Here is a 53,543-nt window from a genome sequence, read left to right on the forward strand (position 1 = left end):
CGCCGGCCCGCACCTGTGCATCGGCAAGCACTTCGCGCTGCTGGAGGCGCACCTGCTGCTGGCCGCGCTGATCCGGCGGTACGACGTGAAGCACGTCCCGTCCCACCGGGTGGTGAACCACGCGACCATCACCCTGCGGCCCAAGTACGGCATGGCCATGACGCTGCACGAGCGCCACCGCGCCCGGCGGGCCGCGGCCGTACCGGCCACCGCGGGCACCACGACGGACTGACCGGCCCACCGACCGCCCCATCTACCGTGTCCGCGCGCTGCGGCAGACCGGAGGAGACGGATCCATGCACATCGACTACACCACCGCCGACGCGAACACCCTCAACCGCACGTTCTACCGCCCCGGGCAGCGCGAGGGGCACTACGAGAGCTTCTACCAGCGCGGCAACCACCCCACGGAGCCGAGGGCGTTCTGGATCCGGTACACCATCTTCAGCCCAACGGGCATGCCGGAGGCGGCCATTGGCGAACTGTGGGCGATCTACTTCGACGGGGTCACCGGGGAGCACGTGGTCGCCAAGGAGGAGCACCCGATCGCCGAGTGCGCCTTCGACCGGGACACCTTCGGCGCCCGCATCGCCGACCGGGTGCTCGAACCGGGCGCCCTGCGCGGCGAGGCGGTCGGCACCAACGCCACGATCGCCTGGGACCTGACGTACAAGGGCGACGAGCCGCCGCTGTTGCTGCTGGCGCCGAAGATGTACACCGGCGGCTTCCCCAAGGCCAAGAACCTGGTGGGGGTGCCGCTCGCGGAGTACGACGGCACCCTCACCGTGGACGGCCACACCGTCGACATCGACGGCTGGGTCGGCAGCCAGTGCCACAACTGGGGCAGCCGGCACACCGATTACTACGCCTTCGGCCAGGTCGCCGGCTTCGACGACGCCCCCGACAGCTTCCTGGAGATCGTCACCGGGCGCACCCGGATCGCCGGCCCGGTGACCACCCCGATGGTGACCTTCGCGGTCCTGCGCCACGAGGACCGGGAGTACCCGCTGGTGTCGCTGCGTCAGGCGCTGAAGGCCAAGGCCGACTTCGGCTACTTCTACTGGAACTTCGCCGGCGGCGACGACACCGTCGCCATCCGGGGGCGCTTCGAGGCCCGGCCCGAGCAGTTCGTGGGGCTGAACTACTACAACCCGCCGGGCGGCATCAAGCACTGCCTCAACACCAAGATCGCCCGTTGTGAGCTGACGCTCACCAACAAGATCACCGGGCGCACCGACCGGCTGCGCACGGACCACCGCGCGTTGCTGGAGATCCTCACCGACGACCGCACCCACGGCATCGCGATGCGCGCATGACCCGGCCCGCGGTGGCCGAGCGGCTGACCGTCGAGGTGCCGCCCGAGACCGCCTGGGCGGCCGTCAGCGATGTGCGGCGGATGGGCGAGTGGAGCCCGGAGTGCCGAGGGGCCTGGCTCCTCGGGGGCGGCCTCCCGCTGCGGCCCGGGGCCCGCTTCCTCGGGCGCAACCGCGCCTCCTGGCTGCCGTGGGTGACCCTGTGCCGGGTGGTGGCGGCCGTCCCCGGCGAGGTGTTCGCCTTCGACGTCAGCTTCTTCGGTGTCCCGCTCTCCCGTTGGAGCTACCGCTTCACCGCGGTGCCCGGTGGCTGCGAGGTCACCGAGGAGTGGCACGACCGCCGGCGCGGGCTCCCCGGCCGGCTGCTCACGGCCACCGCCCCGCTGCTCACCGGAGTGGTACGGCGCCGCGACCGCAACCGGCTCACCTCCCGCGCCACCCTCGTCGCCCTGCGCACCGCGCTCGAAGCGGGGCGATGACCCCGAACGCCCGTGGCGACGGCCCCAGTTGCCCGCACCGGACGGCCCGGCGAACGAACGACCCGAACCGGACCGTCACCCGACGGATTCCAGAAAGGAGCCCCGTGATGCGCCAGGCCACCGCCGGAGCACTGACCGGTGAGCCGCCCGCGGCCGTGCCCGCCCCCCTCACCGCGCCGGACGCCGGGGCGGCGGCCTGCCGGGACTTCTACGCCACGCTGGCGTCCGGCGTGACGGTGGTGACCACACAGGGACCGGACGGGCCGGCCGGCAGCACCGCCTCGGCGGTCACCTCGCTCTCCGCCGACCCGCCCCTGCTCCTGGTGTGCCTGGGCACCGGCTCGCGCACCCTGGCCGCGATCGAGGCGGAGGGCCGGTTCGCCGTCAACCTGCTGCGCCAGTCGCAGCGGGCGCGCGCGGAACTCTTCGCGGACCCCCGGGCCGACTCCGCCGAGCGGTTCGCCGCGGTGCGCCACCGGCGGGTGCTCAGCGTGCCCGTGCTGGAGGACGGCCTGGGCTGGTCGGTCTGTCTGACGGAGGACCTGCGCCGCTACGGCGACCACTGCCTGGTGGTGGGCCGGCTCGCGGCGGTGAGCACGGCCGCCGGGCGGCCCCTGCTCTGGCACGGCCGGTCCTTCCACGCCCTCGCCGACCGGGACGCGACGCGCACCGCCGGGCCCGCGCACCGCCCGCCCATGGAGGAAGCATGACCAGGCCCCCGGCCGGCCGCCCCTGTTGGGCACCGCCGGACCCCGACCCCACGGCGCCCCCCGGCACGGAGCCGGCCCCGCCTCCCCGGGTGCGCGGCGTCCTCGACGCGGACGTGACCGTGGTCGGCGCCGGGCTCGCCGGCCTCTCCACCGCCTACCACCTGGCCGAGGGCGACCCGTCGCTGGACATCCTGGTCGTCGACGCCGAGGGCCCCGCCGCGGGCGCGAGCGGACGCGGCACCGGACTGCTCGGACCGCGGATCGGTCCACCCGTCGACCGGGCCCTGGCGCGCTTCGGCCCGGACACCGCCCGCCGGATGCACCAGGCCAGCGTCGACGCGGTCGAGCAGGTCGTCGCGTTGTGCGCCCGGCTGGGGGTGACGGCCTCCGTGCGCACGGGCGAGCAGGTGGTGGCCACCCGCACCGCCGACGGGCTGGCCGCGCTCGCCCGACAGGCCGCCGCCTACCGGGAGTTGGGCCTGGACGTGCCGGTCCTGTCCGCGGCTCAGATCCGCGACCGGCTGGACGTGCCCTACCACGCCGGGCTCCGGTACCGCGCCGCCGCCCTCGACCCGTCGGCGCTCACCGTGGCCCTGGCGCGCGCCTGCGCCGCCAAGGGCGTCCGCTTCCTGGGCAACAGCCGGCTGCTGGCCCTGCGGCCCGGCCGGACCGCGGCCGAGACCCAACTGGCCTTCCCCGGCGGCACGGTGCGCACCCGCAAGGCGGTGCTGGCCGTCAACGCGGCGGCGGGGGAGCTCGGGCTGCCCGTCGGAACGGTGCTGCCGCTGCTCGTCCACGCCGTCGCCACCGAGCCGCTGCCCACGGCGGCCCGCGCGGCGTTCGGCGGCCGGGGCGACTGCGCGCTGATCGACGCCCACGCCCTGGCGCCGTACTTCCGACTCACCGCCGACGGTCGGCTGGTGCTCGGCGGCGGCCGGCCGCTGCTCGCGCCGGTGGTCGACGATGCGGGCGCGGCGGCGGTGTGGGCCTGGTTGGAGGAGCGGCTGCGCCGGCTCCATCCGGCGCTCGCCGGGGTCGAGGTGACCCACCGCTGGGCCGGCCAGATCGGGATGACCGCCGACGGACTGCCGGTGGTCGGCCCGCTCACCGGCCACCCCGACGTCTGGTACGTGGGCGGCTGCTGCGGCCACGGCCTGGCCATGTCGGTGGCGCACGGCGCCCACGTGGCACGGGCGTTGACCGACGGCGCACCCGCAACGCTGCCCTGGCACCGCTCCCGCGCTCCCCGCCTCCCCCTCCCGCGCCCGGCCCGGCCGCTGCTGGGCGCCGCGCTGGGCCTGATGGGACGGGGCGCCCGCAAGGCGGCCGCGTGACCGCGTCGCTCCCGCCCCGAACGGGCGGGCGCGGCCGCTTTCGTCCGTCCGCTCAGGCGTGTTCGCGCCAGACGAGGACCGCGGCCACCACGAGCAGCACGACGGCCGCGATGTCGATGCGGGCGACCCGCATCGTGGCGCCGTTGAGCGCGGGCGTGGCGTAGGCGAACAGCAGGAACGTGCCCATGCTGACCCCGCCTGCGGTCATCGCGGGCACCCGCAGCGACGGGATGAACGCCGCGCACAGCAGACCGATGCCGACCAGCGCCAGCAGCACCGCGCGGTGCCGCAGCAGCAGCACCAGATCGGGGCTGTCGCCGCCGTCGACGGCGACCCCGTAGGCGGTGCCGATCCGGGACGGGGCCACCGCCACGAAGCCGGGCAGCAGGTTGATCGCGCCCACGAGGAACAGCAGCGCGGCGGTGAGGCGTTCGGTCGTCATGACGAAAGTCGTTCCGTTCTCGGGCGGTGCGCGGCCGGGGCCGCGCGGCACGGCGGACGGGGGATGCCCTCAGCGGCCAGGGCCTGACCGCCCCTGACCCATCGGGCGGGCCCTAGCATGCCCGCATGCGACCCGCACCGCTTTCAGAAACGTGCTGTGACCAGGCCGCGTTGTGGCTGTGGCCGGGGCAAGCCCTCTATCTCGGGCCCGCGTTGGGGCTCGGCTTCCACTCCGGTGCGGTGAGCTGTCTGGCGGTGGGCGTCGACGGGGAGTTCACGATCGAGCTGGAGCACGGCCGCCGGCACCGGGCCCGTACGGCCCTGGTGGCGGCCCGGGTGCGGCACCGCATCGTCGCCGGCGAGACCCGGATGGCCTTCTGCTACCTCGACCCGGCGTCGGAGCGGGAGCGGGCCTGCCGCCGGCTGATGGGCGGCGGCGCCGACCTGGCCCTGGGGCACGAGCGGGGGCCCGAACTGGTGCGGACGGCCGCGTCGTTGGCCGGCGACGCGCCGCTCGCGGAGGTCCGGCGCTGGTTGGACCTGACCGGCCCGGACGGGCTCGACGGCGACCGGGAACCGCGCATCCTCCTGGCGACCGCCCGGCTGGCGGGGCCGCTCGGGGCGCGGATCGCGGCCCGGGAGCTGGCCGCCGAGGCCGGCCTCTCCGTCTCGGCGTTCCTGCGGCTGTTCCGCGCGCAGACCGGCACCACCTTCCGCCGCTACCGACTGTGGGCCCGGATGCTGCGGGTGGCCGAACTGCTCGGGACCTGGCCGGACTTGAGCACCGCGGCCGTGGAGGCGGGGTTCGCCAGCCCGTCCCACTTCAGCAGCGCCTTCCACGCGATGTTCGGCCTGCGCCCCAGCACCCTGTTCTCCCGGCGTACGGTGATCAACGCGGTCGGCCGGCCGGCGGACGCGTCGGCCCCGTCCGCGGTCTGAGCGAGGGCCGGGGCGGCACCGGGCGCGAAAGCGGAAACCCGTGCGACCGATAAGCGGTGCTCCCCGCGCGCCGCACGACAAGTCGAAGACAAGAAACGTGGGTCAAGATGCATTCAACTACGTGCCACCGCTTCGGGGGGGGGAAGCCTGAGGGCTGGCACCCAGGATACTGACCAGTAACGCGCCGCGCGGGGCGCGGCAATATCCCACGGCACGATGAGCACTTGAGGTCAATGAGCGGCGCGCACCCGCCGCACCGCTTCGGACACATTCTGTCGAGGACTTCTCTTCTCTTGCGTGGTTGGCTGGCAGTCAGCGGTTCATGAAGGAGAATTTCGTGGAAATCAAGCTCCTCGGCCCCTTAGAGGTTTGCGAAGAAGGGGTGTTCCTCCGAATCCCCGGGGAGAAACTGAGGTCCGTCATCGCCGTCCTCGCCCTGTCGCCCGGGCGCACGGTGTCCCGGCATGTCCTGATCGACGAATTGTGGGGGGAAACGCCGCCCAGAAACGCCGAGAATTCACTGCACGGTCACATCGCACGGCTCCGCCGCGTCCTCGCGGCCGGCAGCGGAAAGCCCGAACTACGGGACGTCATAGCGACCTCGCCCTCTGGATACGCGCTGATCGGGACGGACATCGAGGTCGATGCGGTCCGCTTCACGGAACTCGTCCGGCGGGCCGAATCCCTGGGCGACGGAAGGCCGGCGGAGGCCGCCGCGCTGCTCACCGAGGCGACCACTCTGTGGCGCGGTCCGGCGCTGGTCGACACCGGACAGGGGGACACCTGCCGCATGGCCTTCAGCCGACTCCAACAGACCCGGATCACCGCCGCCGAGAAACTCTTCGACTTAAGGCTGCGGCTCGGCCAACACCTCTCGATCCTCTCCGAGTTGGAGCACCTACACGCCATGTACCCGTTCCACGAGCGGTTCTGCGCCCAGCTCATCACCGCGCTCTACCGCTCGGGCCGGCAGGCGGACGCGCTGGACGCCTACAGCCAGATGTCCGAGCGGCTCTCCCACAGCCTGGGCCTCGACCCCGGCCGCGACCTCCAGAGCACCTTCTACGGGATTCTGCGCCAGGACCCGGCGCTGCTCTGAGGAGCGGCGCCGGCCCGCGGGCGGGTGCCGGCCGCCGCACGGCGCTCCGCCTGCGCACCACGCGGCACGCTCGGAAGACCGAAGGGCGAAGGCCGAAGACCCCGAAGGTCGAACGCCGAAGAAAAAAGCGCCCGTTCGGCAATGTCGGGGAACCAAAAAACTATCGGGGGCGTCCGCGCGAGAGACCCGTAGCGGAGTGCGTGAATTCTCTGGAGAACGTGTGAATACCGGCGTTGCACGGAGCTAGCTCCGTGCTTCAAAGATCTACTAGCATCTGTCATCGACCTGAATTTCGCGCGACGTGATCGGGGGCCACGTGTCTACTTTCGAGTTCGGGCTACTGGGACCGTTGGCCGCGCACTCTCGGGACGGGGTCCTGAGACTCGGTCCCCCGAAACGGCGTGCGCTTCTGATCCGGCTGTTACTCGGACGGGGGCACGCTATTCCGCTGGAGTCCCTGTGCGAGGACCTGTGGCCCAACCGCCACACGCGCGGGGCCGTTTCCTCCGTCCACGCCCACATCAGCAGGCTCCGCGACACGCTGGAGCCCGGGCGGGCCCGGCGGGGGGACGCGAGCGTGCTGGTCCGCGAGCCCGGGGGCTACGCCCTGCGGGTGCCCCCCGAGGCCCTGGACGTCTTCCGCTTCGAGCGGAAGCTCGGCCTCGCCCGGCGGCGGCTGGACGACGGCCAGGTCGCCGCGGCCCGCCAGGAGGTCGTCGCGGCACTCGCCCTGTGGCGGGGGGCACCGCTCGCCGAGGCGGCGGACTACCCGTTCGCCTCGCAGGAGATCGCCCGGCTTGAGGAAGCGCACATGCTGGGGCGGGAGTTGATGGTCACCGTCCTGATCAAGGAGGGGAATCTGGAGGAGGCGGTCCTGTCGGCCGAGGAGCTCGCGGCGCGGACGCCCCTGCGCGAGGTCGCCTGGGAGCTGCTGATCTACGCGCTGTACCAGTCGGGCCGGCCCGCCGTGGCCCTGCACCGGTACGCGAAACTGCGCGAGTTCCTCATGGACGAACTCGGCATCGCCCCCGGCCCGCGGTTGCAGCGACTGCAGTCCGTGATCCTGCGGCAGGAGGACACCCCCCTGGACGCCGCCTGCGCCCCGCCCCTCAGACGCCAACTCCTGTCCTAGGACGCCCGGGAGAGACACCGACCGGCCGCACCCCGGCGAACACCGCGCCACCCGGCTCGACTTGGCGCGCCGTGGATGAGCCCCGGTCCGTTACCGCGCGACGGCGGTGGGGCCGGGGCCCGGCGGCATCGGGGGGCCGCCGGCCGAGTCGTTAAGTCCTCATGAGGAGTCGTACGCTGGGAAGGGGCGCCGGGGCCCTCGGCTCCGGTGGTCGGTCGGGGCGCCGAGGAGCAAAGTGGGCACCCATGCCAGTGGCGTACGAGCGGATCGCGGACGAGCTCCGCACGGCCATCCGGGCCGGGCACCTGCGGCCCGGTGACCGGCTGCCGGCCGAGACCAGGCTCGCTGAGCGGTTCGGGCGCAGCGTGCCGACGGTGCGGGAGGCGCTGCGGGCACTACGGGACGAGGGGCTCGTCGAGAAGCGGCACGGCGTCGGCACCTTCGTCCGACGTCCGCGGACCCCGGCCCGGCGCACCAACCTCCGGCACCAGTGGGAGAAGGACCGCGCCCGCGCGCCCCTGGAGCGGCGGGCCCGCACCGGCGCCACCGAGTACGACACCGGGCTCCGGGCCTGTGACCTCGTCTTCCGCACCCACTACCGCGAGGTCGCCGCCGACGCGGAGCTCGCCGCGGCGTTCGGCGTCCCCGAGGGCACCGAGCTGCTGGAGCGCGACTACCGCACCCGGTGCGCGGCCGAGAGCGCCCCGTTCGCCCTGGTGACCTCCTACCTCGTGCGCGCCGTGCTCGCGGCCGACCCGGCCCTCCTGGACGCCTCCAACGAGCCCTGGCCGGGCGGCTCGCAGAACCAGCTGCACCGCGTCGGGATCGAGCTCGACCGCGTCGAGGAACACGTCACCGCGCGCCCGCCGACGCCGGAGGAGGCCGCCGAGCTGGAGCTGCCACCCGGCACGTCGGTGCTGGTGCTGCGGAAGGTCTCGTACGACACCGACGGGCGCGTGGTGGACGTCTCGGACGTCGTCCTGCCCGGCGACCGCACGGAACTGCTGTTCGTTACTCCCTTGGAAAGGTGGTGAGCCGTGCCCCGCCGCATCAGCATCGTCACGGCCGTCCATGCACCGTCCGCCCCGTTCCTGGCGGACGCCTACCGCTCGCTGCGGCAGCAGGAGCTCCCCGAGGGGTGGGAGTGGCAGTGGGTCGTCCAGGAGGACGGGCGGAGCACCGAGGTCGCGGGGCAGCTGCCACCCGACCCGCGGGTGTCGTTCCGGCAGGGGCGACCGGGCGGGCCGGGTGTCGCGCGCACCATCGCGCTGGCGCGGGCGGAGGGCGAGTACGTCAAGGTGCTGGACGCCGACGACCAGTTGGCGCCCGGCGCGCTCGCCCGCGACCTGGCCGCGCTGGAGGCCGACCGCGGCCTCGGCTGGGCGACCTCGCGCGCCCTGGACCTGCTGCCCGACGGCTCCACGGTCGGCTTCGACGGGGACCCGGCGGCCGGCCCGGTCGAGCGGGGCGCGGTCCTGGACTTCTGGGCGGCCCACGCCTTCCGGGCGCAGGTCCACCCGGCGACCCTCTTCGTCCGCCGCGAGCTGCTGCTCGCCCTGGGCGGCTGGATGGCGCTGCCGGCCTCCGAGGACACCGGTCTGCTGCTGGCCCTGAACGCCACCAGCCGCGGCTGGTTCACCCCCGAGGTGGGCCTGCTGTACCGGAAGTGGCCCGGCCAGGCCACCGGCCAGGCATCGCACACCGAGGCGGCCGAACGCGACGCCCGCATGGCGGTGGTGGCGGCACGGGCGCGCCAACTCACCGCCCTGGGGTGGCAATACCCAGCCCAGGGCGCCAACGACGGCCGTCCCGGGCCCCGTTAGGGCTGCCCTGCGGGCCAGGGTCGGGAGGCCCTAGAACAAGCGCTCCGCGTCCACGCGGGAGAAGACGAGGTCGCTCTCCTCCACCACGGGGGCCCGCCAGCGGACCGCGGGGGCGGCCGCCGCGGCGCGCAGGGACGCCGGATAGCCGCCGGCGGCATAGGAGTTGGGGAGCCGGTAGGTGTGGAAGCCGTGCCGGGCCATGGTCTGAAGGAGCTCGTCGAGCGAGTCGCCCAGCCGCGCCATCCGCTCGGGGGTGACCTCGACGGTGAGCTCGGCGTCCGGCCGCAGCCGCGCCAGGAGCGGTTCCAGGCCGCGCACCACCGCGCCCTCCGCCCCCTCCACGTCGATCTTGAGGACCCGGGCGGCGGCGATCTCCTCGGGCTTGAGGAGCGCCGGCAGCGGCTGCGCCTCGACGTCGAGGGTGATCTCGGCCGGCCCGTCGTACGGGACGATGCTGGCGGCACCCATGTTGCGGGAGCTGGCGAGGATGAACGTCAGCGTCCGCTGGGCGTCGGATACCGCGGCGTTGACCGTGCGGACGTTGCCGAGGTCGTTGAGCGCGAGGTGCTGTTCGAGCCGGCGGTGGAAGGTCGGCATCGCCTCGATCGAGACGACCTTGCCCTGGGGGCCGACCAGGTGGGCGGCGAGCAGGCTGAAGTAGCCGATGTTGGCGCCGACGTCGACGAAGGCGTCGCCGGGCCGCAGCCGGCGGCGGAGCCAGTGCGACAGGTGCGGCTCCCAGAGGCCGAAGAGGTAGAGGTAGCGCTGGATGAGGTCCTGGGTGTCGACGGCCATCCGGGCGCCGAACCGGGTACGGACCACCCGGCGGCGCGGGTGGTCCCGCAGGTACGGGTTGACCAGCCGTTCCGCCAGCGCGGCCTGGCCCCACAGGCCGGTCGCCCGGCGCAGGTAGCCGCGGCCCAACGTGGCCAGGACCTCGGCCATGGTGTCGCTCATCCGATCGCCTCTCAGCGGGTTGGTGAACCGCCGTGCCGGGAGCCGGCGCCCTCGGCACCCCACCGCCGCGACCGGTCGACGCCGACGGTGGTCACACGGCCGCTCGCGCACGGTCGAACGGCAGGTCCAGCATACGAATCGCGTTTCCGCGCAGGAGCTTGTAGGTCACCTCCTCGGACAGGTGGCCCACGTGGTCGGCGGCCACCTCCTTGGTGTGCGGCCAGGTGGAGTCGACGTGCGGGTAGTCGGTCTCGAAGGTGGCGTTGTCCACGCCCACGGTGTCGATCGACGCGACGCCGTGCTTGTCGCGGAAGAAGCAGCAGAAGATCTGCCGGTAGTAGTACGTCGACGGCGGCTCCGGGACGAGGTCCTTGACCCCGCCCCAGGCGCGGTGCTCCTCCCAGACGTCGTCGGCCCGCTCCAGCGCGTACGGGATCCACCCCATCTGGCCCTCGCTGTAGGCGAGTTTGAGCCGCGGGAAGCGCACCAGCACCCCGCTGAAGAGGAAGTCCATCATCGAGGCCATGGCGTTGTTGAAGGAGAGCGACGCCTGGACGGCCGGCGGGGCGTCCGGGGAGGCCGCCGGCATCTGCGAGGACGACCCGATGTGCATGTTGACCACCGTCCCGGTCTCCTCGCAGGCGGCGAAGAACGGGTCCCAGTAGCCGGAGTGGATGGACGGCAGCCCCAGATAGGTGGGGATCTCGCTGAAGGTGACCGCCCGCACACCCCGCGCCGCGTTCCGCCGGATCTCGGCAACGGCGAGGTCGATGTCCCAGAGGGGGATCAGGCACAGCGGGATCAGCCGGCCGCCGCTGTCGCCGCACCACTCCTCCACCATCCAGTCGTTGTACGCCCGCACGCAGGCCAGCCCGACCTCCTTGTCCTGCGCCTCGGCGAAGGTCTGCCCGCAAAACCGCGGGAAGGTCGGGAAGCACAGCGACGCCTCGACGTGGCCCCGGTCCATGTCCGCCAGCCGGGCCTTGGGGTCCCAACAGCCGCGCCGCATCTGGTCCCGGGTGATCCCGTCGAGCGTCATCTCGTCGCGGGAGAAGCCGACGGCCGCGATGATGCGCTTGTACGGGAACAGCAGCCCCTCGTACTCCCACCAGTCGGTGATCTGGCCCTCCGGGTCCGTGGTGAACCGGTACTTCCCGCCGACGTAGGCCAGTTCGCCGATGCCGGCGGTGAAGGGCTTCGGGCCGCGGTCCCGGTACTTCCGCGGGAGCCAGGTCTCGAAGAGGTGCGCCGGCTCGATCACGTGGTCGTCCACGCTGATGATCCTCGGAAGCTCCCCCGTACCGCTGTTGCCGCTGGTCACGTTGTACCCCCAACTGCCGCGCCGGTGGGTCACGCCGGTCCGATATCTGACGACCCATCAGTTCGGAGGTTAGGAGCTCACCCTTGCAACCACAAGGGACGCCAGGAAACTCGACCCCTTGCGCGTCCGGGCCCCATCCGCTGAACTGACGCACCGTCAGTTCACTTCAAAGGTCGGGAGGACGGTCCGGATGCAGACGCTCTGGCTCGACGGCGCCGCGTGGCTGGCGGTGCTGCGCATCGGTCTCGGTCTGTGGTGGCTGGAGAGCTGGCGCCACAAGGACAGGAAGAGCTGGTTCGCCGGCGGCGGCATCACCTGGGCGGCCGGGATCGCCGACGCACACCGCTGGCCCGTGGTCCGCAGGGGCTTCGACCGCGTCGTACGGCCGCGCCCGCGCCTGATGGCGCACCTGGTCGCGCACGCGGAACTGGCACTCGGACTCGGCCTGACCGTCGGCCTGTTGACCCCGCTCGCCCTGGCCGCGGGGCTGCTGCTCAACCTGCTCTACCTGGTGCTGATGATCCACGACTGGGCGGAACAGGGCCAGAACCTGATGATGGCGCTGATCTCGGCGGTCGGCCTCGGCACGATGTGCTGGCAGGGCTGGTCCCTGGACGCGGCACTGGGGTGGCTCGGCTGAGGGGGCGTAGGGGGTTGGGGGTTGGGGGCCGGACCACCACGGTAAACACACGGTGATGGCCCAACCCCCTCCCCCTCTCCTTCCCTCCCTCCCTCAGAGCGTGAGGAGGGCGCGGGTGGCGACGCCCGGGTCCTGGAGCGGGCGGAGCGCCAGGTGGACCAGGGCCAGGGGGCTGTCGTCGCCGGCGATGCGGTTGGTGCTCAACTCGCCGCAGGACAGGCACTGGTGGATGAGCAGCCATTCGCCGTCCGGCCGGACCGTCATCCCCAGGGCCGTCATCCGGCCGCGGCAGTCCGCGGCGCGGTCGCCCGGGACCCTGCGGTCGACATGGCGGCTGGTCAGGCAGTTCGGGCAGTGGTTGCGGTGCGCGGTGCCCGGTGCGTCCAGGGACACCTCCAGGCGGCAGTCCACGCAACGGAACGCGGGCGCCCGATGGCCACCGGGCCCGTGCAGCACGGTCTTGTGCCGCTGCGGACGACGGTCCCGGCCGCGGCCGGTGTCGCGGTTGGTGCGTCGAGGCATGTGCGGTCCCTCCTTCCGGGCGCGGTCAGAGGGTGCCGAACGCCTCTAGCGGGAACGGCGGTTGGGCCAGTGGCCGGACGGCCATCCGCATCAGGATGAGCTGGTTGTCGTCGGCGCAGACCGGGTTGGAGGTGAGCTCGTCGCAGCGCACGCAGCGGTGGATCACCCGCCAGTCGCCGGTGCGCAGGACCGCGATGGCGATCGGGGACATCCGGCCGTGGCACGCGCTGGCGCCGCCCTCGACGTGGTCGAGGACGTGCCGGGAGTGCAGGCACGACGGGCAGTGGTTGCGCCGGACACCGTCGGCGGCGCACGCGGAGACGGTCAGGCCGCACCACGCGCAGGCGAAGGTGTCGAGGGCGAGGGTGGTGGGAGTGGTGGTGTTGGACACCCGGAGCTCCTTGCTGAGAGGTGGTTCGGAACAGCAAGAGCAGGCCGAGCGGCCCCGCCTGGGGGCGGTACGAGAGCACCGGAGAACGCGTCCGGCAACCGCGCCGACGAGAGGCGACGCGGGGAGTGCGGACGGTTACGCGGTACGACGGGGCGCACTCGGCGCGGGCCGGAACATAAACACCTTTTCCAGGGCACGACGGCCCAGAGCAGAACGAATGGACGACACCAGCTAACTCGGGGGGGCACGGGGGGTGTCAACGGATTTATCGGCGGGCGGCAGCACGGCACGGGGCGACAACGGGGGCGCCCGGCCACGGAGTTGGCGGACCCGACCGACGCCCACCTTTTCCCTCCCGCACCGCTCACCACTCGTGATCAACGGCACACATACTGCGCGGTAACAAGGGTGGGGTGGCGGGCCTAGAGTGTGCGCCGTTGGCCGGCTCCGGGTGGCGGGTCGGGTGGTCGGTGCGTTGGGAGGCAGGGTGCGCTCTCCGAAGGACTTCTTCCGTCCGTTGGCCGTGGGGGCTCCGGAGCCGGTGCGGGAGGTACCGTTCCGGCCGTCGCGGATGATCCACTTCTTCGATCCGGGCAATCCGCGGATGGCGGCCAAGGTGCCGGCCATCGCGCCGGACGTCGATGTGCTGCTGGGCAACCTGGAGGACGCGGTCGCCGCGGACCGCAAGGAGGCGGCGCGGGCCGGGCTGGTCGAGGTCGCGCGCGGGACCGACTTCGGTGCCACGCAGCTGTGGACGCGGATCAACAGCCTTGATTCGCCCTGGGCGTTGGACGATCTGCTGACGCTGGTCACCGAGATCGGCGACAAGCTGGACGTGATCATGGTGCCGAAGGTGGAGGGCGCCGAGGACATCCACTACGTCGACCGGCTGGTGGCGCAGTTGGAGGCGAAGGCGGGGGTGCGGCGGCCGATCCTGCTGCACGCCATCCTGGAGACGCCGCGCGGGGTCGCCAATGTGGAGGAGATCGCCGGGGCCAGCCCGCGGATGCAGGGGATGTCGCTGGGGCCGGCGGACCTGGCGGCCAGCCGGCGGATGAAGACGACGCGGGTCGGCGGCGGCCACCCCGACTACCTGGTGCGGGCGGATGCCCGGCCGGGGGCGGCGGACGGGCCGCGGGCGGTGTTCCAGCAGGACCTGTGGCACTACACGATCGCGCGGATGGTCGACGCCTGCGCGGCGCACGGAATCCTGCCGTACTACGGGCCGTTCGGCGACATCAAGGACACCGTGGCCTGCGAGGACCAGTTCCGCAACGCGTTCCTGCTGGGGTGCGTGGGGGCCTGGAGCCTGCACCCGGTGCAGATCGGGATCGCGAAGAAGGTGTTCTCGCCGGCGCCCACGGAGGTCGCCTGGGCGCGTCGGGTCATCGCGGAGATGGGCGACGGCACCGGTGCGGTGATGATCGACGGGAAGATGCAGGACGACGCCACGGTCAAGCAGTGCCGGGTGGTGGTGGAGCTCGCCGAGGCGCTGGCGGCGCGCGATCCCGAACTGCGGGACGCGTACGCGGCGGCGAGCGGTACGGAAGGGGAGCAGGTCCGTGGGTGACGAGGGCTACGGGGACGCGGTGCGGGCGCGGCGGTCGGTGCTGTACATGCCGGGCGCCAACGAGCGGGCGCTGACGAAGGCGGCGTCGCTGCCGGCGGACGGGCTGATCCTGGACCTGGAGGACGCGGTCGCGCCGGACGCCAAGGAGGCGGCGCGGGAGCGGGTCGCGGCGGCGGTGGCCGCCGGCGGGTACGGCAACCGGGAGGTCACGATCCGGGTCAACGGGCCGGGCACGCCCTGGTTCGCGGACGACCTGCGGGCGGCGGCCGAGGCCGGCCCGGACGCGGTGGTGGTGCCGAAGGTGGAGTCCGCCCAGACCGTGCGCGAGGTCGAGCGGCGGCTGGAGGAGGCCGGGGCGCCGGACCGCACGGCGATCTGGGCGATGGTGGAGACCCCGCGGGCGATGCTGGACGCCCGGGCGGTGGCCGGGGCCAGCGAGCGGCTGACGGTGCTGGTGATGGGCACCAACGACCTGGCAAAGGAGCTGCACGCGGCCCATGTGCCGGGCCGGGCACCGCTGTTGACCGGGCTGTCGCTGGCGCTGCTGGCGGCCCGCGAGGCGGGGAAGGCGATCCTGGACGGGGTGTTCAACGACGTCAAGGACGCGGCCGGGTTCGAGGCGGAGTGCGTCCAGGGGCGGCAGTTCGGGTTCGACGGGAAGACGCTGATCCATCCGTCGCAGATCGAGCCGTGCAACCGGGCGTTCGCGCCGGCCGAGACGGAGGTGGCCCGGGCCCGCCGGATCATCGACGCGTTCGAGGCCGCGACCCGGGAGGGGCGCGGGGTGGTCACCGTGGACGGGCGGATGGTGGAGAACCTGCACGTGGAGGAGGCCCGGCGGGTGCTGGCACTGGCCGCGGCGGTGGCGGGCGCCGGGCGGTAGGCGAGCGGTGACCGGGCCAACGGGCCCGGCGGGCCGGTCCGTTCAGGCCGGCCGGAGGCTCAGGGACGGTGTCGGGTCGAGGGCGAGGATGCCGGGGGCGAAGCCGCGGGCGAGCCGCTCGAAGAGGGCGGCGAGCCAGCGGGCGTCCCCGGCACCGGCGTGGCACAGCCGCATCCGACGGGTCTGGAAGGGGACGATCCGCAGCTCCGCGAGGCGGCCGGTGTCCGGCTCCAGCGCGGCGAGGTAGAGCGGGCGCAGGTCGTCGCGGTAGCGCTCGTAGCCGGTGATGCCCTCGTAGTCGTCGATGAAGTCGCCGCACCCGTGGAGGACGAGCTTGCCGGCGTAGCACTCCAGGGGGCGCGGGTGGTGCGCGGAGTGGCCGTGGACGAGGTCCACGCCGGCGTCGATCAGGGCGTGTGCGCAGGCACGCTGGGCGCGGGGGACGGCGTAGCCCCAGTTGGAGCCCCAGTGCACCGAGACCATCGTCAGATCGCCGGGGCGCTTGCGGGCGCGGAGCAGGGCGGCGGCCTCCGCGGCGGTGGCGGACGAGGGGCCGGCCGCCCAGTGGACGCCGCCGTGCCCGGCGGTCGCGGCCCAGGTACGGGGGACGCCGCTGGACGGCATGCCCAGGCCGAGGACGAGGAGGCGGCGGCCGTCGGGCAGCGGGACGACCGCGGGGCCCCGGGCCGCCTCGGCGTCGGCGCCGACGCCCGCCGTGCGCAGGCCGGCCGCGGCCAGGCTGCGCAGGGTCTCGGCCAGCCCCTCGCGCCCGAAGTCGAGGACGTGGTTGTTGGACAGCACGCAGACGTCGGGGCGGGCGGCGGCCAGGCAGGGGAGGTTCGCCGGGTGCATCCGGTAGTGGATCTCCCGACCGGGGGCGAAGGTGCCGTAACGGGTGACCGCGGTCTCCAGGTTGAGCACCCGGGCGGCGGGCGCGGCGGCGTCGAGCGCGGCCAGCGCGTCGCCCCAGGGGTAGCGGAAGCCGGCGGGGCGGGGGATCGGGCCGCCCGCCTCCTCGGCCAGTCCGACGTAGACCCGGGCGTCCTCGACATATGCCTCGCGCAGCTCGGGGTCGCCGGGGAAGGGCAGGATCTGGTCGACCCCGCGGCCGAGCATCACATCGCCGCAGAGTGCGAGCGTGACGGGATCATCGGTCATCGGCGCGCACCGGCTTCCCCTTCCAGGTTAGGGGCCGGGCGGCGGACCCGTCGTACGACCGTCCGGGCGGTGTTTCACGTGAAACGGCGTGTTTCACGTGAAACACCGCGCTCTTCCGCACTCTCCGGCCCGAAGCGGCGGCGGTAGGCGGACGGGGTCAGCCCGGTCTCCCGGCGCATCAGGGCGCGCAGATGCGCCGCCGTACCCAGGCCGCTGCGGTGGGCGACCACGTCGAGGCGGGCCTCGCCGCGTTCGATCAACCGGCAGGCCAGGGCGAGCCGTTCGGCGGTGAGCCAGGCCAGCGGGGTGGTGCCGAGCTGGGTGCGGAACCGGCGGTGCAGGGTGGCCGGGCTGACCGCGGCGCGGGCGGCCAGATCGGCCACCGACAGCGGGGCGTCGAGGCGTTGTTGGGCCCAGGCCAAAAGCGGGGCGAGCGACGCGTCGGGGACGCGGGGCACCGGGCGTTCCACGAACTGCCGCTGGCCGCCGTCCCGATGGGCGGCGAAGACCAGTCGGCGGCTGACCGTGTTGGCGATCTCCGCGCCGTGGTCGCGGCGGACCACGTGCAGCCCCAGGTCGAGCGCGGCCGCGCTGCCCGCCGCGGTGAGGATGTCGCCGTCGTCGACGAACAGCACGTCGGTCTCCAGGCGGACGGCGGGGAAGCGGGCCCGGAAGGCGTCAGCCCACTGCCAGTGGGTGGCGGCCCGCCGGCCGTCGAGGACGCCCGCCTCGGCGAGGGTGAAGGCACCGGTGCAGAAGCTGAGCAGCCGGGCGCCGCGGGCGTGGGCCCGGCGGACGGCGTCGAGCAGTGCGGGGCGGCGGGGCGCCTCGACGTCGGGGCGCTGCGGGACGATCAGGGTGTCCGCGTCGTCGGCCGCGTCCAGTCCGGCGACCCCGGAGAGGGTGAAGACGCCGTCCCGCATCGCGGTCCGCGGGGCGGGCGCGCAGAGCGCGAAGTCGTAGAGCTGGCAGCCTATTTCGGGGCGCGGGAGGCCGAACACCTCGATCGCGCAGCCGACTTCGAAGGCGTTGGTGTTCTCGTCGACGAGGGCGACGACGCGGTGCGGACGGGACGGGCGGTCCGGGGCGCGGCGGAGTTGCGAGGATCGTTGCGGCATGTGCGATTCCTAGCACTCGTGGCGGTTAGCCCGGCGGGACAGGATCGCCCCATGAGCACACACCCCAACCAACCGCGGGAGCTCGCGGCGGCGCTGGCCTCCTTCGACGCGCTGTGGAGCCCCCGGATCGTCACCCGGGTCAACGACTACGACGTCCGGGTCGCCAAGGTCGCCGGCGAGCACCTGTGGCACGCGCACGACGACACCGACGAGTTCTTCCTGGTGCTGGAGGGGGAGTTGTTCCTCTCGTTGCGGGAGGAGGCCGGCGAGCGGACCGTCCGGCTTCCCAAGGGCGCCGTCTTCACCGTCCCCCGGGGCATCGAGCACAAGCCCCACGCCCCCTCCGGCGCCCATCTGTTGCTCTTCGAGCCCACCGGCACCTCGACCGTCGGCGACCGGCACGAGGAGGTCCCCGACCACGTGGACGCGACCACCGGCCACCCCCTGGGGTGAGCCGCGCAGGGCCCGGCACCCACCGCCGGGCCCTGCGCGCCACCCGCGGACCGGCCCCGGTTCATCCGGCGCAGTACACGTCCCGCCGCGGGCGGCGGCCGTCCCGCAGGAACGCGGTCACCGTCCGGTCCCCACAGGCCGTCCCGTGCGTCAGGTAGGCGCCGTGCCCGCCGTGGTCGAGAGTCACCATGCGGGCCCGTTCCCCGAGCGCCGCCCGCATCTTCCGGGCCCCGAAGTACGGCGTCGCCGGGTCCCGGAGGTTCTGCACCATCAGGATGTTGGCGGGGCCCCGGTCGGTGATCCGGACCGGCGGATCGGCCGGGCGGTCCTTCCAGAACGCACACGGGGTGATGTTCGCGGGCATCCCGGCGGTGAGCGGGTGGCGCGCCCGGTCGGCGGCCACCGCCCGCCGGTAACCGTCGGGATTCCGCGGCCAGTTCACGTCATTGCAGAGCACCGCCATGGTCACGGTGGCGTCCGGATCGGGCAGCGGGGCGGCGAGGTCGCCCGGCAGCACCGGGGTCGCCGCGGGGTCCCAAGCCGCCTTGAGCAGCCGCGCCACCTGCGCGAAGGCGGCGTCGTCCCCGTACAGCGCGCTCTGCACGGCCTGCCGCAGCAGATTGCCGCTCAGCGGCCGGCCCGGGACGTTCGACGGCTTCGGCCGTCGGTCCAGCGCCGCCGCGGTCCACAGCACCAACGGGCGCACGCTGTCGGCCCGTTGGGCCAATCGCAGCCCGTCCCGGTCGCGCGCCGGCGCCGCCGCCCAGGCCGCGAAGTCCGAGAACCGCTCGTCGGCCGCCCGCCCCAAGTTGGCCTGCCAGCCCCGCTCCACCCGCCGCGGGTCCGGGTCGCCGGTGCTGTCCAGCACCCACCGGTCGGTCCGCTCCGGGTACTTCTGCGCGTACGCCGCCGCCACATACGTCCCGTACGACGCGCCCCAGGCCGACAGCTTCCGCTCGCCGAGCGCCCGCCGCAGCCGCTCGATGTCGCGGACCTCGTTGGCCGTGCTCAAACTGCGCACCAGCGCGCCCCCGTTCTGCGCGCAGGCCCGCGCGATCCGCCGCGAGCGCGCGACGTTCTGCGCGATCTGGCCGTCCGCCGCCGGCCAGGACCGCAGCGCCACCAGGTCCCGGTCCTCGGCGGCCAGCCCGCAGTCGGCCCGGGTGCTGGCTCCCACCCCGCGCGGATCGAAGGTGACCAGGTCGTACGCGCCGGCCATCTCCCGTTGGAGCGCGGTTCCCACCCGGTCCAGCCCGCTGATCCCGGAGCCGCCCGGACCGCCCGGGATCAGCAGCAGCGCGCCCCGCCGGGCCGCTGGCCGGTCGCTGCGCACCCGGGTCACCGCGAGTGTGAGGTGCGGGCCGGAGGGGTCCCGGTAGTCCAGCGGCACCGGCAGCTCGGCGCACTCCTGCCCGGCCGGCCCCCCGCTGTGCGGGCAGGCCCGCCAGGCGAGCCGGGGGCCCGCTGCCCCGCCGCCGTCGTGGTCCCCGTCCGCCGCCCGGGCACCCGGTGCCACGGCGCTCAGCGTCGCCGCGGCCAGCACCCCCGCCATCCCCAGCAGCACCGTCCTTGAGGCTCTGCGCCCCCGGTAACTCGTCATGGCCCAAGGCTCGTTGCCCGGTTGGCGCCCGCCCATCCGGCGGGCCGCCCTCTCCCGGTGGGGTTGTCCCCCGTAAACCGCCGCGGCCAAGGCCGGCGGGCTGCTGGGCCAGCCGGCTGAATGTGGCCCGCAAGCGTTTGGCTCCCTGCGGGTTGTGGGGCCGCACAATGGCCCATCGCAGCACGATACGTCTGGGATCAGCGGGCCGATGAGGCAAGGAGCGTCGTGAGAAAACTAGTGCAGGCGGGAACAGTCGCCGGGGCATGTGGTCTGGTTTTGTTCGGCACCGGAATCGCAACGGCGCAGCCCGTTCCGGACGGTTCACTGCTTTCCGCGGTGGCGGGGGCCGACCTCGGCACCGTCACCGGCATGATTTCCGGCGTGATGTGCAACAACCGGCTCGCCGATTTCAATTACAAGTCGCCGGCGAACCATTCACCGCACCCGTGCGTCAACGGCCCGGTGCACAGCGGGAACAGCAAGAACAGCAACAATTTCCTCAACCACGGCAACCCCGTGGACAGCGGCAACATCGAGACCGCCAGCGGCTCCACCAACAGCCTCAACACGGTCTACGGCGCGCAACGGGGCAGCAGCAACAACATCTCCAAGATCCTCAAGCTGCTGAACTGAGCGGGGCGGTCCCGCAACGCCGAAGGCCCCGGGTCTCCCGGGGCCTTCGGCGTCCTGCCGTCCCGCCGCGCGCCGGGCGGGCCGCCTACAGGTGCAGGCTGCCGCCCTGACCGAAGCGCTGCATGTGGTTGGCGCTGCCCGCCGCGGCACCCGTGCCGGTGTTGCCGCTGTTGTTGGACCCGCTGTTGTTCACGGGGCTTCCGCTGTTACTGGGATTCCCGTCCATCCGGACGTTCCCCGAGTCCTTGGTGTTACCGCTGTTGATGGCGCCGTTGACGCAATAACGGGCCCGGCCCTCGCACTCGAAACCGGAATAGAACTTCACGATGGTGTCCCCGTCCGCGTCGAATGGCCCGTCCCCCCAGCCTCCCCGCGCCATCGCCGGCGACGCCCCACCCCCCACCAACAACATCCCGAAAAACGCGGCGAGCGCCAGCTGCTTACCACTCGTTTTCTTCACTTCGCGATCCTGCCCCTCACGGTAGGAAAAGCCCCTGGGAAGTCCGTGGAAGTCCCTTGGAAACCCCGCGGTCTTGCTACCGGCACCGAGCGATACGGCCAAGCCCGAAGTGCCGCCGCCCTCCCGCGTTCACCCTGACCGCCCACCGGATTCACCATGACGGCCCCGCTTTCCGGTCAGCCCCGCAAACGCAGTTGTTGGCCCGGGTGAATGCGGTTCGCGCCTTGCGCGAGGCGGTCCTTGTTGAGGGTGTAGAGGGCGGAGGTGCCACCGGGAATGTGGGTGCGGTGCGCGATGTCCGAGAGGGAGTCGCCGGCGCGGACGGTGTAGGTGGCGGCCGCGGTGGGAGCGCCGTGCGGGACGGCGTCGCGGTGCGCCGAACGCAGGCCGCGCGAGCCGCAGTTGGGCCAGGGGGCCAGGCCGCGGTCCTGGGCGATGCGCTCGCCGATGGCGATCTGTTCGTCGCGGGTGGCGAGGTCGGCGCGCGGGGCGTAGCGGTGGCCACCGTAGGCGCGCCAGGTGGACGGGGAGATCTGGAGGCCGCCGTGGTAGCCGTTGCCGGTGTTGGAGTGCCAGTCGCCGCTGCTCTCGCAGGCGGCGATCTGGTCCCAGTCGGTGCCCGTTGGTGGTGGGTCGGCGGCCGCGGTGCCGGCGGCGCCGAGCAGCGCCAGAAGGGAAGCCAGGGCGAGCAGGGCGGACGGGATCGGTCCGGCGGTGCGTCCGGCGAGCGGCGACGGCATGGGTACTTCCTCCTGCGCAAGCGGCGTCGCGGCGTCGTGCTCGCCACGACTCGAAGCACGCAACAGGTACCCCGTCAAGAGGCCCTACGGCAGTTCTGGGCGGGCCGAGGGGATTGTTTTTCACCCGGGCGGGCCCCTGTCGGGGGATTGCCGGGTTGTGCACATGAACTGTCGCGGCGCGCGGCGGGATTCCTTTTCCCGCCGGGGAGGCGGCGGAAAAAGGAAGGCGGCCGGCGCCGCGACGTCAGCGGAAGGAATAGGCGAAGGACGGGATGACGCAGGGCGGTTCGGGGGTGGCGACCGCGAACTCGTAAGCGGGCGAGAAGCGGAAGTTCCGTACGCGGACCGGGATTTCGGTGCCGCAGGGGCCGGGGACGGCGACCGTGCCGGTGTCGGAGGGGAAGCCGGCCTCGATCCGCTCCGGGGCGAGGGAGAGGCCGCCGCCGACGGCCTGGAGGGCGGCGTCCTTGCGGACCCAGTAACGGGTGATGAGGCGTTCGCGCTCGGCGGCCGGGCGGGCGGCGGCGGTGCGGGACTCGTGCGGGGTGAGGATCTCGTAGGGGGTGTGCAGCGGGGAGGACTCCCGGCGTACGTGGCGCACGGACTCGACCGAGAAGCCCATCTGGCGGGCGCCGTCGCCGCAGGCCACGACCAGGAGGCCGTGCGTTCCGTACAGTTCCCAGTGGGCGGCGGCGGTCATCGCGGTGCGCACCCGGGACGGGAGGCGGGCGAGCAGCCAGCCGCGGGAGGCGGCGTCGAGGGTGGCTCTGGTATGGCCGTTGAGGCTCGGACAGCTCTCGGCGGTGAGCTCGCTCCCGGTGGGTGGGGCAGAGCCTTCGGGGCCGGGGCCCACGGGGACCACGAAGACGGGCACCTGGTCGGTGCCGTCCTGGCCGGGGAGACCGTGGTCGGCGAGTTCCGGGGCGAGATCGAGAAGAGCGGCGTTCGTTTCCACGTACTTTCCGTCCTCCACAGTTGAGCGGCGGCTCGGCCGTTCCGGAAGGCGACGGCCGTCAATCGGTGGCGACTTCGGCCTCCCCCTTTTTCGCCTACATCGATCGATACAGTCAGGCCAAGGTTTGCATGTCCTCCGTAACCTTGGAGTCATCCCTCCTGCCGATGTCCGGCTACATACTTCGATGTACGGAACGGCGACCCAATTCGGCAGTCAGGGCAAGGCGTGGGCGCATACCGCGGACGTACTGTCCTGGTGTGTGGTTACGCCAATTCGCAATGCCCCGGCCGAGCCGAACGGCGCTGCCGCTGCGCGATCTCCGGCTGGCCGTGGGGTTCTTCGCCGGCTGTCTGATTCTCTACGTGGTCGGCGGAGCCCGGGTCATGGGTGGGGAGATCCCCGCGTGGCAGGCGGTGCTGCCGGTGGCGGTGTTGTGCGGCTCGACCGCCTTCCGCAGCGTCGCGCCGGGCCGCGCGGTGCTCTTCGGCACGGTGACGGTCACCCTGGAGGCGGCCGCCAGCGGCGGGTTGGGGCCGGTGCTGATCTACACGGACCTGCTGTACGCGGCGGCACTGTACGGGGCGCCGTGGCTGTGCCGGGCGCTCCAGTTCGGGACGGTAGCCGCGACCATGGCGGCCACCGTGGTCTTCCTCGTCATCGGCGACCGGTCGGAGGGGGTGATGACCGGATTGATCGTGGCGCTGCTGCTGATCTCCCCCGTATGGACCGGGGTGTTGATACGGAACCACAAGGAGCAGGCGGACGCCGAGCGCCAACGGGCGGCGCAGATCAACCGGCTGGCCGAACTGGACCGCAAGACCGTGCTCCAGACCGAACGCACCCGGATGGCCCGGGAGTTGCACGACCTGGTGGCCAACCACCTGAGCGCGATCGCCATCCACTCCAGCGCGGTGCTCTCGCTCCAGGAGGCCAAGGGCGCCGACGGGACGGCGCCGGACGCCGACGACCCGGTGCTGAGGGCGCTGGCGGTGATCCGCGAGAACAGCGTGCAGGGACTGGCCGAAATGCGCCGCATGGTGGTGCTGTTGCGCTCCGATCGAGGGGTCGACGACGACTGGGATCGGCCACAACTGGGCGCGCTGCCCGCACTGGTGGAGCAGGCCCGGCCGGCGGCCGACGCGGCGGCGCTGACGTTGGTCACGGAGTTCCCCGAGCACTTCCCCGAGGTGTCGTCGGTGATCGAGGTGACCGCGTACCGCATCGTGCAGGAGGCGCTGACCAACTGCCTCAAGCACGCGGCGGCCGGGCGGGTGCGGATCCGCTGCGAGGCCGGACCCGAGGAGCTGACCCTGTGGGTGGACAGCCCGTTGGCCCGCCCGGGCGGGCGGGGGCAGCAGCGGCCCGGAGACCCCTCGACCACCGGGGCCGGCGCCGGGCTCGCCGGGATGTCGGAGCGCGCGGCGCTGGTGGGCGGGGTGTTCGACGCGGGCCCCGACCGGTCGGCCCCCGGACGGTGGCGGGTGAGGGCGGTGCTGCCGCTGGACCGGAACTCCTGAAGAGGCAGGCCCGCGGGCGCGGGCCGATCCCGCACCGGACAGCGAGCGAGAAGGGGAGCAGACAGTGGAGCGAGCGGCACAGCAGGCACAGCAGGCGGCGGGACGGGCCGAGGAGGAGGTACCGGCGGTGGGGCCCGAGGGCACCGGGGCACGCATCCGGGTGCTGGTCGCCGACGACCAGGCCGCGGTGCGGTCCGGGCTGGTGCTGGTGCTCCAGACCGACCCGGACTTAACCGTGGTGGGCGAGGCCGGCGACGGCGAGGCGGCGGTGCGGATGGCCGACGCACTGCGGCCCGACGTGGTCCTGATGGACGTCCAGATGCCGCTGCTCAACGGCGTCGCGGCCACCCGCCGGATCGTCGAGGGCGGGCTGGCCCAGGTGCTGGTGCTGACCACCTTCGACCTCAACGAGTACATCTTCGGGGCGCTGCGGGCCGGCGCCGGCGGCTTCATCCTCAAGAACGCCGAACCGGCCGTGCTGGTGCGGGCGGTGCGCGACGTGGCCCACGGGGACGGCTTCCTCACGCCGGCCATCGCCCGGCGGCTGATCGGCGAGTTCGCGCACCAGGCGCCGGCGCCGGCTGACGGGCCCGCGCTGCCCGACGGGGCGGCACAGGCGCTGGAGACGCTCACCAAACGGGAGTTGGAGGTGTTGGCCTGCATCGCCCGCGGCCAGGCCAACAGCGCCATCGCCGAGACCCTCCACCTCGCCGAGGGCACGGTCAAGACCCACACCAGCCGGATCCTGTCGAAGCTGAACCTGCGCAGCCGGGTGCAGGCGGCGATCCTGGCACAGCAGTACGGGCTGGCGCCGCGCGGCTGAGCGGGCCGGGGCGCGTCCCCGTGGTGCGCCCCGCCGCGTCAGCCGCCGGTGAGCAGGCGGCGGGCGAGGGCGTCGGTCTGCCGCAGCGCCACGGCGTTGGTGCCGGGCCGGGGGAACTGCGCCGGGCCGAGCACGAAGCGGTCCCGGTGGACGGTGCCGTCCGCGCCGACCGGGTGCAGCTCGGGCCCGTCCAGCTCGGGCAGTGCCGCGCCCCCGCCACCGGGTTCGGGGGCCAGTTCGCCGCGCTCCCACAGGGCGCGCAGCAGCGGGTCGGCAAGCCGGTCGGGGGCCGGCGTCGCCAGCCGGGCGTCGAGGAGGACGGCCGCCTCGTGGACGGTGCCGGGCACGGCGGGGCTGGTGGCCCGGAAGGCGTCACGGTCGACCGTCACCCGCAGGTCGGGGCCGGTGAACGTGACGATGCCCGCCTCGGCCAGCGCGAGCAGTTGGGCGGCCCGCAGCGGTGGCGGTCCGGAACTGAGGTAGGTGACGAGGGCGAGGCGACGCAGCGCGTCAGCGAACGCGGTGCCGGCCAGGTCGCCGGCCCGCCACAGTTCCTCGACGACCTCGCAGATGCGGCGCAGGGTGTCCACCAGGGCGCGTTCGGTGCCGGCGGCCGGGCCGGTGCGGCGGTGCAGGGTCGTCACCAGGTGGGCGCGCAGCCGGCGTTGGAGGGCGCCGGAGTCGGCGAAGGTGCGGCCGGCCAGCGGGGCGGCCAGCCGGTCGAGGTCGAGCCGGTCGGCGGGGTCGGGGACCGCCGCGGCCGCCAGTTTGGCGAGCCGGCCGGCGTCGGTGACCAGCACGGCGTACTGGGCGTCGAAGTCCGGCCAGGTCATCCGGGTGCGCTCGGGGGCGGCGGCGAACAGGGCGCGGTAGTGCCACCAGCCCATCTCGGCCCGGAACAGCGGCCACAGGTCGCGGTCGAAGTCCGCGCCGGGACGGTCGAGCGCGGCCCGGCAGGCGGCAACGGTGGCGAAGCGCGCGGGTTCCTCGGCGGCGGCCGGGCCGGCCGGGTCCGGGGCCGGCTTCGGGGGGAGCGGGACGCCGCGCCTGGAGCCCGCGTACAGGCGCGGCTCGCGGCCGGAGGGGAGATAGCGCAGCGGCCCCTCGGGCGTGCGGACGAAGCGGCCGCCGCGGCCCTCGGTCAACAGCGCCAGGCAGTCGACGAAGACCAGGCCGAGGCCGCGTACGAGGACCGGCGCGCCGGGCGGGATGCGCTCCAGGGCGGCCGGGTCGGCCGGTCCGGGGCCGATCCGCAGCAGGCCGGGCGGGGCGGGCTCGGGCAGGACGTCGGGGTGCCCCTGGGCGAGCACCACCCGGTCGACGCGGACGGGCCGGCCGGAGTCGAGGAGCACCTCCTGGCGGCCGTCGTCGGTGCGCCGCAGGTCGACCGCGCGCGCCCGGTGCAGGTGCAGCCGGACCGAGGCGGGCGCCGCGGCGGTCACCTCGGCGAAGAAGCGGCGCAGGTAACGGCCCTGGTCGCGGCGGGCGGCGTAGGCGCCGTCGTGCAGCGGGCCGCCGAGCCAGGCGGCGGTGGTGGGGCCGGGGCGGTGCGGGCCGGCGCAGTCGACGGTCGCGTCGGGATAGACGGTGACCTGGTCGGCGGCGGAGTTCATCCACAGCAGGCCGGACTGGTCGGTGTGCCAGGTGCGGCCGGCGCCGGGCGGGTAGGGGTCGACGAGGTGCAGCGCGAGCGGCCGATCGCCGTACAGCGCGGGAACGTTGGCGAGGATGCGCTCGACGAGGGAGGCGCCTCGGGGGCCGCAGCCGATGATGCAGAGGGCGAGCGGTGCGCCGCCGTCCGCGGGGTGCTGCCCGGCCGTGTCCATCGTCGCCCTCCCCGTGCCGTCTACCGTGGACCGTCCGCCGTCGGGCCATTGCTGCTCGACGTGAGGGCCCGGTGACCCGTACCGCAGGGCGGGTCACCGGGCACGATGTCAGCAGCCGCCGCTGACGGTGGAGCCGAGCGCCTGAGCGTCACGCTCGCCCGGCACCTCCAGGCCCTGAAGGTCCATGATGGTCATCGAGAACACCTCCCTTCCGAAGTCCCTTTGTGCTGTGTACTGTTGACAGTTCCGGCGTTCCCGGACACCGGACGGTGCGTCAGCAACCGCCGCTGATGGTGGAGCCGAGGGCCTGAGCGTCACGCTCGCCCGGCACCTCCAGACCCTGAAGATCCATGATGGTCATCTAGAACACCTCCCTCCGGGGGTGGGCAAGGACGGTGGACAGCAGCGCTGATGCGTCGGGCGTCATTGCGGGACACCCGGTCCGGCGGGCCGTGTCATGACGGGACGCGGTCCGCCGGCGCCATTCAGCAGCTCGCGCTGACGGTGGAGCCGAGCGCCTCGGCCTCACGCTCGCCCGGCAGCTCCAGACCCTGAAGGTCCATGATGGTCATCTAGAACACCTCCTTCCGCTTCTTCGTGGGGCCCGCCGTCCCGGAGGGGGCGGCGGGGGTCGCGGCACCTTGGGCGCCACTGGCGCGCTCCGGGGCGGCCGGGTTGACGGCCGCGGCGGACCGCGAGTCGGTGAGGAACGGCAGCAGCGGGGTGCCCCGTTCGGCAGTCGCCAGGGCCAGCAGTACGCCGGCCCCGCCGGTGGCCACGTCCATGGAGATCCGGACCCGGCCGTCGCAGGGGAAGACCGTCGCGCCGTCCAGCGTCATGGCGTGGTGCTGAAGGTTGGTCAGATGGCGGGCGAGCTGTCGCTCGGCGGCCTCCGCGGGCTCTGGGACCAGCGCCCGGAGGGTGGCCAGGGTGCCGATCAGTCCGGCGCGGCCGCACCACAGGCCCGACTCGATGACGAAGTCGGAGGAGCAGGCCCGCAGCAGGGCGGGCAGCGCCTCGCGGATCCGGGCGTCCTGGCGGTACCGCAGGAGTTCGGCGGCGACCAGGGCGATGCCCGCGCTGCCGTTGTCCAGGTAGGGCAACAGCCGGAACCCCTCGTCCACTTGAAGGGTGTCCCCCGGCCCGGGGGAACAGCGGTCCAGGTCGCGGTGGACGGCCCGCACCGCCTCGTCCAGGAGGCCCGGATCGCCGGTGGCCCGGTGGGCGCGGAGCAGGAACAGCGCCGGTCCGGACCAGCCGTACATCAGGCCGGCGGCGTGCGTGGAGCCGGTGCGGCGCCGGTGCTCGACCGGTGTCCGGCGGGCGTCGGCCAGGCTGTCGGCGAGCCGGTCGGCCAGGTGGAGGGCGCGTTCGCGCGACGCGGGGTCGTCGAAGGCGTCGGCGAAGTGCAGCAGGCTGAGGCCGGCGCCGGCCAGGCCGCGGTAGAGGCTGGGGCAGCGACGGACGGCCAGTTTGCCGCGGGCTCGGTCCAGCGTCTCCAACGCCCCGTCCACGTCCCCGAGTTCCGCAAGGACGTAGGCGATGCCGTGGAGCCCGTCGTAGAAGCCGGTGCGTTCGGCCGGCACCCGGCGGGCGGCGGTCCGCAGCCAGGCGGTGTGCGCCTCGTCGCGGGCGCCGAGCGCCACGTGTCGGGCCCACAGGACACCGGCCGCGCCGTGCGCGAACCCCGCGCCGCCCTCGGCGAACTGGACGAAGTCGCCGGGGAACAGCCGGTCCTCGCGCTCCGGGGTGGCGCTGGCGCGCAGCCCGCGGTCGAGCGAGGCGAGCAGGTCCGGGGGCGGGAACGGGCCGGGAGCGCTGGCGAGGGTGCGCGGCCGAGTGCCGGCGGTCCGTACGGCCGGTGCGGTCGGGGCGAGTTGGGCGGCCAGCCGGGCGACCAGCTCCTCGGGGAGGTGGAACCGGCGGGCCGCTGTCTGAAGCAGCGCCGGCGCCTTGTCGGGGGCCAGGCCGCAGAGCGCGGCGAGCGGCAGGAACATCCAGAGCGCGATGGCCGCGAGCGCGTAGTGGTCACCGTCCGCACCGGTGGCGTCGGCCCGGTGGAAGCCGGGGGCGCCGAGGCTGCTGGGGGTGGTCAGGTCGATCGCGTCGGCGACCTCGAAGTCCAGCAGGACGGGGATGTCGCCGTCCTGGATGACGAGGTTGCCGGGGTGCAGGTCGCCGATCCGCACGCCGCGGGCGTGCACCGAGGCGATCAGCTCCTCGATCCGGCCGAACAGGGCCAGCGCGCGGTCCCGGTGGGCGAGCACCGCCGCCTCGTCCGGTTCCGGCACGGTCAGCGGGTAGCAGCCGGCGAGCCAGCCCTGGAAGTCCTTGCCCTCGGCCTCCTCCATGACCAGGAAGAGGTGGTCGCGGACCTGGAAGGTGCCGAAAGTGCGGGGGATGCCCGGAAGTCCGTCGAGCCGGCTGAGGATCTCGTGCTCGTGGGCGAGCCGGGCGACCGCGTCCCGGCCGACGCCGTCGGTGCCGGAGTACGGGCGGCCCTCCTTGAGGACGACGGTGCGCTGGCCGGCGCCGAGGGCGTCGGGGCCGATCGGCTCGGCGCGGTAGACGCCGCCGCCGTGCGAGAAGTGCAGCGCCCCGGTGATCCGGTACGGGAACTCGTCCAGCGCCTGGCGGGCGGCCAGGGAGTCCTTGAGGACGTCCGGGAGGGGGACCCAGTCGGGGGTGTGGAAGACCGGGGTGCGGCGGTCCGGTTCCCACCTTCCGTCGGGCCGCCGGATCGCGGGGACGAGGTCGCCGTGGTCGTCCTCGGTGTAGTGGGTGCGGAAGCCGCCGTAACGGACGTACAGCGGGCCCTCGCGGTAGCGCAGGTCGGTGAGGACGTACGGGCCGGGGCGGCCGCCGACGACGGCGTGCAGCCCGTCAAGGGTCCGGGCGAACTCGGCCTCGTCCACGGGGTAGACGGTCAGCAGCTTGCCCGCGGAGGAGCGCTGGGCGTACTTGCGGCTCAGCGCGCGCACGACGTTGGCGCTCTTGAGGTACTTGAAGTGCAGGCCGTGCCGGGTGCAGTAGGCGGCGACGTCGACGAGGGTGCGCTCGACGTCCTCGGGGGCCGCGGAGACGTGGATCTTCCAGCCCTGGTCGGGGAATTGGGGGCCGTCCCCGGCGGGCGGGCGGCAGATCGTCCAGGTGTCGTTGTCGTCGCGGGTCCAGCCGTCGGGGAGCGGCGGGGCGGGGAAGCGGGTGGCCGCCAGGTCCCAGTTGCCGGGCCAGTCGAAGAAGACCCGGTCGGCCAGGGCGAAGCTCTCGGCGCCTTCTCTCATGCCGCACCCCGCCCGTCCTCGGCGGCGTCGCGCAGCGGGCGCGGGCCGGCCTCCTGGAGGAAGGCGGCGACGGCGCTGCGGCCGGTCTCCGCCAGGTGCCCGGCGAGGATCTCGCGGGCCTGGGTCTTGTCGTCCTCGGGCACGAAGTCCTCCAGTCCGACGGCGAGGACGCGGTTGGTCTCGCTGGGCTTGAGCGAGGCGTAGTGCTCGTCGCGCAGGATGCCCCACACGATCGCGTCGTGGTACTCGCCGTCCAGGTAGCAGTGGTCCCGCAGGATGCCCTCGACCACGAACTGGGTCTTGGTCATCAGCCGGATGATGCCCTTGTTGTAGGCGGCGGTGGTCACCTGGACGCGGTGCGCGTTGAGTTGGTGGAAGAGGTAGTCGACAAGGAGGACGACGGCCTCCGCGCCGTAGCCGCGGCGCCAGAGTTCGGGGGTGCCGATCGCGCCGCCCACGGAGTAGCCGCCGATCCGGCCCGCGCGCTGGTAGCTGACGGTGCCGATGCGGTCCCCGTTGTGGGTGCGGATCACCATGTGGCTGACCCGCCCGGAGCGGTTGGCCGCTTCCACGTCGGCGGCGCCGAGCAGCTCCCAGTCGCCGCTGAGCACGGCGGCCGGTGAGCCGGGCCGCAGCCAGTCGGCGATCGCCGCCCAGTCGTCGTCGCCGGGCCATTCCAGGGTGACCAGTCGTCCCCGCATGGTGCGTCGCTCTCCTTCAGCCGGTGTAGCGGGTGAGTACGAGTACGGCGTTGTGGCCGCCGAAGCCGAACGAGTTGCTCAGGACCACATCGCCGTCCCAGTCGCGGGGGCCCTTGGTGACCAGGTCGAGGTCGGGCTCGTCGGGGTGGTCGCAGTTGCGGATCGGCGGGATGACGCGGTCCCGTAGGGAGAGCACCGCGGCGGCGGCCTCGGCGGCGCCGGACGCGCCGAGCATGTGCCCGGTCATGCTCTTGACCGCGGTGACCGGGGCGCGGCGCAGCGCGTCGGCGCCGAGCACCTCGCGCAACGCGGCCGCCTCGATGCGGTCGTTGAGGACGGTGCCGGTGCCGTGGGCGCTGATCTGCCCGACGTCCTGCGGGGCCCGCCCGGCGTCGGCGAGCGCGGCCCGCATGGCGCGGACGGCGCCGGCGCCGGTGGGGTCGGGGGCGGTGGCGTGGTGGGCGTCGGTGGTCGCGGCGTAGCCGGCCACCTCGGCGAGGATCGGCGCGCCCCGTCGCTCGGCGTGCCCGGCCTCCTCCAGGGTCAACACGCTTGCGCCGACCGCCATGACGAAGCCGTCCCGGTCCCGGTCGAAGGGCCGGCTGGCGCCCTCGGGGTCGTCGTTGCGGCGGGAGAGGGCCTTGGCGTTGGCGGTGCCGGCCAGGTCGACGGCGGTGAGCGAGTCGTCGGTGCCGCCGGCCAGTGCCAGGTCGGCGCGGCCGTGCCGGATCAGTTCGGCCGCCTCGCCGATCGCCACCGCGCCGGTCGCGCAGGCCGCGGAGACCGCGTGGCTGGGGCCGGCGATGCCGTGCTCGATGGAGAGCAGGCTGGTCGGGTGGTCGATCGCGGTGAGCACCGAGTGGTACGGCGAAACCCGGCGCGGGCCCTGCTCCTTGAGGATGTCGTACTGCTGCTGGATCGCCGGGGCGGCGCCGTAGCCGGAGCCGATCACCGCGGCGAAGCGGTGCGGGTCGATGCCGGCCGGCGGGTTGAGTCCGGCGGCGGCCAGCGCCTGGGCGGCGGCGACCGCGGCGTACTGGGTGAAGCGGTCGGTGCGCCGGGCCTGTTGGGGGGTGAGGACGCCGGCGGCCACCGGATCGAAGTCGGTGACGTCGCCGCCGATCCGGACGGGCAGCCCGCCGGCGTCGAAGCGGGTGACGGCGCTGACGCCACTGCGGCCGGCCAGGAGGGCGGCCCAGAAGTCCGCGGTGGTGTTCCCCAGGGGGGAGACCACGCCGCAGCCGGTGACGACGACGCGCCGCCGTTCCGCCGCCCGTAACTCCATGAAACCCTCCTCTTTTCCCGCCCCTTGTCACGCTCGGGGCGTCCGCATGACTAGAAAGATGACAGTGGAGTCACGGAGCTGTCAACAGCCTTGCCGGAGTCAACTCTCAAGAGCGGGCCGGCCGGACCTGCAAAGAAAGGGGTCTACCAGCGGAAACGCCGTCCCACGCATGACTACACGAGTCACGAAAGTTGACTGACGGGCTGTCGAGGCGGGGCGGTGGTGCCGGCGCGGCCCCCGGCGTGCCCCGGGTAGCCGCCCGTACGCCGACCCCGGGGAGGGCCCGGCGTACATAGAAAGTGACAGGGGCCGCCGGGCAAAGTGCCTACCTGCGGATGATCCGCGCCCCCGGATCCGGACGGGACGCTGGAGCGGTCAACCTGCTCGACATCGGCAACAAGGGACGAGGGAACTCATGAAGGGCATTGCCGTCGGCATTTTCCTGGCGATCGTCGGAGTCATCCTGTGGCTCACGACCAAGGAAGTGGAGACGCCATACGTCTCACTCCACAAGGCCGGGCTGGTCCTGGCGATCGTCGGCGGCGCGGAGGCGTTGTTCGCCCTCCTGGGATTGGGGAAGAAAGCGAATAAATAGCGACGCATTGGCGGCACAATGACGGCAGCGCGGCGTCGGCCACGCTTTTGGTTGTGGCCGCTACCAGGGCCCGGTGCGCCCGGCGGGCGTCAGTTGTGCTTTTCGAGGAGGCCCGCCAACCGTTCCCGGGCCCGGTCCGCGTGCCGGTACGCCTGGGCCCGCCGGAACAGTTCCGCGGAATACCGGAAGTGCCCGGCCGCCCTTTCCCGGTCCCCCAGCCGCGCACAGGCCGCCGCGATCTCCGAAAGCGCGGCGGCTTTCTCGTGGCACCGACCGGTATCGGGCAGCCCGGCCAGTTCCGCGCCGAGCGCGTAGAGCCGGTCGCGGTCGCCGGCCGCCTCGGCGCAGACCGCCTCGGCGCAGGTCAACCAGAGCGGGAAGTCCGGGTCCTGGGTCACCGAGGCGACGACCAGCCCGCGCTCCACGATGCTGTGCGCCGCGGCCCGTTCGCCGCGGCCGAGCAGCAGCAGCGCATAGCGCCCGTTGACGGCCTCCCAGAGCCGGAAACCGGCCGCGGGGGTCACCCGGCGGGCGGTCTCGGCCAGCAGCTCGGCGGCCCGGTCAACCTCCCCGCGATCCCACAGGTCCAGCGCCCGGTGCAGCGCGATCCGGGCCCGCGGCCCGGGCAGCACCCCGTCTGGCGAGCGCGGGTGGCCGCCGGCCTCCGGGGCCCAGTGCGCGCAGCCGCTCCAGTAGGCGCAGCGGGTCAGCACGTCGAGCACGAGCAGCGCGTGGAAGGCGCTGCCGGGCGCCCGGGCGGCGGCCGCCTCCAGGGAGCCGGTGAGCGCGTGGCGCAGCCCGTCCTGGACCCGGCCGGCGGACTCCAGCAGGTCGGCCAGGGCGATCAGGGCGCGCAGCCGGGCCTCGGCGAACGCGGCCGGGGCGAGCCCGTCCAGCATCCGCAGCAGGACGTCCGCGCCCTCGTCGGCGCGGCCCAGCGAGCCGAGTATTTCCGCCATGGCGAGTTGGGCCTCGGTGGACACGTCGTCCGGCCGGCCGCCCGGTTCGGCACCGGCCAACGCGCGAAATTCCTCCAACGCCCCTTCGGCGTCGCCGCCCTCCCATTGCCGACGGGCCGCGACCAATCGTCCGACCAGGTCGAGCCGGCGGACCCGACTGACGGATTCCGTCGACTCGTCGGCGCCGGATATTTCCGTCACGCCGACCCCGAGCCGTTCCGCCAGGATCTTCAGGGCTCTACCGCTGGGAATGCGCTTACCGCGTTCGACGAGGGAGATGTAGCTGGCGGACATTTCGGACCCGGCGAGTTCGTGCTGGGTCATTCCCGCGCTGACTCGTAGCTCTTTGATTCGCCGCCCGGTGTCCGCCGGCTCAGGCATTCGACAAACCCTCCGGATTCGAACGTTTTGAGGACTCCGGCCAGCCGTCCAAATCGCCGAGTCACAATGAGTGCTGGGCACTTTACCAACCAGTCAACAAGAAGTCGATACGGATTCCGTATTCTTCACCGTCCTTCACACTCCGGTGACACGGACATTTCGTTGGCGCCCGGAGCATTAAGACACGGGGCCGAGAGCGCACTCCCCGCGCCCACAAAACCGGGCGGCCGGTAGGACGAAGAACGACGCCCTCAGGGTTGACTGCACCTTTCGATGTAGTACCGGACGCCGATGTCCGCACCCCGTGTGACGTGGTCGGATGGGGCACACAGGGGGGCACCCCGGCCCGCACCTCTACCGCCCGACCAGCGGAGGCACACCCGATGACGCAACCCCAACGCCCGGATCTGCACAAGGAATTAGGGTCCGTTTCGGACGCGCCCAAGCCGGGTGCGGTGCTCGCCTCGGACGCCGAGCGTGAGGAGATGATCGAGCGCCTGCGGGAGGCCACCGCGGAGGGCCGGCTCACCCTGGAGGAGCTGGCCGAGCGGTACGAGGCGGCCTATCTGGCCCGCACCCGCGAGGAGTTGGCCACCGTCGGCCAGGATCTCCCGACCGCGGCGCCCCCGCCGACCGCCGGCAGCGGCCCCCAACAGCGCGTCTTCAAGGCCCTGTTCGGCGACCTCACGGCCAGCAGCCCGGCCCTGGACCAGGGCATCGAGGCCACCGCCGTCTTCGGCGACCTCCACCTCGACCTGTGTGCCTCCCCGGCCCCGCCGAACGGCGGGGTGACCATCACGGCCCGCGCGATCGTCGGCGATGTGCACCTGCTCCTCCCCGAAGGAGTGCGGGTCGAGTTGGCGTGCAGCAAGGTCTTCGGCGACCTGCGCGACCTGACCCGGCCGCCCTCCGGCCCGGAGTCCGCGACCCCCCTCGTCCGCGTCACCGGCTCGGCGGTCCTCGGCGACGTCGTGCTCGCCCACCCCAGCAGCGACCGCCGCACGTACTGGCAGAAGTGGTTGGACGAGCGCCGGTCCTGACCGCAGCGGGACAGCACTGGCACAGCAGTGGCACAACGTGGCACGACAAAACGTGGCACGACAAGCCGCCCACGGCGAAGGAGAAGGAGGAGAACCCATGGCCCCGACCGAGGCGTTGCCGCACCCGGCGCCGCCCGTCCCGTCCGAGGACGAGCGCCGGCTGCCGCTCAGCTCCCACCTGCGGCACATCGGCGCGCTGTCCCGCCGCAGCCTCCTCCACATCCGGCAGAACCCGGAGTCGATGATCGACGCGCTGCTGATGCCGATCGTGCTGACGCTGCTCTTCGTCTTCGTCTTCGGCGGGGTGCTCGGCGCCGGCGGGTCCCGCCGGCAGTACACCGCGTTCCTGGTGCCCGGCCTGATGGTGATCCTCGGGATGACCGTCGCGATGGCCGTCGGCACCGGCGTCAACGACGACTTCCGCACCGGCCTGATGGACCGCTTCCGGGCGATGCCGGTGGCGCGCTCCTCGGTGCTGATCGCCAAGGTGGTGGTGGAGACCGGCCGGATGCTGCTCGCCCTCGCGGTGCTGCTGGCCGTCGCCGCGCTGCTCGGCTTCGACGTCGTCGGCCACGGCCCCGGGGTGCTCGCCGCGATCGGCCTGACCACCGTGTTCGGCACCTCCCTGATCTGGGTCTTCATGCTGCTGGGGCTGACGCTGCGCAGCGCGCAGGCCATCCAGGGACTGTCGGTGCTGGTCCTGACGCCGCTCCAGTTCGCCTCCTCGATCTTCGTGGCGCCGGCGACGATGCCCGACTGGCTCCAGGCCGTCACCCGCGTCAACCCCCTGACCCACATCGCGGACGCGGCCCGCGGACTGGCCCTGGGCACCGGCCCGGTGGCCGGCCCGGTGACCTGGACGCTGCTGTGGTCGCTCGCCCTGACCGCGGTCACCGCCCCCCTGGCGCTGGCCAAGTTCACCACCAAGACCTGACCCGGACCCGTACGGAGCGCGGCAGCCCCCACACGCCACCGCGTGGCCCTCCTCCGTACGAAGAAGCCGTGCCCCGGCCCCATCCGGTATTCCCCCGTGACCGGCGGGCCGGGGCACGCACCTGGGCGGGTCCGGCGGGGACCGTCGTTGGGGCGGCCCCCGCCGGACCTCACGACAACGGGCGGGCACTCGCAAGAGCGCCCGCCCGTAGGGGTGTTGGACCGGCTCAGCCGCCGTCGGCGCCCTCCCGCTCGGGGAAGTCGCCGGCCGCGCCGGACATCCCCGGCGGGGTGTCGGACAGCGCGACCGCCACCTCGACCACCGACGTGGTGCCGGAGGCGACCTCGCGCCAGGCGGCCGCCAGCGCGGCGTCCAGCTCCCCGGGGTCGCTCACCCGTCGGTGGCCCAGCCCGTAGGCGGCCGCCAGCCCCTCGGTCCCGGTGGGGCGGGACGCGGTGAAGGCGAAGCGGGAGCCGGTGCCGGAGACCCGGTCGAGGTTGGCCTGGAGCCAGCCGTAGCCGCCGTTGTCGAGCACCACGTAGAGGACGGCGACGCCGGCGTCCACCAGGGAGGGCAGCTCGGACCGGAAGAGGTGGAAGGCGCCGTCGCCGGCGAGCGCCACCACCGGGCGGTCGGCCGGCAGGGCCAGCCGGGCGCCGGCCGCGGCGGCCGCGCCGAAGCCCAACGGCGTCTGCTCGCTGGGCACCACGGACCCGCCGCCCGCACCGAGCGTCCAGTGGGGGAAGTAGTACGACCACATGTCCTGGAGGCCGTTCTCCTGGACGAGCACCCGGCCGGCAGGGACCGCACGGTCCAGGGAGGACAGCACCGCGGCCACCGGGACGGTGCCCGCCGGCGCGGCCTTCGCCGCCCGTTCGGCCCGCTCCGCGGCCCGCTCCCCCAGGGCGGCGCGCACCGCCCGCACCCGGTCCGCCCAGGCGTCGTTGGCCCGGTGGTCGGCGAGCAGTTCGGTCCAGCCGGCCACGATCCGGGCGGCGTCCCCGAGGACGTGCTCGCCGGGCCGTTCCAGCGCCAGGCCGTCCTCGCCCAATACGGCCTGGACGACCGGGAGTTGCTCCTGAGCTCCCTCCGGCCAGCCGAACGTCGCGGTCTCCTCCAGCCGGCTGCCGACCGCGATGACCAGGTCCGCCTCCCGCCAGAGCGCGTCGGCCGGAGGGACCGCGTACAGGCCGCTGACGCCGCAGTACAGCGGGTGGTCCTCGGCGACCGCGCCGCGGCCCGAGGCAGTGGCGAAGAGGCCCGCGCCGAGCCGTTCGGCCAGCTGCTCGATCCGGCCGTCACGGTTGCGGTGCCGGGCGCCGCCGCCGACCAGCAGCAGCGGCCGGCGGGCCGCGGCGATCCGGCGGGCGGTGGCGGCCAGCGCGTCCGGGTCGGGCCCCGGGCGCTGCGGCGCGGCCGACCGCCACCGCCCGCTCCGCGGCACGGCGACGTCCACCACCTGCTCGGCCAGCTCCAGATAGACGGGCCCCGGCGTCCCGTTGACGGCGCGCGCCGCGGCCGTCTCCAACAGGGCGGGCAGCCGCTCCGGGGTGTCCGCGCGGGCCGCCCACTTCACGTACGGGCGGATCGCGGTGAGTTGGTCCAGTTCCTGGAACGCGCCGGTGCCGAGGTGGTCGAGCCGGGTGCCGTCGGCGATCAGGATCAGCGGGACGGCGGCCGAGCGCGCCTCCAGGACGCCGGTGAGGGCGTTGGTCAGCGCCGGCCCCTTGCCGACCACACAGACCCCGGGGCGGCCCGCGGCCAGCGCGTGCCCGGTCGCCATGAAGACCGCGTTGCGCTGGTCGCGGCAGAGGACGACGCGGGTGTCGGTGCGCTCCAGTTCGGCCAGGAGGGCCATGTCGTCGCCCGGTAGCCCGAACACCGCGCGGGTGCCCAGGTGGTGGAGGTAGTCGGCGACCGCCGCCCAGGCGCTCGGGTAGGGCCGTGCGGTCATCGGGCGGCCCCCGGGCGGTGGGCGGCGACGGCCTTGGAGACCAGGACCGGTTCGGCGCGCACCTCGTGGCCGTCGAAGACGTAGTTGGCCATCCGGCCGTAGCCGCCGAACGGCGCGTTGCCGTCGTCGATGGAGAGCAGGGTGGCGTCGAGGGTGACCGTGGTGCGCCGGCGCAACGCCTCGACCAGGGCCGGTGCGGCGCCGTAGACGCTGGAGCCCAGGGCGCGTTCGGTGAACATCCCGGTGGTCAGGGTGGCGGCCAGGGCCTCCTCGTCGCGCCAGGCGGCGACGTTGAAGATCGGGGCGAAGAACTCCGGTACGTGGGTGCGCGGGCTGAGCTCCTCGCCGACGACGACGGTCGGGTCCAGCCGCCGGGCGCGGAAGTCCACGTGCCCGCCGTGCACGATGCCCTCCCGGTTGCGGGCCAGGAACTGCGCGGCCTCCTCCAGCGCCCCGTCGTAGAAGATCGGCCCGAAGTCGGCGTCCGGGTCGGTGTACGGGCCGTACCGCAGCCCCTTCAACTCGGCTACCAGCGCGTCCAGGAAGCCGTCCAGGAGGGAGTGGTGGACCGCGAACAGGTCCGGGCCCAGGCAGTCTTGGCCCGTATTGAGCGTCCGGATCTCGATGGCATCACGGGCGGCCCGCTCGACGTCCGCCCCGGGGGCGACGACGAACGGGTTGACGCCCGAGCCGAGGAAGAGCAGCAGTTGCTCGGGGGAGAGTTGGGCGCGGATCTGCTCGGCATTGCGGTAGGCGCCGGTGAACACCACGACGTCCGCGGCGCGCACCGGCCCGCCCAGGAACTCCCGCTGGCTGGCACCGCTGAGGGTGATCGGCAGGCCGTGCCGCTCGGCGAGCAGCGCGTGCAGCCGGCGCATCTGGTCCTTGACCCGGCTGGCCGGGCGGAAGACCAGCGCGTCCGTATAGAGCGCGGGAACCAGGAGGTAGAGGGCGTAGGAGTAGAGGATGACGTTGGACGGCATGAACGCGGCGAGCCGGGGGACCCGGCCGGGCCGGTGGGCGGCCACCTCGTCCAGCGCCCCGTCGAGGGTGGCGATGGTGGATTCGATCTCGTAGCGCGCGGCGCGGTGGGTGGAGATCTCGCACAGCACCTCGTGGACCGCTCCGCCGTCCTCGGCCAGGAAGTCCCGGACCCGGCGTAACGCCGCCGCGGCCCGGTGCTCGCTGCGGTCCGGGGTGCCGCTCTCCTCCTCCGACTCGGCGGCCACGGTCGGCGATGCGGGAGCGGAGCTCATATGTCCCTCCTCGGGGCGTAGTCCATGGAGGGTCAGCGTCAGCCAATTGTCATTTATTGTCAAGTAGAGTCATAGCACTCAACAGCCACCCATGACAGCCGATCGGCTCGCAATGCCAGCAAAGACCCCCCTATACTCCCCCTAAGTCGTGGCTACACGCCGAGCTACCAGGGCGACCGCCGTACGCTACTCGTGACAAAACATGACTCACGCCGACGGTGCGGGTCCACTCCTCGGGTCGGGTGCGGCGGTCCACAGGCCGCCCCCGCGCAAGGGGCCGGTGAGTACACTCAGCGTCACCGCGGCGGTCCGACCCGCCCATCGGGCGTCCGCACCCCGTCACTGTCCGTCCCACCGACCCAACTGCGAGCGATTCCCTTGACGATTGAGCAGCCTGCCTTCGGGAAGCGAGTGCGGGAGGTCCGGCGCGCTCAGGGCCTGTCCCAAGGAGACCTCGCCGGGGACGACCTCTCCCCCAGCTATGTCTCACTGGTCGAGAACGGCCGCCGGATCCCCGGCGCCAAGATCGCTCGCTCCATCGCACAGCGGCTGGGCACCACCGTCGACGCGCTCAGCACCACCGACCGGCCCACCGACCGGCTCGCCCAACGCCTCGGCCTCGTCGGGCAGTTGGTGGCCGCCCGCGCCAGCCAGATGGCCGGCGACTGGCCCGATGCCCGGCGCCAGCTGGAGGCCGTGGTCGCACAGGCCGAGGGGAGCGACCACGACGAGGTCCGCTGGGAGGCCCGCTGGGAGCTGGCCACCGTCCTCGGCCGGCTCGACGACCCCGCCCCTCACGAGGCCGCGCTGCGCCAGCTGCTCGACGACCCGGTGACCCGTGCCGCGCCCGTCCTGCACGCCCGGGTCGCCATAGAGCTCGCCCAACTCCTGCGCGCCGCCGGCCGGCTGCCGGACGCGGTCCGCTCGGCCGAGGACGCGGTGCGGGTCACCGGCGAGCTGACGGCCGGCCGTCCGGAGCGGGCCCAGGCCCAGGTGGCGCTGCTCTCCGCGTCCGTCGACAGCGGCGAGTGGAGCCGCGCCGACGAGCTCGGGGCGCAGCTGCGCGCGGAGGTCGGGCCGCTGCCCGCGGGCGAGTTGCGCGCCAGCGCCCTGTGGGCGGCGGCCGGCGCGCAGTACCTGACCGGCGACGCCACCGGCGCACTGGAGCTGCTGGCCGAGGCCGACGCCCTGATCGCGTCGACGGACGGGGTGCGGCTGCGGCTCCGACTGGCCCGCGCCCGGACGCTGTTGACGCTCACCGCCGGCCCGACGGCCGACGCGGACGCCCTCCTGGCCCGCGCCCGTCAGGCCGCGGCGCTGGTGGACACCCCCTCGACGCGGACGTGGCTGGCGGTGCTGGAGACGGCCGGCGCGCTGCGGCACGGCGATGCCGCGGCCGCGGCCGAGCACGCCGCCGCGATCGACCCCGCGGCCGCCGAGCTCTCCCCGTTGGACCGCGCCCGCTGCCTGCTCTACGTGGCCCGCGCGCACCGCGCCGGCAACCGCCCCAAGGAGGCCGAGGAGTCCTTCAAGGCCGCCGCCGCGGGGTACGAGCGGGCCGGCGCCTTCCGGCTGGCCCTGGAGACCTGGCGCGAACTGAGCGCCGGCGCCCGGGACACCGGGGACCAGGATCCGCACGCGGTGATCATGCCGTAGGGAGCCGCGACCGGCGAGCGGCAGTCAAGCGGCCGCCCCACCAGGGGCGTTGGCACCCCAGAACCGTACGCCGCGCGCCGGGGCGGGGGTCGCCGCGCAGGCCACCCGGTCCGGGCCGGCCGGCAGGTCCCGGACGTGTGCGACCGGGCCCGGTGCCCCGCCGGCGTCCGTCAGGGCGGGCGGCAGTCGTACCGTGCCGCCGTCGGCCGGTGCCCCACTGAGCGCGTCGATCTCGTCGGCGGCGGCCAGCCCGCCCTGCCCGACCAGCCGCAACGCCGCCTCCTTGCGGGCCCAGAGTCGGGCCAACTGCCGGGCCCGGTCCGCCGCCGGAGCCCTGCGCAGGCTCTCGCGCTCCAACGAGGTGAAGGCGAGCAGCAGTTCACCGAGCGGGCCGTGGGGAACGGGATGGACGCTGAGCGCGACCGGGAGGTCGCGGGCCAGGGCCACCAGGCGGTGGTCCGGATCGTCGCCGACGGCCAGAAAGAGTTCGGCGTCCGGCGGCCAGTCGGCGTCCGCGGGCGGCCGGGCGGACACCGGGCGCCCGAAGTCGTCACGGGTCAGGGAAATATCGTCCGCCGGGCAGTGCAGCAATGCGGCCAGGAAATCCAGTAAACCGGCCGGGCGCCGAATATCCCCGATTTCCGTCGAGAAGAGGTGCAGCCGACCGTCGGCTAATTCGGCGGAACCCGCCGGCCCCCAACGCCCCTCTGAGCAAGGGACGTTGCCGGCTCCGGCGGCCTGGTTGAGCGTATGCGTGTCACAGAAAGACTCGTCCCCCCGCATAGGTCCCCTCGCACCACGGCTCTTTTCTCCGGACAGGTCACTCCCGGGAAAGCAGTGCATTGAGTCGTCTCCTCATTACCCTCCGGAGGTGCACAAGGTAACCTTGGCCTATGCTTGAGTCAACAAGCGACGACAAGACATCAACTTCGGTTTACTGACCGGCATTACAAGTTTTCGCCAAACCGTGTCGCGTTATCGCGTGACACGGTTTCCGCGCGGCCCGCGCTCGACCGCGCCCGACGGCCGGCCGGCGCCCGCGCCACCCCGCCACGACGGTGCGCTCCGGCCGGGCGGCCCGGCCCGTCCGGAGCACGCCGGCCGGCTCCCTGGCTCAGGACGCCAACCGCTTCTCGACGCGGATCACCAGGTCCTGCACGGTGTGCAGATCGGTCATCTCCTCCTCGGGCAGTTCGATCCCGAAGCGCTCCTCGGCGATGACGATGACCTCGGCCATCGCCAGGGAGTCCACATCGAGCTCCTCGACCAGGGACTTCTCCTCGGTCACCTCGGCCGGCACCACACCGGCCACCTCGTTCAGGATCTCGGCGAGCTGGCCGACGATCGCTTCTCTCGTCATGACGGTCCCTTTCTCCACTGCGGCTCCGCTGCGGGTGGGGGCGGACGACCGATCCCGGCAACGGACGGACAGGCGCGGTCACAAACCCCCAGTCAACCGATTGACTAAACTTGACTGTTGTAGTCAACTGGAGGCCGGATGCGATGTCAACGAGTTGCCTGACTACCTCTCAGAATGCAGTCATGGCGCCAGATTTGCCCGACGGCTCCGGCGACGCTCGGTGACTCCACGGTCGGAAGCAAGTCAGGATGAGTCAGACGGAGGAGCGATGAGTGGGCTGCTCGACGGCAAGCGACTGCTGATCACCGGGGTGATCACGGAGCGCTCGATCGCCTACGCCGTGGCCCGGCTCGCCCAACAACAGGGCGCCCGGCTCGTGTTGACCGCATACGGCCGGCCCACCCTGGTCGCCCGGCTCGCCCGGCGCCTGCCGGTCGAGCCCCCCGTCGTGGAGCTGGACGTGACCGACCAGGACCAGCTGGACGGCCTCGCCGACCGGGTCGGCGCCCACCTCGACGGCCTCGACGGCGTGCTGCACTCCGTCGCCCAGGCCCCCGCCACCTGCCTCGACGGCGGCTTCCTGACCGCCCCTTGGAGCGACGTCGCCGGCGCCCTGCACACCTCCACCTACTCCCTGGTGGCGCTGGCCCGGGCCTGCCGCCCGCTGCTGCGCCCCGGTTCCGCCGTCGTCGGCCTGGACTTCGACGCCGCCCGCGCCTGGCCCGGATACGACTGGATGGGCGTCGCCAAGGCGGGACTTGAGGCGTGCTCCCGCTATCTGGCGCGCGAGCTCGGCGGCCACGGCGTCCGGGCCAACCTGGTCGCCGCGGGACCGCTGCGCACCCTGGCCGCCAACGGCATCGGCGGGGACGGCCCGTCGTTCGAGGAGGAGTGGGCCGCCCGCGCCCCGCTCGGCTGGGACCCCAAGGACGCCGAACCGGTCGCCCGCACCTGCCTGGCGCTGCTCTCGGACTGGTTGCCCGCCACCACCGGCGAGATCGTGCACGCCGACGGCGGCCACCACGCGATCGGCGCCTGAGCCCCGATGCCCGAGGAACCGGCGGGCCCGGCGCCCGCCGTGACCCGCACCTACACCCTCGACCGGGGCCACCTCGCCGCCTACGCCACCGCGCTCGGCGGCACCCCGCACCCCGCGCACACCGACCCGGCCGCCGCCCGCGCGCTCGGCCACCCCGACGTCATCGCGCCGCCCACCTACCTCGCCGTCCTGGCCGCCGAGGCGGAGGACCAACTCCTCGCCCGGCAGCCCGGGTTCACGCCCGAGGGCGCGGTGCACCGGGAACAGTCGGTGCGCCTGGCCCGCCCCGTCCACGCCGGGGAGACCCTGCGGGCCACCGTCCGGATCGCCGCCGCCGGCACCCTCGCCGGCCGCCCGCTGCTCACGGTGGAGTCCGCCTTCCACGCCCCCGACGGCACCTGGGTGGCCACCACCACCGCGTCGCTGCTGGGCCCCGCCGCACCGGAGCCGGCCCGGCGCCCCCTCGACCCCACGGGATCGGAGCACCCATGACCGACACCATCGCGCCCGCCCCGCCGGTGGCCGCGGCCCACCTGCTCGACGGCGCCGCGGCCCCCGCCGACGCCGCCGCCCGCCTCGGCGGCCCGGCCCTCGACCACCGGGTCCACGCCGCCGCCCGCGCCTTACGGGCCCTCGGCGTCCGCCCCGGCGACCGGGTCCTGGTCCAGGGCGACAACAGCGTCGACTACGTCGTGACGCTGCTGGCCCTGATGCACCTGGACACCTCCCTGGTCCCGCTGGACCACCGGCTCCCCCTGCCGGACGCCGCCGCGGCCGCCCGCCAGTCCCGCGCTCGCTGGCAGGTCACCGCCAACCCCACAGCGGCCCTCCCCGACCTCCCGACCGACCGCGTCCTGACCTACCCCCGCCCGCCCGCCGACGCCCCGCCGCACCCCGACGACGACACCGTCGACCTGAGCGCCTGGTTCCACCGCGACGACGCGCTGGTGCTGTGGTCCTCGGGCACCACCGGGCGCCCCAAGGGCGTGGTCAAGCCCGGCACCGCCGTGCTGGACAACTCGCTGCGCACCATCGAGGCGATGGGCTACCACCAGGGCGACGTGATGGCCCCCCTGCTGCCCTTCTCCCACCAGTACGGGCTCTCCGTCATCCTGCTGTGGTGGCTGTCCCGGTGCACCCTGCTGGTCACCCCCTACCAGCGGCTGGACGCGGCCGTCGGCCAGGCCGCGGCGCACGGCGCCACCGCCGTCGACGCCGCCCCGTCCACCTACCACTCGCTGCTGGGCGTGGTGCGCCGCCGCCCCGAGGCGCGCGCCGCGCTCGAACGGGTCCGGATCTGGGGCGTCGGCGGCGCCCCCCTGCCCGCCCCGCTGGCCGAGTCGTTCCACGCGACGCTGGGCCGCCCGCTCCTCGACGGCTACGGCCTGACCGAACTCGGCAATGTCGCGCTGGCAACGCCCGAGGTGCCGCACGGCTGCGGGCGTCCGTTGCCCGGCGTGCGGCTGCGCGTGATGCGTCCCGACGGCACGGTCGCCGATCCCGGCGAACTCGGCGCCATCGAGGCGCGTTCCCCCGGTCTGATGGCGGGTTACCTCAAGGAGGACGGCTCGCTCGCACCGGTCGACCGGGACGCCTGGTATCCGACGGCCGATCTCGGCAGCGTCGACACCGATGGCATCGTGCGGGTCGTGGGCCGCCACCAGGCGGTGCACCGGCTGGGCTTCACGCTCTACCCCGAGAGCCTGGAGCGCCGCGCCGAAGCCTGTGGCCGGCCGGTCAAGGTACTGGCCGTCCCCGACCAACGCCGGGGCAGTGCGCTGCATTTCGTCGTCGCGGACCCTGAGGGCGAGGCCCCGCTCCTCTGGCGCCGGCGGCTCGCCCCGCACCTGGCGGAGTACGAACAACCCAACGCGGTCCATGTCGTCGACGCCTTCCCGCTCACCGCGAACGGAAAGACCGACACCCGCGCGCTCCGCGCCCAGTTGGGCCTGGCGTCGGGACCGATTGCCGGTTCCGGAGGCTGAACGGCCGTCCGCCATACGCGGTTTCACGTGAAACCGCGGCTAGCTCGTGCCCGCCGACGTCGCATGCAACGTCACATCAAAGTCTGTGGGTACTGCTGAGGTTACTGCTGGGAGTCTCTGCTGTCGGTCGTGCTGTGTGCCGTGCTGCGCGGCGCTGTGTCACGCCCTGCGCTGCGGATCGATCCTGCTCATCGTGGCGACCCCGCGGCGGTCTTGCCTGTCGTCGCCGACCAAGTCCGGTGCTCGCGACATGACGTGGGGCTGCCGGTGACCAACTCGTGTGCTCCGCGCCGCGCTTGCCGGCGCGCAGGCGCCCACGCGGCTCAGGCGACACCGGCGGTGGTGTGCGCACGGCGACGGGCCGCCGGAATGGCCGGAGTGACCGGGTCTGCGCTGGTGCACGGCGCGGTGGGCAGCGGCTGGGCGCCGGCGGCGCGGCGGTGGCGCGAGGTGGGGGAGGAGCCGTGCGCCTCGGCGCGGATCCGCTGCTTGATGGTCGGCGGCAGCGTCGGCAACGGGAACCTGCGCCGGACCGTACCGTCCTGACCGTGCCGGGGCGCGGTGCGCGCGGCGGGCACAAACGGCCTCACGGGCTCGTCGGCAGGCATCAACGGCCTTGGTTCGTGGTCCGGTTCAGGTCCCGCCGCAGCCTCCGGGCGGGCCGCGTCGGTGGCGGTGGTGGTCAGGGGGCAGTGGTGGACGGCGGCCTCGCGGCGGGCCGCGGAGGCGGCGGCGGAGACGCCCAGTGATGCGAGCAGCTTGCCGAGCACCGCAAGGCACACCGCCCAGAACTTCATGACCTTGGTCGCAGCCATGGTCCCTCGCTTTCGGTCGGGATCCCTGGGAGGGATCCACGCGTTCCTTCTGTTGCGTTTTCTTATGATGAGTACGCAATGGGAGGATTCACGGACCGACGCCCCCGGATCGGCGTTCTTCTGATGAACACCACCCGTCCGCAGTAGTCGCCCCCGCAAAACCGCAGGCCGAAGGCGAGTCGGGAGGCGGTGGGCGGCCCGTTCCGCGGCGTTGCGGGTGGGGTGGGGCGGGGCCGGCGGATGCGCGCCTCGGGTTCCGGAGGTATGCCGGGGACCAACGGGAAGGCGCGGGCGGACGGGATGTGACTATGTGTCAGGCGGGCGCGGGCGGCCGCCAGGCGCTCCGCGACGGCTGTGCCATCTCCGCCATCGTCCGGACCGCCGTGGCCTCGGGCGTCGTGGGCGGGAGGAGCAGCAGGTCCCAGCGGCCGTCGCCGGCGGCGACCAGGCAGAGGGTGTCCGGTCCCGGGCGGTTGGTGGTGCGGCGCAGGCGGACGACATGGCCGGCGACCATGATGTGGCCGGGCAGCGCGGACCAGCCCGTGCCGTTGACCGTGGCGTGGGTGATCCGGGGCCATTCGAAGGGCAACGCGGCCAGCAGCTCGGGGAGTTCGGCGAGCAGGTCGGTGGAGTGCGGCCACCACACCCCGTCGATCCGCCGGGCCACCTCGGCGTGCGGGGCGATGGCCAGGCGGGCGACCGGGGGCGGTGCGTGGTGCTGCGCGGGGCGGGGGTGCGGGGAGCGGCCCTCGGGGGCGGTCGTCATGTGGCGCTCCTGACGCGACGGGCGACGGCCGCTGCGGTCGCGGTCGCCGACAACGGAAGGGGCCAGGCGGAGCCGGTCGTCGCGGGGTGCGGGGCCTCCCCTGCTCGAACGGAGCGGAGAGCGCGGGCAGGGTCGGGCGGCAGGCGGGCGGCCCCGGCGGCCGGGGTCACCGGTCGTCGTCCGGCTCCCGGGAGGGCGGCGCCGGACCGGTCGTACGCGCCTTTGGGCGGGCGTCGTGCGCGTGCTTGTGCAGCCGCTTGCCGAACGAGTCCTTCAGATGCGCGTACCGGTGCGGGGCGGGGCGTCCGGCCGTCTGGCCGTTGACCCGGACGATGAACAGCACGCCCATCGCCACCAGGGCCAGCAGCACGATCACGCTCAAGAAGGTCTGCATGGCGTTCACCCGCATACTCCCGGGTGCCCCCTAAGCCGACACCGCGGGCATTCTCGGAAATTCTTCGCCTTCCGGTGGTTTTTCCACCGTACTCCGCGCTGCGGGAACGTATCGCGCCAAAGCCGGCTATGCCGACGGGGGGTGGCATCAGCGCACCTTCTACGGGGCAGTAGATTTTACTTCCGCATGACCAAACGCATGCCTGAAGCATGCCCAGGGCCCGCCCTCCGCATGCTCGCCGCACGACCAGCCGAGGAGATCCAGATGGCGCTGTGGGACCGCATCAAGGAGTCCGCGACGACGATGCAGAGCCAGCTCGTCGCCAAGAAGAACGACCTCAAGAGCGGGGGCTTCCGCGACGCGAGCATGGCGATGTGTGCGCTGGTGGCCGCCGCCGACGGCGTCGTCGACCCGACCGAGCGGCGGCGGGTGGCGCAGCTGATCGCCACCAACGAGGTGCTCCAGAACTTCCCGGCCGAGGACCTCCGGGTCCGCTTCGAGGGCTGCCTGGACAAGCTGGCCGCCGACTTCGACTTCGGCAAGGTCGCGCTGATGCAGGAGATAGGGAAGGTGAAGAAGAAGCCGGTGGAGGCGCGGGCGGTGCTCCAGATCGGCGTCGTCATCGGCGGCGCGGACGGGGACTTCGACCCGACCGAGCGCGCGGTGGTGCGCGAGGTGTGCTTCGCGCTGGGCATCCCCCCGGCCGAGTTCGACCTCTAAACGCGCGAGCGGGGGCCTCGTGCCCCCGCCCCGCCTGCCGCCCCGTGCGTCAGACGTTGACGCCGTAGTCCGCGGCGATGCCCGCCAGTCCGGAGGCGTAACCCTGGCCCACGGCGCGGAACTTCCACTCCGCGCCGTGCCGGTAGAGCTCGCCGAAGACCATCGCGGTCTCGGTCGAGGCGTCCTCGGTCAGGTCGTAGCGGGCGAGTTCGGCGCCGCCGGCCTGGTTGACGACGCGGATGTAGGCGTTGCGCACCTGGCCGAAGTTCTGACCGCGGCCGGCGGCGTCGTGGATCGAGACCGGGAACACGATCTTGGTGATCTCGGCCGGCACCCCGCTCAGCGTCACGTTGAGGGTCTCGTCGTCGCCCTCGCCCTCACCGGTGAGGTTGTCGCCGGTGTGCTGGACCGAACCGTCCGGGCTGGTGAGGTTGTTGTAGAAGACGAAGTGCTGGTCGGAGGCGACCTTGCCGGCGTCGGTGCACAGCAGCGCGCTGGCGTCGAGGTCGTAGTCGGCGCCGGTGGTCGTGCGCACGTCCCAGCCGAGGCCGACCGACACCGCGGTCAGGCCGGGCGCCTCCTTCGACAGCGAGACGTTGCCGCCCTTGGCGAGCGAGACTCCCATGCTTCCCTCCAGGTGGTGACCGGTGCCGGTTGCCGTTGGCGGTCGCCGGCGGTGAACTAGGACGTGGCGGAAAAACTACAGGACTGTAGAAGTTGGTGGCGGGGCGCGGCGCCGTGGGGGTGCACCCGGAAAAGCCCGTCGGATCGCCGCGACCACCGCCGTAAACTGCCCCGGCGTCCCAGCCCGCGGGACGCCCGGTGCGACGGGAGGCGACGACATGGGCACCACCCCCTTCGGCAAGGCCCGCGGCGGCAACGGGCGGGAGCGGGCCCGGCGCGGGCAGGGCCAGTTGGAGGCCCAGGTGCTGGCCGCGCTGCACCACGCGCCCGGGCCGGCCACCGCCGCCTGGGTTCAGGAGAGGCTGGGCGGCGACCTGGCCTACACCACCGTGATGACGATCCTGTCCCGGCTGCACGCCAAGGGCGCGGTCACCCGCGAACGCGCCGGCCGGGCCTACGCCTGGACCCCCGCGGCCGACGAGGCCGGGCTCGCCGCGCTGCGGATGCGTCGCGTGCTGGACGGCGAACCGGACCGGGACGCCGTGCTGACCAGCTTCGTCTCGGCGCTCTCGGCGCACGACGAGGACGTGCTGCGCAGCCTGTTGGCCCGCGCCGAGGACGACGGCACCCCGGGCGGCGGCCCGGGCACCGGGGGCGCGGACGGCTCGGACGAAGCACACGGGGGGTGAAGGGTGGGCGTCTTCGTCTTCCTGCCGCTGGTCCTGCCGCTCACCGCGCTGCCGATCGCCCGGCTCGCGGAGCAGCACCTCCATCCCCGGGTCACCACTCGGCTGTTGACCCTGCTCTCCGTGGTCCTCGGCCTGTGCAGCACGGTCTGCCTGGCGCTGCTGGTGGTCGTCGGCACCGCCCAACTGCCCGGCAACCCACTGCCGGACGGCTGGTCGGACCCGGAGGTGCGGGCCGCGGTCCCGTACGCCGAGGTGGCCGGCGTCGCGGCGATCTTCGCGCTGACCGGGGCGTTGGTGGTGAGCGGCGGCGCGCTGCGCCGGGACCGCCGGATCCGGGAGCGGGCGCACCGCGCGCTGGCCGTCCTGCCGACCGGCGTCGATCCGGTGGTGCTGCCGGACGACGAGCCCTACGCCTATGCCGTGCCCGGTACGCCCGCGCGGCCGGGGCGAGGGGCCCGGCCCGGCCGGATCGCGGTCTCCCGGGGGATGTTGCACCACCTGGACGGCGACGAGCAACGGGCCCTGTTCGCCCACGAACAGGCGCATCTGCACTGCCGTCACCACCGCTCGCTGCTCGCCGTCCGACTGGCCGGCTGCGTCAACCCGCTGCTGCTGCCGCTGCGTTCGGCGGTCGCCTTCAGCGCCGAGCGCTGGGCGGACGAGGAGGCGGCGCGGGCGGTCGGCGATCGGCGGCTGACCGCGCGGGCGGTGGGGAAGGCGGCGTTGCTCTCGCGGCCCGCGCCGTTTCCGCTGGTGACGCAGTTCGCGGCGCCCGAACCGGGGCCGGTGCCACGGCGGGTGGCGGCGCTGCTCGGGCCGGTGCCGTCGGCCCGCACCTGGCCGCCGGCGCTGACGCCGGCGGGGCTGGCCGCGTTGGTCGCGGCGGCCGGCACCGCGGCCTCCGCGCTCTCCTCGTTGAACGCCGCGGTAGCTCTGTTCCTCGTTCTGAAGGCAGCAACGCCGTGGTGAGTGCAGACTGACCCCGGGCTCTCCAAGTCGCCGTGGTGCGGACGCAATCTGTGATCCGTAGCACACCAACCAACTTCTACAGCGTTGTAAAAGTTGCCGGTAGGGTTGCGGCTGACATGCGCAACGGGCGCTGCCGGAGGGGGAGATGGCGACGAGGTGCGGACCCCTGACCTGGGACAGCCCGCCTCCAGAGGCGGAGGTGCGATGGGTCTATCAGCCGGTCGAGGTCCAATATCCCGACGGTGCCTGGGAGTTGGGTCGGATCAGCGCGTGGTGGACGGACGACGCGGGCGACACCTGGTGCCTGCTGCGCACCGTGCCCGGCGGCAGCAGTCCGCAGTGGCTCCGCTACGACCCGGAATCCGTCCGGCTGTTGCCCACCGAGGGCATCTGAGACACCGGTGCGGGCCGCCGCCCCCCGGCCCGCTGCGTCCGCCGTATCCGCCGTTCTCGGCATCCGGTGGCGCGCCCTCCGCATCCCCCTCCACCCAGCAAGACCAGCTCCAGAAGGACCATCGGCGTGCATGACAGGCAGACGCACAAGCAGGCGGCCCGGCGGGGCGACGGGAACCGGGGCGGTCGGGCCGCGGCGGAGGGCGGCCGCGCCGAGCGCCGACGGTCGGGCGCCGGGCGACGGGCCGGCGGCTCCCGGAAGGCCGGGAAGACCAGGATGACCCGGCGCGGCCGGGTGGTGGCCTGGGTCGGCGGGGTGCTCGGCGTCGTCCTGCTGGGCGTGATCGGGACCGGCGCGTGGGTGTACCAGCACCTGAACGGCAACATCCACGGTGCGGACGTGAACAGCGAACTGGGCACCGACCGGCCGGTCAACCTCAGCCCCGGCTCCAAGAACATCCTGGTCGTCGGCTCCGACAGCCGGGCCGGCACCGGCGACAAGTACGGCGGCGGCCTGACCACCATGCAGTCGGACACCCTGATGGTGCTGCACATCGCGGCGAACCATAAGTGGGCCACCGCGGTGTCCTTCCCGCGCGACTCCTGGGTGCGGATCCCGGAGTGCGACAAGGGCGACGGCGGGAAGTCCACACCGCACCACTTCAAGATCAACGAGGCGTTCTCGATCGGCGGGCTCAGCGGCGACGTCCGCAAGGCCGCGGCGTGCAGCATCAAGACCGTCGAGAAGAACACCGGGCTGCGCATCGACCACTTCGTCTCGGTCGACTTCCAGGGCTTCAAGGGCATGGTCAACGCGCTGGGCGGCATCGAGGTCTGCCCCAAGCAGGCCATCCACGACAAGAAGGCCCACCTCGACATGGAGGCCGGCTGCCAGACCGTCAAGGACGAGAAGGCGCTCGGCTACGTCCGCACCCGCTACAGCGTCGGCGACGGCTCCGACCTCGGACGGATCGGCCGCCAGCAGGAGTTCATGAAGGCGCTCGCGGCCAAGGCGCAGTCCAAGCTGACCAGCCCGACCGACCTCTACGGCTTCCTGGACTCGGCGACCAAGTCCCTCACCACCGACCAGGACCTGGCCGGCATCAAGCCGCTCTACGACCTCGCCGCCACGGTCAAGGACATCCCCTCCGACCGCCTCACCTTCCTCACCGTGCCGACCTACCCGCGCGAGGCGGACGTCCCCACCGACAAGGCCAACGTCATCTGGCAATACCCGCAGGCCAGCGAGTTGTTCGGCGACCTCGCCCACGACCGGGAGGTCGGCGCCGAGGGAAAGAAGAAGTTCGCCGACGCCGCCAAGAACCCGATCACCGCGCGCTCGGTCCGGGTGCGGGTGCTCAACGGCACCGACAAGACCGGCCTCGCCGGGGTGGGCGCGCAGAAGCTGCGCCCGCTCGGCTTCACCGTCGTCTCCACCGACAACGGCAAGCCCACCGACAAGACCACCATCAGCTACCCGCCGGCCCTCAAGGCCCAGGCCGAGGTGCTCGCCGCGCGGCTGCCCGGCGTCAAGGCGGTGGAGTCGGCGCAGGCGACACCGGGGGCCGTGACGCTGACCGTCGGCCCGGACATCTCCACGATCGAGAGCTGACGCGCGGCGCCCGGGCGGAGCGGCCCCATCGTCCGCCGTCCGCCCGGGCGCCGCGCTCCCGTCCCGTCAGGCGTGCAGCCGCTCGACGGGACGGGCGGTGTGCACCTCGATGTCGTGCGCGGCGCGGCTGAGGAGCTGATGGCTGAGGTCCGACAGCGCCCGCGCCACCGACAACTCGTCCCCGATGGCGGGGACGTTCTCGTCCGCCGGATTGCACTTGGCGGTTCCCTCGCCGACCATCTGCCCGCCTTCCTTGCCGCGCAGCCGGGCCTCGGCCCGCACCTCGGTGCCGGCCTCGACGATGTTGATCTCGGCGTTCCACGTCTTTCTACGCTCACCCGTGCCGGCCACCGGAATCCTCCTCCTACCGCAGGGGAACAGTCCCGACCACTTCAGCGTCGCACCGGCGCCCAGGCGTCGCACCCGGAGGCCCGCACCCGTCCCGTTGCGGGGGATAGCCCCATGGTCGGGCGGGCCGCGGGCCGCCTAGAGTCGTCGTCATCCAGCCCTGAGCGACGGCCACCGCGCCGTCCGCCCGGGCGCGGGACACGGGGCGACGGGCACCACCCGGAGCCGTGAACGGAACGGATTCCGGGGGGATTTCATGCGCAGGAGCGTCCGCTTCATCGGGGCGGCGGCGCTGGCCGGGGCCGGGGTACTGGCCCTCGGCGCGTGCAGCCTGGTGGCCGGCGAGACCTTCTCCGACGACGCCACGCTGCCGCAGAAGATCACGTCGGTGCGGGTGGACACCGGCAACGGCGGCGTGACGCTGCACGGCGGCAAGGGCGGGGACACCGCCAGCGTGCACCGCACGGTCACCTACCGGGGCGACAGGCCGCAGGGGCCCACGCACCGGGTCGAGGGCGGGACGCTGGTGCTCGGCGGCTGCGGCAACGGCTGCTCGGTGGACTACACCGTCGAGCTGCCCGGCACCGTCCCGGTGACCGGCGAAACGTCCAACGGCGCGCTGAGCCTGTCCAAGGTAGCCGCGGTGCGGGTGACCACCAGCAACGGGGAGATCGACCTGGACGGGGTGTCCGGGCCGGTGAACGTGCGCACCAGCAACGGCGCGATCACCGGAAAGGGCCTCGCAGGCAAGGGCGTTGAGGCCAGGACCAGCGACGGCGAGATCGACCTCACCGCGACCGCCCCGCAGAACGTCCGGGCCAAGACGTCGAACGGTGCGCTCACGGTCACCGTGCCACACGCCCCCTACCGGGTCTCCGCGCAGACCGGCAACGGCGCCAAGCGGATCGGTGTCCACGACGACCCGGCCGGGCGGTACCAGCTCGATC

General features: G+C 73.4%; 58 protein-coding genes and 1 pseudogene (2 of these 59 running past the window's edge). 31 read left to right on the top strand and 28 right to left on the bottom strand.

Annotated features, from left to right (window positions below; genetic code table 11):
- The 5 genes from ACFVFQ_RS06310 to ACFVFQ_RS06330 all read left to right on the top strand — a co-directional run.
- On the top strand, positions 1-232 hold the 3' end of the coding sequence (locus ACFVFQ_RS06310) for a cytochrome P450 (RefSeq protein ID WP_383409552.1). The gene continues 1,196 nt to the left of window position 1, outside the view; only the last 232 of its 1,428 coding nucleotides appear in the window; its start codon lies beyond the left edge, outside the window; it ends in the stop codon at positions 230-232.
- Positions 233-296: 64 nt separating this feature from the next.
- Positions 297-1,316, top strand: a complete 1,020-nt coding sequence (locus ACFVFQ_RS06315; RefSeq protein WP_383409555.1) for a hypothetical protein — start codon at positions 297-299, stop codon at positions 1,314-1,316.
- The gene (locus ACFVFQ_RS06320; RefSeq protein ID WP_383409560.1) at positions 1,313-1,792 is read left to right on the top strand and encodes an SRPBCC family protein; all 480 of its coding nucleotides are present in this window, start codon (positions 1,313-1,315) and stop codon (positions 1,790-1,792) included. The genes ACFVFQ_RS06315 and ACFVFQ_RS06320 overlap by 4 nt, the downstream gene beginning before the upstream one ends.
- A gap of 107 nt (positions 1,793-1,899) precedes the next feature.
- Complete coding sequence (locus ACFVFQ_RS06325; protein ID WP_383409565.1) at positions 1,900-2,502, top strand: flavin reductase family protein; 603 nt, start codon at positions 1,900-1,902, stop codon at positions 2,500-2,502.
- A complete protein-coding gene (locus ACFVFQ_RS06330; protein WP_383409568.1) occupies positions 2,499-3,836 on the top strand; it encodes an NAD(P)/FAD-dependent oxidoreductase in 1,338 nt (445 codons plus the stop codon). Before ACFVFQ_RS06325 ends, ACFVFQ_RS06330 begins: the two co-directional genes overlap by 4 nt.
- Before the next feature lie 52 nt (positions 3,837-3,888).
- Here ACFVFQ_RS06330 and ACFVFQ_RS06335 read toward each other — a convergent pair whose 3' ends face one another.
- On the bottom strand, positions 3,889-4,278 hold the full coding sequence (locus ACFVFQ_RS06335) for a hypothetical protein (RefSeq protein WP_383409571.1): 390 nt from the start codon (positions 4,276-4,278) through the stop codon (positions 3,889-3,891).
- 125 nt (positions 4,279-4,403) lie between these two features.
- On the opposite strand from ACFVFQ_RS06335, the gene ACFVFQ_RS06340 reads away from it, so the two are divergent.
- The 6 genes and pseudogenes from ACFVFQ_RS06340 to ACFVFQ_RS06365 all read left to right on the top strand — a co-directional run bounded on the left by ACFVFQ_RS06340 (position 4,404) and on the right by ACFVFQ_RS06365 (position 9,270).
- Entirely contained in the window at positions 4,404-5,216 is an 813-nt protein-coding gene (locus tag ACFVFQ_RS06340; RefSeq protein ID WP_383409574.1) for a helix-turn-helix domain-containing protein, read from the top strand.
- Positions 5,217-5,598: 382 nt separating this feature from the next.
- Entirely contained in the window at positions 5,599-6,315 is a 717-nt protein-coding gene (locus ACFVFQ_RS06345) for a BTAD domain-containing putative transcriptional regulator (protein WP_383409577.1), read from the top strand.
- A gap of 316 nt (positions 6,316-6,631) precedes the next feature.
- A pseudogene (locus ACFVFQ_RS06350) lies at positions 6,632-6,859 on the top strand (transcriptional regulator); the annotation flags it as partial.
- Positions 6,860-6,892: 33 nt separating this feature from the next.
- Entirely contained in the window at positions 6,893-7,447 is a 555-nt protein-coding gene (locus tag ACFVFQ_RS06355; protein ID WP_383409878.1) for a BTAD domain-containing putative transcriptional regulator, read from the top strand.
- A gap of 245 nt (positions 7,448-7,692) precedes the next feature.
- Positions 7,693-8,481 carry a GntR family transcriptional regulator gene (locus ACFVFQ_RS06360; RefSeq protein ID WP_383409580.1) on the top strand — a complete coding sequence of 263 codons (789 nt, stop codon included), beginning with the start codon at positions 7,693-7,695 and terminating at the stop codon, positions 8,479-8,481.
- Positions 8,482-8,484: 3 nt separating this feature from the next.
- Positions 8,485-9,270, top strand: coding sequence for a glycosyltransferase family 2 protein (locus tag ACFVFQ_RS06365; protein ID WP_383409583.1), 786 nt, complete (start codon positions 8,485-8,487; stop codon positions 9,268-9,270).
- A gap of 30 nt (positions 9,271-9,300) precedes the next feature.
- Here ACFVFQ_RS06365 and ACFVFQ_RS06370 read toward each other — a convergent pair whose 3' ends face one another.
- Entirely contained in the window at positions 9,301-10,227 is a 927-nt protein-coding gene (locus ACFVFQ_RS06370) for an FkbM family methyltransferase (RefSeq protein WP_383409586.1), read from the bottom strand.
- 91 nt (positions 10,228-10,318) lie between these two features.
- Positions 10,319-11,548: an amidohydrolase family protein gene (locus ACFVFQ_RS06375; RefSeq protein WP_383409881.1), complete on the bottom strand. Its 1,230-nt coding sequence runs from the start codon at positions 11,546-11,548 to the stop codon at positions 10,319-10,321.
- 190 nt (positions 11,549-11,738) lie between these two features.
- Here ACFVFQ_RS06375 and ACFVFQ_RS06380 point away from each other — a divergent pair, with 190 nt between their 5' ends.
- Entirely contained in the window at positions 11,739-12,188 is a 450-nt protein-coding gene (locus tag ACFVFQ_RS06380; protein ID WP_383409589.1) for a DoxX family protein, read from the top strand.
- Positions 12,189-12,281: 93 nt separating this feature from the next.
- Here the strand turns inward: ACFVFQ_RS06380 and ACFVFQ_RS06385 are convergent, their stop codons facing one another.
- Both ACFVFQ_RS06385 and ACFVFQ_RS06390 read right to left on the bottom strand, forming a co-directional pair.
- Positions 12,282-12,710 carry an RNHCP domain-containing protein gene (locus ACFVFQ_RS06385; protein ID WP_383409594.1) on the bottom strand — a complete coding sequence of 143 codons (429 nt, stop codon included), beginning with the start codon at positions 12,708-12,710 and terminating at the stop codon, positions 12,282-12,284.
- A 25-nt stretch (positions 12,711-12,735) separates the two neighbouring features.
- Positions 12,736-13,101 (bottom strand): RNHCP domain-containing protein, encoded by a 366-nt coding sequence (locus ACFVFQ_RS06390; RefSeq protein WP_383409597.1) that lies wholly within the window; start codon positions 13,099-13,101, stop codon positions 12,736-12,738.
- Between the two features lie 487 nt (positions 13,102-13,588).
- On the opposite strand from ACFVFQ_RS06390, the gene ACFVFQ_RS06395 reads away from it, so the two are divergent.
- Positions 13,589-14,671 carry an HpcH/HpaI aldolase/citrate lyase family protein gene (locus ACFVFQ_RS06395; protein WP_383409599.1) on the top strand — a complete coding sequence of 361 codons (1,083 nt, stop codon included), beginning with the start codon at positions 13,589-13,591 and terminating at the stop codon, positions 14,669-14,671.
- Positions 14,664-15,554, top strand: coding sequence for an HpcH/HpaI aldolase/citrate lyase family protein (locus tag ACFVFQ_RS06400; protein ID WP_383409602.1), 891 nt, complete (start codon positions 14,664-14,666; stop codon positions 15,552-15,554). The genes ACFVFQ_RS06395 and ACFVFQ_RS06400 overlap by 8 nt, the downstream gene beginning before the upstream one ends.
- A gap of 42 nt (positions 15,555-15,596) precedes the next feature.
- Here ACFVFQ_RS06400 and ACFVFQ_RS06405 read toward each other — a convergent pair whose 3' ends face one another.
- Positions 15,597-16,712, bottom strand: a complete 1,116-nt coding sequence (locus ACFVFQ_RS06405) for a CapA family protein (RefSeq protein WP_383409605.1) — start codon at positions 16,710-16,712, stop codon at positions 15,597-15,599.
- A gap of 74 nt (positions 16,713-16,786) precedes the next feature.
- Positions 16,787-17,830 (bottom strand): helix-turn-helix domain-containing protein, encoded by a 1,044-nt coding sequence (locus ACFVFQ_RS06410; protein WP_383409608.1) that lies wholly within the window; start codon positions 17,828-17,830, stop codon positions 16,787-16,789.
- Between the two features lie 51 nt (positions 17,831-17,881).
- On the opposite strand from ACFVFQ_RS06410, the gene ACFVFQ_RS06415 reads away from it, so the two are divergent.
- Positions 17,882-18,283, top strand: coding sequence for a cupin domain-containing protein (locus ACFVFQ_RS06415; protein WP_383409611.1), 402 nt, complete (start codon positions 17,882-17,884; stop codon positions 18,281-18,283).
- Between the two features lie 61 nt (positions 18,284-18,344).
- On the opposite strand, the gene ACFVFQ_RS06420 is transcribed toward ACFVFQ_RS06415, so the two are convergent.
- The gene (locus tag ACFVFQ_RS06420) at positions 18,345-19,883 is read right to left on the bottom strand and encodes an alpha/beta hydrolase (protein WP_383409614.1); all 1,539 of its coding nucleotides are present in this window, start codon (positions 19,881-19,883) and stop codon (positions 18,345-18,347) included.
- Between the two features lie 225 nt (positions 19,884-20,108).
- Here ACFVFQ_RS06420 and ACFVFQ_RS06425 point away from each other — a divergent pair, with 225 nt between their 5' ends.
- Positions 20,109-20,516 (top strand): hypothetical protein, encoded by a 408-nt coding sequence (locus ACFVFQ_RS06425; protein WP_383409618.1) that lies wholly within the window; start codon positions 20,109-20,111, stop codon positions 20,514-20,516.
- An 85-nt stretch (positions 20,517-20,601) separates the two neighbouring features.
- On the opposite strand, the gene ACFVFQ_RS06430 is transcribed toward ACFVFQ_RS06425, so the two are convergent.
- From ACFVFQ_RS06430 to ACFVFQ_RS06440, 3 genes are all read right to left on the bottom strand, one after another.
- Entirely contained in the window at positions 20,602-21,078 is a 477-nt protein-coding gene (locus ACFVFQ_RS06430) for a hypothetical protein (protein ID WP_383409623.1), read from the bottom strand.
- 74 nt (positions 21,079-21,152) lie between these two features.
- The gene (locus ACFVFQ_RS06435) at positions 21,153-21,716 is read right to left on the bottom strand and encodes a transglycosylase family protein (RefSeq protein ID WP_383409627.1); all 564 of its coding nucleotides are present in this window, start codon (positions 21,714-21,716) and stop codon (positions 21,153-21,155) included.
- Between the two features lie 244 nt (positions 21,717-21,960).
- Positions 21,961-22,671: a hypothetical protein gene (locus ACFVFQ_RS06440; protein WP_383409630.1), complete on the bottom strand. Its 711-nt coding sequence runs from the start codon at positions 22,669-22,671 to the stop codon at positions 21,961-21,963.
- A gap of 278 nt (positions 22,672-22,949) precedes the next feature.
- Here ACFVFQ_RS06440 and ACFVFQ_RS06445 point away from each other — a divergent pair, with 278 nt between their 5' ends.
- Positions 22,950-24,188 (top strand): sensor histidine kinase, encoded by a 1,239-nt coding sequence (locus tag ACFVFQ_RS06445; RefSeq protein WP_383409633.1) that lies wholly within the window; start codon positions 22,950-22,952, stop codon positions 24,186-24,188.
- A gap of 154 nt (positions 24,189-24,342) precedes the next feature.
- Positions 24,343-25,011: a response regulator gene (locus tag ACFVFQ_RS06450; RefSeq protein ID WP_383409887.1), complete on the top strand. Its 669-nt coding sequence runs from the start codon at positions 24,343-24,345 to the stop codon at positions 25,009-25,011.
- 38 nt (positions 25,012-25,049) lie between these two features.
- On the opposite strand, the gene ACFVFQ_RS06455 is transcribed toward ACFVFQ_RS06450, so the two are convergent.
- The 7 genes from ACFVFQ_RS06455 to ACFVFQ_RS06485 all read right to left on the bottom strand — a co-directional run bounded on the left by ACFVFQ_RS06455 (position 25,050) and on the right by ACFVFQ_RS06485 (position 32,107).
- On the bottom strand, positions 25,050-26,837 hold the full coding sequence (locus ACFVFQ_RS06455; protein WP_383409636.1) for an FAD/NAD(P)-binding protein: 1,788 nt from the start codon (positions 26,835-26,837) through the stop codon (positions 25,050-25,052).
- Between the two features lie 108 nt (positions 26,838-26,945).
- Positions 26,946-27,041, bottom strand: a complete 96-nt coding sequence (locus ACFVFQ_RS06460; protein WP_383409639.1) for a class III lanthipeptide — start codon at positions 27,039-27,041, stop codon at positions 26,946-26,948.
- A 70-nt stretch (positions 27,042-27,111) separates the two neighbouring features.
- Positions 27,112-27,198 carry a class III lanthipeptide gene (locus tag ACFVFQ_RS06465; protein WP_218039239.1) on the bottom strand — a complete coding sequence of 29 codons (87 nt, stop codon included), beginning with the start codon at positions 27,196-27,198 and terminating at the stop codon, positions 27,112-27,114.
- A gap of 124 nt (positions 27,199-27,322) precedes the next feature.
- A complete protein-coding gene (locus tag ACFVFQ_RS06470; RefSeq protein WP_383409893.1) occupies positions 27,323-27,409 on the bottom strand; it encodes a class III lanthipeptide in 87 nt (28 codons plus the stop codon).
- Positions 27,410-30,121 carry a class III lanthionine synthetase LanKC gene (gene lanKC / locus ACFVFQ_RS06475; protein WP_383409642.1) on the bottom strand — a complete coding sequence of 904 codons (2,712 nt, stop codon included), beginning with the start codon at positions 30,119-30,121 and terminating at the stop codon, positions 27,410-27,412.
- Positions 30,118-30,822 (bottom strand): GNAT family N-acetyltransferase, encoded by a 705-nt coding sequence (locus ACFVFQ_RS06480; protein ID WP_383409645.1) that lies wholly within the window; start codon positions 30,820-30,822, stop codon positions 30,118-30,120. Before ACFVFQ_RS06480 ends, lanKC begins: the two co-directional genes overlap by 4 nt.
- Positions 30,823-30,838: 16 nt before the next feature.
- Complete coding sequence (locus tag ACFVFQ_RS06485) at positions 30,839-32,107, bottom strand: beta-ketoacyl-[acyl-carrier-protein] synthase family protein (RefSeq protein WP_383409648.1); 1,269 nt, start codon at positions 32,105-32,107, stop codon at positions 30,839-30,841.
- 415 nt (positions 32,108-32,522) lie between these two features.
- Here ACFVFQ_RS06485 and ACFVFQ_RS06490 point away from each other — a divergent pair, with 415 nt between their 5' ends.
- A complete protein-coding gene (locus tag ACFVFQ_RS06490; RefSeq protein ID WP_274914770.1) occupies positions 32,523-32,702 on the top strand; it encodes a DUF5708 family protein in 180 nt (59 codons plus the stop codon).
- An 89-nt stretch (positions 32,703-32,791) separates the two neighbouring features.
- Here ACFVFQ_RS06490 and ACFVFQ_RS06495 read toward each other — a convergent pair whose 3' ends face one another.
- On the bottom strand, positions 32,792-34,042 hold the full coding sequence (locus tag ACFVFQ_RS06495) for a helix-turn-helix domain-containing protein (RefSeq protein WP_383409653.1): 1,251 nt from the start codon (positions 34,040-34,042) through the stop codon (positions 32,792-32,794).
- A gap of 383 nt (positions 34,043-34,425) precedes the next feature.
- Here ACFVFQ_RS06495 and ACFVFQ_RS06500 point away from each other — a divergent pair, with 383 nt between their 5' ends.
- Entirely contained in the window at positions 34,426-35,082 is a 657-nt protein-coding gene (locus ACFVFQ_RS06500; protein ID WP_383409656.1) for a DUF1707 domain-containing protein, read from the top strand.
- 97 nt (positions 35,083-35,179) lie between these two features.
- Positions 35,180-36,016, top strand: a complete 837-nt coding sequence (locus ACFVFQ_RS06505) for an ABC transporter permease (RefSeq protein WP_383409659.1) — start codon at positions 35,180-35,182, stop codon at positions 36,014-36,016.
- Between the two features lie 226 nt (positions 36,017-36,242).
- Here the strand turns inward: ACFVFQ_RS06505 and ACFVFQ_RS06510 are convergent, their stop codons facing one another.
- Positions 36,243-37,970: a thiamine pyrophosphate-binding protein gene (locus tag ACFVFQ_RS06510; protein WP_383409662.1), complete on the bottom strand. Its 1,728-nt coding sequence runs from the start codon at positions 37,968-37,970 to the stop codon at positions 36,243-36,245.
- Positions 37,967-39,226 carry an aldehyde dehydrogenase family protein gene (locus ACFVFQ_RS06515; RefSeq protein WP_383409665.1) on the bottom strand — a complete coding sequence of 420 codons (1,260 nt, stop codon included), beginning with the start codon at positions 39,224-39,226 and terminating at the stop codon, positions 37,967-37,969. Before ACFVFQ_RS06515 ends, ACFVFQ_RS06510 begins: the two co-directional genes overlap by 4 nt.
- Before the next feature lie 378 nt (positions 39,227-39,604).
- Here ACFVFQ_RS06515 and ACFVFQ_RS06520 point away from each other — a divergent pair, with 378 nt between their 5' ends.
- On the top strand, positions 39,605-40,882 hold the full coding sequence (locus ACFVFQ_RS06520) for a helix-turn-helix domain-containing protein (RefSeq protein WP_383409669.1): 1,278 nt from the start codon (positions 39,605-39,607) through the stop codon (positions 40,880-40,882).
- Positions 40,883-40,906: 24 nt separating this feature from the next.
- Here the strand turns inward: ACFVFQ_RS06520 and ACFVFQ_RS06525 are convergent, their stop codons facing one another.
- Together ACFVFQ_RS06525 and ACFVFQ_RS06530 are read right to left on the bottom strand one after the other, a co-directional pair.
- Positions 40,907-41,473, bottom strand: coding sequence for a hypothetical protein (locus ACFVFQ_RS06525; protein ID WP_383409674.1), 567 nt, complete (start codon positions 41,471-41,473; stop codon positions 40,907-40,909).
- 523 nt (positions 41,474-41,996) lie between these two features.
- Entirely contained in the window at positions 41,997-42,242 is a 246-nt protein-coding gene (locus ACFVFQ_RS06530; RefSeq protein WP_383409676.1) for an acyl carrier protein, read from the bottom strand.
- A 268-nt stretch (positions 42,243-42,510) separates the two neighbouring features.
- Here ACFVFQ_RS06530 and fabI point away from each other — a divergent pair, with 268 nt between their 5' ends.
- The 3 genes from fabI to ACFVFQ_RS06545 are packed head-to-tail and all read left to right on the top strand — an operon-like array spanning position 42,511 to position 45,266.
- Positions 42,511-43,281 (top strand): enoyl-ACP reductase FabI, encoded by a 771-nt coding sequence (gene fabI / locus ACFVFQ_RS06535; protein ID WP_383409679.1) that lies wholly within the window; start codon positions 42,511-42,513, stop codon positions 43,279-43,281.
- A 6-nt stretch (positions 43,282-43,287) separates the two neighbouring features.
- On the top strand, positions 43,288-43,773 hold the full coding sequence (locus ACFVFQ_RS06540) for a MaoC family dehydratase (RefSeq protein WP_383409682.1): 486 nt from the start codon (positions 43,288-43,290) through the stop codon (positions 43,771-43,773).
- Positions 43,770-45,266, top strand: coding sequence for a class I adenylate-forming enzyme family protein (locus ACFVFQ_RS06545; protein WP_383409684.1), 1,497 nt, complete (start codon positions 43,770-43,772; stop codon positions 45,264-45,266). Before ACFVFQ_RS06540 ends, ACFVFQ_RS06545 begins: the two co-directional genes overlap by 4 nt.
- 323 nt (positions 45,267-45,589) lie before the next feature.
- On the opposite strand, the gene ACFVFQ_RS06550 is transcribed toward ACFVFQ_RS06545, so the two are convergent.
- The 3 genes from ACFVFQ_RS06550 to ACFVFQ_RS06560 form a co-directional block, all read right to left on the bottom strand.
- On the bottom strand, positions 45,590-46,081 hold the full coding sequence (locus tag ACFVFQ_RS06550) for a DUF6344 domain-containing protein (protein ID WP_383409687.1): 492 nt from the start codon (positions 46,079-46,081) through the stop codon (positions 45,590-45,592).
- 313 nt (positions 46,082-46,394) lie between these two features.
- Positions 46,395-46,847, bottom strand: a complete 453-nt coding sequence (locus ACFVFQ_RS06555; protein WP_383409690.1) for a DUF5994 family protein — start codon at positions 46,845-46,847, stop codon at positions 46,395-46,397.
- Between the two features lie 166 nt (positions 46,848-47,013).
- On the bottom strand, positions 47,014-47,241 hold the full coding sequence (locus ACFVFQ_RS06560; RefSeq protein ID WP_383409693.1) for a hypothetical protein: 228 nt from the start codon (positions 47,239-47,241) through the stop codon (positions 47,014-47,016).
- A 264-nt stretch (positions 47,242-47,505) separates the two neighbouring features.
- On the opposite strand from ACFVFQ_RS06560, the gene ACFVFQ_RS06565 reads away from it, so the two are divergent.
- The gene (locus ACFVFQ_RS06565; RefSeq protein WP_383409896.1) at positions 47,506-47,961 is read left to right on the top strand and encodes a tellurite resistance TerB family protein; all 456 of its coding nucleotides are present in this window, start codon (positions 47,506-47,508) and stop codon (positions 47,959-47,961) included.
- Between the two features lie 49 nt (positions 47,962-48,010).
- Here the strand turns inward: ACFVFQ_RS06565 and ACFVFQ_RS06570 are convergent, their stop codons facing one another.
- Positions 48,011-48,586, bottom strand: coding sequence for a TerD family protein (locus ACFVFQ_RS06570; RefSeq protein ID WP_383409696.1), 576 nt, complete (start codon positions 48,584-48,586; stop codon positions 48,011-48,013).
- 217 nt (positions 48,587-48,803) lie between these two features.
- Here ACFVFQ_RS06570 and ACFVFQ_RS06575 point away from each other — a divergent pair, with 217 nt between their 5' ends.
- The 4 genes from ACFVFQ_RS06575 (at position 48,804) to ACFVFQ_RS06590 (ending at position 52,248) form a co-directional block, all read left to right on the top strand.
- On the top strand, positions 48,804-49,274 hold the full coding sequence (locus tag ACFVFQ_RS06575) for a BlaI/MecI/CopY family transcriptional regulator (protein WP_383409699.1): 471 nt from the start codon (positions 48,804-48,806) through the stop codon (positions 49,272-49,274).
- A 3-nt stretch (positions 49,275-49,277) separates the two neighbouring features.
- Positions 49,278-50,243 carry a M56 family metallopeptidase gene (locus tag ACFVFQ_RS06580; RefSeq protein WP_383409701.1) on the top strand — a complete coding sequence of 322 codons (966 nt, stop codon included), beginning with the start codon at positions 49,278-49,280 and terminating at the stop codon, positions 50,241-50,243.
- A 199-nt stretch (positions 50,244-50,442) separates the two neighbouring features.
- Entirely contained in the window at positions 50,443-50,637 is a 195-nt protein-coding gene (locus tag ACFVFQ_RS06585) for a hypothetical protein (RefSeq protein WP_383409704.1), read from the top strand.
- A gap of 276 nt (positions 50,638-50,913) precedes the next feature.
- Entirely contained in the window at positions 50,914-52,248 is a 1,335-nt protein-coding gene (locus ACFVFQ_RS06590; protein WP_383409899.1) for an LCP family protein, read from the top strand.
- Positions 52,249-52,314: 66 nt separating this feature from the next.
- Here ACFVFQ_RS06590 and ACFVFQ_RS06595 read toward each other — a convergent pair whose 3' ends face one another.
- Positions 52,315-52,599: a DUF1876 domain-containing protein gene (locus tag ACFVFQ_RS06595; RefSeq protein ID WP_383409707.1), complete on the bottom strand. Its 285-nt coding sequence runs from the start codon at positions 52,597-52,599 to the stop codon at positions 52,315-52,317.
- A gap of 253 nt (positions 52,600-52,852) precedes the next feature.
- Between ACFVFQ_RS06595 and ACFVFQ_RS06600 the strand changes: the two genes are divergently transcribed.
- A protein-coding gene (locus ACFVFQ_RS06600; protein ID WP_383409710.1) for a DUF4097 domain-containing protein crosses the window boundary here: on the top strand, positions 52,853-53,543 show its 5' portion. 47 nt of this gene lie beyond the right edge of the window; the window shows 691 of its 738 coding nt (coding positions 1-691); it begins with the start codon at positions 52,853-52,855; its stop codon lies off the right edge, out of view.

The organism is Streptomyces sp. NPDC057743 (assembly GCF_042798755.1).
Taxonomy (GTDB): Bacteria; Actinomycetota; Actinomycetes; order Streptomycetales; family Streptomycetaceae; genus Streptomyces.

Excerpts from the sequence above, each read along its gene's own strand:
- ACFVFQ_RS06445 (WP_383409633.1), top strand. The coding sequence starts at position 22,950 with ATGCCCCGGCCGAGCCGAACGGCGCTGCCGCTGCGCGATCTCCGGCTG.
- ACFVFQ_RS06530 (WP_383409676.1), bottom strand. The coding sequence starts at position 42,242 with ATGACGAGAGAAGCGATCGTCGGCCAGCTCGCCGAGATCCTGAACGAG.
- ACFVFQ_RS06575 (WP_383409699.1), top strand. The coding sequence starts at position 48,804 with ATGGGCACCACCCCCTTCGGCAAGGCCCGCGGCGGCAACGGGCGGGAG.
- ACFVFQ_RS06550 (WP_383409687.1), bottom strand. The coding sequence starts at position 46,081 with ATGGCTGCGACCAAGGTCATGAAGTTCTGGGCGGTGTGCCTTGCGGTG.
- ACFVFQ_RS06480 (WP_383409645.1), bottom strand. The coding sequence starts at position 30,822 with ATGCGGGGACGACTGGTCACCCTGGAATGGCCCGGCGACGACGACTGG.
- ACFVFQ_RS06330 (WP_383409568.1), top strand. The coding sequence starts at position 2,499 with ATGACCAGGCCCCCGGCCGGCCGCCCCTGTTGGGCACCGCCGGACCCC.
- fabI (WP_383409679.1), top strand. The coding sequence starts at position 42,511 with ATGAGTGGGCTGCTCGACGGCAAGCGACTGCTGATCACCGGGGTGATC.
- ACFVFQ_RS06410 (WP_383409608.1), bottom strand. The coding sequence starts at position 17,830 with ATGCCGCAACGATCCTCGCAACTCCGCCGCGCCCCGGACCGCCCGTCC.
- ACFVFQ_RS06325 (WP_383409565.1), top strand. The coding sequence starts at position 1,900 with ATGCGCCAGGCCACCGCCGGAGCACTGACCGGTGAGCCGCCCGCGGCC.
- lanKC (WP_383409642.1), bottom strand. The coding sequence starts at position 30,121 with ATGAGAGAAGGCGCCGAGAGCTTCGCCCTGGCCGACCGGGTCTTCTTC.
- ACFVFQ_RS06590 (WP_383409899.1), top strand. The coding sequence starts at position 50,914 with ATGACCCGGCGCGGCCGGGTGGTGGCCTGGGTCGGCGGGGTGCTCGGC.
- ACFVFQ_RS06380 (WP_383409589.1), top strand. The coding sequence starts at position 11,739 with ATGCAGACGCTCTGGCTCGACGGCGCCGCGTGGCTGGCGGTGCTGCGC.
- ACFVFQ_RS06315 (WP_383409555.1), top strand. The coding sequence starts at position 297 with ATGCACATCGACTACACCACCGCCGACGCGAACACCCTCAACCGCACG.
- ACFVFQ_RS06385 (WP_383409594.1), bottom strand. The coding sequence starts at position 12,710 with ATGCCTCGACGCACCAACCGCGACACCGGCCGCGGCCGGGACCGTCGT.
- ACFVFQ_RS06570 (WP_383409696.1), bottom strand. The coding sequence starts at position 48,586 with ATGGGAGTCTCGCTCGCCAAGGGCGGCAACGTCTCGCTGTCGAAGGAG.
- ACFVFQ_RS06420 (WP_383409614.1), bottom strand. The coding sequence starts at position 19,883 with ATGACGAGTTACCGGGGGCGCAGAGCCTCAAGGACGGTGCTGCTGGGG.
- ACFVFQ_RS06405 (WP_383409605.1), bottom strand. The coding sequence starts at position 16,712 with ATGACCGATGATCCCGTCACGCTCGCACTCTGCGGCGATGTGATGCTC.
- ACFVFQ_RS06540 (WP_383409682.1), top strand. The coding sequence starts at position 43,288 with ATGCCCGAGGAACCGGCGGGCCCGGCGCCCGCCGTGACCCGCACCTAC.
- ACFVFQ_RS06505 (WP_383409659.1), top strand. The coding sequence starts at position 35,180 with ATGGCCCCGACCGAGGCGTTGCCGCACCCGGCGCCGCCCGTCCCGTCC.
- ACFVFQ_RS06500 (WP_383409656.1), top strand. The coding sequence starts at position 34,426 with ATGACGCAACCCCAACGCCCGGATCTGCACAAGGAATTAGGGTCCGTT.
- ACFVFQ_RS06565 (WP_383409896.1), top strand. The coding sequence starts at position 47,506 with ATGGCGCTGTGGGACCGCATCAAGGAGTCCGCGACGACGATGCAGAGC.
- ACFVFQ_RS06335 (WP_383409571.1), bottom strand. The coding sequence starts at position 4,278 with ATGACGACCGAACGCCTCACCGCCGCGCTGCTGTTCCTCGTGGGCGCG.
- ACFVFQ_RS06415 (WP_383409611.1), top strand. The coding sequence starts at position 17,882 with ATGAGCACACACCCCAACCAACCGCGGGAGCTCGCGGCGGCGCTGGCC.
- ACFVFQ_RS06320 (WP_383409560.1), top strand. The coding sequence starts at position 1,313 with ATGACCCGGCCCGCGGTGGCCGAGCGGCTGACCGTCGAGGTGCCGCCC.
- ACFVFQ_RS06470 (WP_383409893.1), bottom strand. The coding sequence starts at position 27,409 with ATGACCATCATGGACCTTCAGGGTCTGGAGCTGCCGGGCGAGCGTGAG.
- ACFVFQ_RS06510 (WP_383409662.1), bottom strand. The coding sequence starts at position 37,970 with ATGACCGCACGGCCCTACCCGAGCGCCTGGGCGGCGGTCGCCGACTAC.
- ACFVFQ_RS06485 (WP_383409648.1), bottom strand. The coding sequence starts at position 32,107 with ATGGAGTTACGGGCGGCGGAACGGCGGCGCGTCGTCGTCACCGGCTGC.
- ACFVFQ_RS06340 (WP_383409574.1), top strand. The coding sequence starts at position 4,404 with ATGCGACCCGCACCGCTTTCAGAAACGTGCTGTGACCAGGCCGCGTTG.
- ACFVFQ_RS06555 (WP_383409690.1), bottom strand. The coding sequence starts at position 46,847 with ATGACGACCGCCCCCGAGGGCCGCTCCCCGCACCCCCGCCCCGCGCAG.
- ACFVFQ_RS06560 (WP_383409693.1), bottom strand. The coding sequence starts at position 47,241 with ATGCAGACCTTCTTGAGCGTGATCGTGCTGCTGGCCCTGGTGGCGATG.
- ACFVFQ_RS06545 (WP_383409684.1), top strand. The coding sequence starts at position 43,770 with ATGACCGACACCATCGCGCCCGCCCCGCCGGTGGCCGCGGCCCACCTG.
- ACFVFQ_RS06495 (WP_383409653.1), bottom strand. The coding sequence starts at position 34,042 with ATGCCTGAGCCGGCGGACACCGGGCGGCGAATCAAAGAGCTACGAGTC.
- ACFVFQ_RS06515 (WP_383409665.1), bottom strand. The coding sequence starts at position 39,226 with ATGAGCTCCGCTCCCGCATCGCCGACCGTGGCCGCCGAGTCGGAGGAG.
- ACFVFQ_RS06465 (WP_218039239.1), bottom strand. The coding sequence starts at position 27,198 with ATGACCATCATGGATCTTCAGGGTCTGGAGGTGCCGGGCGAGCGTGAC.
- ACFVFQ_RS06435 (WP_383409627.1), bottom strand. The coding sequence starts at position 21,716 with ATGCCGTCGCCGCTCGCCGGACGCACCGCCGGACCGATCCCGTCCGCC.
- ACFVFQ_RS06370 (WP_383409586.1), bottom strand. The coding sequence starts at position 10,227 with ATGAGCGACACCATGGCCGAGGTCCTGGCCACGTTGGGCCGCGGCTAC.
- ACFVFQ_RS06490 (WP_274914770.1), top strand. The coding sequence starts at position 32,523 with ATGAAGGGCATTGCCGTCGGCATTTTCCTGGCGATCGTCGGAGTCATC.
- ACFVFQ_RS06360 (WP_383409580.1), top strand. The coding sequence starts at position 7,693 with ATGCCAGTGGCGTACGAGCGGATCGCGGACGAGCTCCGCACGGCCATC.
- ACFVFQ_RS06455 (WP_383409636.1), bottom strand. The coding sequence starts at position 26,837 with ATGGACACGGCCGGGCAGCACCCCGCGGACGGCGGCGCACCGCTCGCC.